Source organism: Amphibacillus marinus (assembly GCF_900110345.1).
GTDB classification, from domain to species: Bacteria; Bacillota; Bacilli; order Bacillales; family Amphibacillaceae; genus Amphibacillus_D; species Amphibacillus_D marinus.
In genome coordinates, this window is sequence record NZ_FODJ01000016.1 from 1 (window position 1) to 57,671 (window position 57,671).

Below are 57,671 nucleotides of genomic sequence, written 5' to 3' on the forward strand. Positions count from 1 at the left end.
CTTCCATGGTAAGGAAGGGGTCGCCGGTTCAAGTCCGGCTGGAAGCTCTCGTTTTTAATATTAGGCCCGTTGGTCAAGCGGTTAAGACACCGCCCTTTCACGGCGGTAACACGGGTTCGAATCCCGTACGGGTCACCATTTAACTTAATTATGAAAGTACGTATTAACTTTAAAATAGATTTTACGTCTTGTACGTTGGAGGATTAGCTCAGCTGGGAGAGCACCTGCCTTACAAGCAGGGGGTCGCAGGTTCGAGCCCTGCATCCTCCACCATTTGCCGGCCTAGCTCAATTGGTAGAGCAACTGACTTGTAATCAGTAGGTTGGGGGTTCAAGTCCTCTGGCCGGCACCATTTACATGGAGGGATAGCGAAGTTGGCCAAACGCGGCGGACTGTAAATCCGCTCCCATCGGGTTCGTAGGTTCGAGTCCTACTCCCTCCACCATTTTTTTAAAATAGTTTAACTTTTAAACAGTGTACTTTGTTTCACTGTTATTTTATTGGGCTATAGCCAAGCGGTAAGGCAACGGTTTTTGGTTCCGTCATGCGTTGGTTCGAATCCAGCTAGCCCAGCCATTGTGAGCCATTAGCTCAGTAGGTAGAGCATCTGACTTTTAATCAGAGGGTCGAAGGTTCGAATCCTTCATGGCTCATTTTTTCTATAAAGGTTTTGCAAAGTGGTCTAATTCCGCTCGAATCCAACTTACATATGTGACCAAAAGGAATGAACGTTATAAATAACGTTTATTCCTTTTTTACTATATAGATTTAATGGGCTTGCATATAATGGAAACAAGCAGAAAGAAGCTGAGTATCTAAATTGAATTTATTAATAAGAATAATTTACAAATAATAATCCTCAATTATTTTCTTTTTTTCAATCATTATTGAATTATATGTTTAAATATTGTAAAATATTTATAAATAATTGAAAAAGGGGTTTGGATAACTTGAAAAAATTATTTGTAGCATTTATTCTATGTATTGTGTTTTTAGTTGGTAATGTAATGCAAATTTTTGCGGGCGAAATAGTAAAGATTGAACCATTAATTTCTTTGGAGGAAGCAGAAAAATTAGAAGAGGTAGAGATTAATAGTGGACCACCCTCGGTGGGTCAGCTAGCAATCAGTGAATCTAGGCAACAACTATAAAAAAATGAAATATATTTGCCAAGCGTATTACAAGAAGAAATTACTCCTCAAGTAATTATTGGTGCAGATAATAGAATTAGAGTTTTTGACACAACAACATATCCATACTCTTCAGTAGTACAGTTAATTATGCACTGGGAAAACAACTTTATTAGAACCGTTTGTTCTGGGAAGCTAATTGATGCTAATTCAGTTGCAACCTCTGCGCATTGCTTTATACCAAGCCCGACAGAAAGTGTGACAAGAGGTAATCTCCAATGGGTAGAAATTATCCCAGCAAGAAATGGCAGTTCTGCTCCGTTTGGGATTGCTTATGCAATAACTATTTATGCCCTGCAAGAATACATAGATAATAGCTCTAGTGCTTATGACTTTGCGGTGGTAAATGTTAATTTGGATTTTTCTGATGCAGGATCTATGCTAGTGTCTGATTTAACGGGTGCTGAACTGCTAGTCAATAACTTTACGATAAGTGGTTATCCGGTTGATAAAGCTTTGGATTTAGGAAACTACTATCAGTGGTATCATTCTGGTCCTATCACAGAGATCCTTGATTGGACATTTAGATATCAGATAGATACTTATGGTGGACAATCGGGTTCAGCTGTGTACTATAACAATTTTGGAGTGTTTACAATAGGTGGAATTCATAGTGCTGGTAGTCAAGAAGGACAATATAATGTTGCCCACCGAATAACTCAAGCCAGTAGGAACTATATCCGCCTAGCAGCCTCTATGAATAACTAAAATGGGTGGTGAAAATGAAAAAATATAAATTATTTCTACTATTGTTTGCTTGTTTAGTTATCGCTTCTTGTAAGAGCCATACAAATAAAGAATTTGGTGAAGTACTTCCAATTGAACTCGTTGAACGAAAAGCAGATGCGTTAGTTTATTTTGGGAGAGATAACTGCTCTAGTTGTAAGCTTCTTGGTACACGAATACAAGAAGTCCTAGCGTTACAAGAACAAGAAGTGTACTATGTAGAACTAAATGCTTTAGCACAATCAGAGAAAAACCATCTTTTACAATATGATATTGAATATACGCCTTATTTTGTTGAGTTAAGGAATGGCAAAATAATAAATGAATTTGATAATTATGCTGAAGCAGATGAGGAACAAACACTAGACAATATTAAAAAATTTTTGTTAGTACATTCAAATAATCGAGAACTCAGTGACGGATATATAGAAATTGATTTTTCATTAAGTATTGAGGAAATAGAAAATTCAGCTGTAAATACCTATATTGAAGAACCAGAATTAGAAAGAAACGCTTCTATAGGTTTTCATGATTACTATGGTGAAGACTGTTATGAAGACTTAGTACATGTATCTAGACTAGATCCGGCATATTTGAGTACCCACAAAGACGAATTAGATATCTCTGATGATGGTTGGGTTACTGTAGAAGCGTGTTTTGAATAAGAATACTAGACAATTTATAAAAGGGCGAATGCTATAATGGGTATAGCATTCGCCCTCTTTTTGTACAACTAATTACGGATGAAGTAAGCAAGACAAGTCTATTAAGTTGTTAAGAAAGCTAAAGCAACCTGTGAATAATTAGAGTTTATTTAATTGGGGATATTACACCATGATAATATGTGTAAAATTAAAAAATCAGGTTGTTACAACCTCTTGTTTGCAAAAATATTTAGTGCTACAATAACTTAGGTTGCTGGATTTGGTTTAATAACAAGTTGTTAGGGCCTCTAATTATTAATGGAATTTGTCAAAGGTTTAATTCTTAGGCCATTAGTTTTTCAATAAGGCCTCAGCTCTGCTGTGCAACTATAACAATTGTAACACCAAAAAAACCTTAACGTTGTGGTTTCAAAAAAAGTTACCTTACTAAAATACACATATACTCTTTTTTCGTATACAAAAGTTAGCTAGATCTATAGAGGATTACCAGAGCTTGGAGGGAATAATAAATGAATCAAGTTCAATTGAAAATAATGATGATGTTAGTAGGGAACCTTCTACTCGGATTAGCAGTTGGGATATTTATTATTGCTGAGCTAGGAACGGATCCATTTGCTACTTTAAATTTAGGAATCAGCTCAACCCTGGGTCTATCACTAGGGTTTTATCAGTTGATCTTTAATGCCCTCCTTTTTATTGTCATCATAATATATGGTCGTGATTTAATTGGGTTGGGAACGATAGTGAATATGGTCGCGATTGGCTTTATTGCTGATTGGATGGTAGCTGGTTACAACAATCTTCAGTATGAACAGCTGCCTATTATCATTAGACTAATTATGCTTTTTAGCGGTGTATTAATTGCTAGCTTTGGTCTGTCACTTTATATTACCGCTCAATTGGGGGTGGCACCGTATGATGCATTGCCACTTATTATAATGAAATTGTTTAATGAGAAAATAGCCTTTGCTAAAGCGAGGTTAATTGTCGATGTATTAGCAGTTATCATTGGTTTTTTATTTGGAGCAGTACTTGGAGTTGGTACACTGGTCATTGCAATCTCACTAGGGCCAGTTGTTAACTATTTTAACAACCGCTTTTCAAAACCGTTACTATATAAAAATACTCATTCATCATTGTAGTTAAATAAAATAGTGATTAGCCTAAGTAGTGTATCGTTGAATCGTTACACTACTTACTTTTTTAGCCATAATCTCATAATAATTAGTCAGCAAGGGTTTATATCCTTACTGTACATAAGGCAATTATGATAATAGGTTTCTATTATTATCTTTAAGATTGATATGCTATAATATAAAAAGTGACTAATATTGAAGTGAGTTGGATATTTTATGGATAGAAGGATGTGTCATCATGCTCGGTGAGGGAATTGTATTAATTAGTGTGCTTCGAATTGTTGTGGATATTGCCCTTGTCTGGTATGTTTTTTATAAATTGATTATGCTTTTGCGTGGAACAAAAGCCATCCAATTACTGAAGGGTATTTTCGTTGTACTAATTTTTTATTTTATTAGTTATTTTTTAAATTTGCAAACTGTTCAGGTCATGATTGAACAGGTCATTGTTTGGGGACCGTTAGCGATTATTATTTTATTCCAGCCGGAACTACGTCGGGCCTTAGAGCAAATTGGGAGAGGTAGCTTTTTTAGTCGTAATCGACGTTCGGAGGAAGAGATATTCAACCATACTGTCGATGCGATTGTGAAATCGTGTAATTATATGGCTAAGCGAAGAATTGGAGCATTAATAACCATTGAGCGTGAGACAAATATGGGCGATTTTGTTGAAACGGGTATACCAATTGGTGGTCAATTAACGAATCAATTGTTAACAAATATCTTTGTGCCGAATACGCCATTACATGATGGGGCTGTAATAATTAAGCAAAATGAGATTGTTGCTGCTGCTTGTTATTTGCCGCTATCTGAAAGTCCGTTTATCTCTAAAGAGCTTGGGACACGACATCGAGCTGCTATGGGAATTAGTGAGGTAAGTGATGCATTAACCATTATTGTATCTGAAGAGACTGGTGGTATCTCATGTACAAGAAATGGGGAGTTGCACCGAGATATTAATGAGGATAAGCTAATTGAAATATTACGAGCTAATTTAGAACCTAATTTCGTTAAAACGCCGTTACTTAAGGGTTTTGGTTGGAAGGGGAATAAAAAATGAATGATTGGTTAAACAAGCCCTGGGTTATCAGAATAACCTCGCTGTTTCTTGCTGTTCTGACCTTCTTTGTTATCTCCTTTGACAATCAAGATACCAGAACAGCGGATATAGGTGGAATCGATTCTATTTTTAATAGTTCACAGGAAACAGAGGTAATTGACGATGTGCCAGTGAGTATTCAAATAGATGATGAGCGTTACGTTGTGAGTGGCGTCCCGCAAACGGTAAGTTTAACGTTGCAAGGGACAGTAAGCGTTGTCCAATCAACTGCTATGCAGCGTAATTTTGACGTTTTCGTTGATTTAGAGGATTTAGAGCCGGGTACACATGTCGTTCCGATTGAGTACGAAGGCATATCTAGTCGATTAAATGTAGCAATTGATCCCCCTGAAGTCGAGATATCAATTGAAGAACGAGGAATGGCTGAATTTGAAGTTACCGTGGACTATACAAATCTGGATCAGCTCCAAGCAGGTTTTGAGCTAGGTGGAGCAACTGTGACGCCAGGAACTGTTACAATCACAAGTTCGCAGTCAATTATTGATCGTATCTCAATTGTAAAAGCTTTTGTTGATGTCGAAGGAATTGGGGAATCATTATCAATTAGTGATGTGCCTGTTCGTGTTTACGATAATGAAGGAAACCAATTAAATGCTCGGGTTGAACCTGATACAGTGTCAATTGATGTAGAAGTGAACAGTCCGAACAAGACTGTTCCAATTGAACTACAAACTACTGGTGAGCTATCAGAGGAATTACAGCTTGTTTCAATAGAGCTAGACCAAGAAGAAGTACAGGTTTTTGCTGCTGAGACGGATCTTACCACTATCAATGAAATCATAACCGAGCAGATTGACTTAACTGAGCTAACTGAAAGTACAACGGTAGAAGTAGATTTAGTTGCACCAGATGCAGCTAGACTACTATCGACTAACTCGGTAGCAGTTTCAATAGAGCTAGAGGAGTTAACTGAGCAAACGATTGAGGATGTTGAGATAGAGGTAGAGAACTTAAGTAATGCATTTACCTCTTCTTTTCTCAATCCAGAAACCGGAATGATTAATTTGACAGTGATTGGTTTTCCTTCTATTTTAACCGAGTTAAGCCAATCCGATTTTCAATTAATGATAGATTTGAGTGGGCTCAACGATGGAGAACATCAAGTTCCAATAGAGCTGAGTGCACCAAATAATTTAGAGGTAACTTTAGCGACAGAGGAAGCGACTATACAGTTAGAGTAGTTGTCGGGTTGAAAGAACATGAGTAGTAGACTAGGGAATAAAGGAGAGGTACATGATGGGTAAATATTTCGGAACAGATGGAGTAAGAGGGATTGCTAATCAGCAGTTAACGCCGGAATTAGCGTTTAAACTGGGCCGATTTGGTGGATATGTACTGACAAACAAGACAGAAAAGCCAAGAATTTTAATAGGTAAAGATACAAGAATTTCTGGAGACATGTTAGAGAGTGCGCTTATTGCTGGACTATTATCAATTGGTGCAGAAGTTATGCGCTTGGGTGTCATTACCACTCCAGGAGTTGCATACTTAACCAAGGCGATGAGTGCAGAGGCAGGAGTGATGATCTCGGCATCACATAATCCAGTAGAGGATAATGGCATTAAGTTTTTTGGTTCGGATGGCTTTAAGCTATCAGATGAGCAAGAGCTAGAAATTGAAGATTTAATTGAATCGAATAATAAAAAGTCAGATGCAATTGGTTCAGATTCTTTACCACGACCAATTGGTGGTAATCTTGGTCAAATTAATGATTACTATGAAGGTGGTCAAAAATATATTCAGTATCTGAAGCAATCGGTTGATAATGAGTTTGACGGGATACATATTGCCCTTGATGGTGCGAATGGCTCAACATCCTCTTTAGCCACTCACTTATTTGCTGATTTGGAAGCAGATATTTCAACAATAGGTGTATCACCGGATGGTTTAAACATAAATGCTGGAGTAGGTTCAACGCATCCCGAAAAGCTGCAAGCATTTGTATTAGAGAAGGAAGCTGATATTGGTTTAGCCTTTGATGGGGATGGCGATCGATTAATTGCTGTTGATGAGAAGGGTCAAATTGTTGATGGTGACCAAATTATGTATATTTGTGCCAAGCATTTAAATGAACGTGGTCTGCTGCGCCATTCAACAGTCGTATCAACCGTTATGAGTAACCTTGGTTTTTACAAGGCAATTGAAGAACAAGGCATTAAAAGTGATAAGACGGCAGTAGGTGATCGCTACGTTGTTGAAGAGATGAGAAAAGGTGGCTTTAATCTAGGTGGCGAGCAATCGGGCCATATTGTTTTCTTAGATTATATTACCACTGGTGATGGTATGCTATCTGCGTTACAGTTAATTAATGTGATGAAGCATACCGGTAAGAAATTATCCGAGTTAGCTGGTGAAATGGAAATTTTCCCGCAAGTTTTGAAAAACATTAAGGTAATTGATAAGCACGAAGCGCTAGTTAACCCGCGGATCCAAGAGACGATTCAAGAAGTTGAGACAGAAATGGGTGATGAAGGTCGCGTTTTAGTTCGACCATCAGGAACGGAATCGCTTGTCCGGGTAATGGTAGAGGCACCTACAATTGAGCGCTGTAATGAAGCGGTTGATCGTGTTGTGCAGACCATTGAAGAGGTATTGGGGTTAAAGTAACATAACAAAGCAGAGCCGTACGGTCGTTATTCACGACTAGTATGGCTCTGTTTTGTTGTAAATTCTATATTATTTGTTGCAACGGTTTATTTACCTACTAGTAAACATTTACAAATTATGCTGTAGATAATGAACATTCTCTTCTTTTATTGCCTTCTTGCAACACGACATTTCTATTTGATTGCTTTACCAGTATAGACTATTCAATTCATCATATCACTAACAATTAATGAAGTAACTGGCGTGAAAAAACAATAGGAAAATATCAAAATAAAACGAGCGGAAGAGGTTGACAAAGAAAATGTGAAGTAATATATTATAAAGGAAAGCGCTTTCGATAGGAGTATGAGATGGTTACAATTTATGATATTGCGAAGAGATCCGGTTATTCGATAACCACAGTTTCAAAAGTATTAAATAATTATAAAAATGTTAGTGAAAAAGCAATAAAAGCAGTACAAGAAGCAATTGACGAGTTAGGCTATACCCCGAATTCATCAGCTCGTACCTTGGCTACGAACAAATCATGGATGATTGGAGTGGTGTTTGCAGAGCATTTAGGTGTAGGAATTGCCCATCCTTTTTTTAGTGAAGTCATTGAAGGGTTTAAGAAGCATGTTGAGCTTTACAATTATGATCTGCTATTTGTCTCTAGACATATGGGGTTGCAAGAAGAAACCTATAAGCACTTAAAGCATCGTGGGGTAGACGGCGTCGTCGTTGTTCAGTCATTTGGCGAGGATTTAATCGGAGGTGAGAACTCACCCATTCCTGCTGTCTATATTGATATGCCATTAAAGCAACCAGGCTCTGTTTACAGTGATAATCGACATGGAAGTTCCTTGGCAGTCAATTATTTGACTGAGCTTGGTCATGAAAGAATTGCCCATATCATGGGCGATCAAACGAACTTTGCTGGCGAAGAACGAGCAATCGGCTTTTTAAAGGCAATGGAGAAGAAGGGGTTAGTTGTTCCTGAGCATTATTTAGTAAATGGTGGCTTTTTTTCATACGAAGGTGGAAGGGAAGCGATGATTCGTTTATTAGCTTTATCAGAACGGCCTACAGCTGTTGTAGTAGCAGGTGACATAATGGCATTAGGAGCTATTAAAGTAATTAAAGAAGCAGGCTTACGTGTTCCTGAGGATATCTCAATTGTTGGCTTTGATGATATTGCACTTGCTAAGCATGTTGATCCGCCATTAACAACGATCAGACAGGATAAAGATTTAATTGGGCGACAAGCTGCTATTATTTTATTAAATAAAATTAATGGCGACCAAGATTCTTCTTCCAGGGTTGTACCTGTGCAATTAATCAAGCGGGGTTCATGTCAATTAATAAGAGGATAGTATGCTCTTATTAACTTAAAGTAAAGCGCTTTACAAGCTGTTTCAATAGAATAAAGTTAAATTTTTACCATTAAATAAAATGTAAGGGTTGTCATTGCGCTAAATATGTTAGGGAAGTAATGTTTTTTATTTTTGTTATTAGTAAAGCGCTTTACTTTTGGGCGAATGTCCAAGAGAAAAAAATGAAAAGTTCTTTTACCTATTTAAGGAGGGGAAGATGTTGAAGAGAGTATTTCAATTTGCTGTTGTTGTGCTAGGGGTTTTTATGTTAACTGCTTGTTCCGAGGATGAGCCCGATTTAATTGTTACTTCTTTCACTGATGAGCTACAAGCTCCAATTGACTACTTTGAAGAACTTCATGATGTGAAGGTTGACCTACAGATTATTCCGACTGAAAATTATGTGAACACGCTCCGACCAGCGCTTGAAAGTGGAAGCGGGGCACCAGACGTTTTTACCGGTGAGATTGTCTATTTAAAGGATTGGATTGAACAGGATTATTGGGAAAATCTTTCACAAGCTCCCTATAACGTAGATGAATGGCGTTCCGACTATATGGAATATGTATGGGACTTAGGTATTAATAGCTCAGGAGAGGTAAGAGCCGTTTCTTGGCAAACAACACCAGGTGGAATTTACTATCGACGAAGCATTGCTAATGAAGTCTTGGGGACCGATGATCCTCAGGCGATTGGTGAACTATTCTCCACGATGGAGGGGCTAATGGAAGTAGGTGAACAAATGAAAGCTTCCAATTATCGTCTGTTCCCAGATGAAGGATCAATCTCTCCTTATACAAATGGTGCTAATCCACAGCCGTGGGTTAACGACAATGATGAGCTGGTTATAACAGACGAACGCTTAGCCTATTTCGATTATGCCAAGGAATTACGTGATATGCAATATACCGCATTAGCACCTGCATGGTCGCCAGCGTGGTATGCATCTTTTACGGGACCAATTAGTTATAATGTTGGTTGGGATGAATTAGATGAGGACGAAGATCCGTCTGACCAAACGGAAGTATTTGCTGTTTCACTACCGACCTGGGGTCTCCACTCTGTTTTAAAAGAGGAAGCCCAAGAAACAGCAGGCGATTGGGCAGTTACAAATGGTCCAACACCATATTTCCAAGGCGGAACATGGATTGGGATGTATAAGGATTCAGAAAACAAGGACTTAGCCTTTGAGTTTATTAAGATGTTGGTTAATGATCAAGAATTTTTAACGGATTGGGTTATGGAAACAGGTGATGTCCTATCCTATTACCCTGTTATGGAGGGAGTAGCGGCGGGTTATTCTGATGAGTTTCTTGGTGGGCAGAATCACTACGACTTTTTTATTGAGCGCGCTGAGGAAATTGATGCAAGCACAGTGACGCGTTATGACCAACAAATAGATGAGTTGTTTGGTAATCAAGTAAGTGCTTATGTAGAGGGTAATTTAACGCGAGAAGAGGCGATTGACGAGTTCTATAGTCAGGTCGTTAATGCCTATCCACAGATAACTGTTCCCGATTAAACAATAAAGAAAAGGTGTGTTTAGTAGCACGCCTTTTCTTGCTTTATTACCCAGATAAGCAGATTTCCGAATAAATGCTTGATAGAAAGGAACGATGAGTGTGAAGAAAAATAATCGACAAGCCTACCTGTTTATTGCGCCATTTGTAATTGTTTTTTTAACCTTTAATATATATCCAATTTTTTTAACACTTTATTATAGTTTGACTAATTACTCCGGCATGGGCGGGATTGATCAGGCTGATTTTGTTGGCTTTAACAACTATGTTCGCTTGTTTAGTGATCGGTACTTTTATCAGGCCTTTTTTAATACGATTCGCATTTGGGGTCTAAACTTTGTTGTCCAAATGTTGATTGCCCTTGGATTAGCCTTGTTGTTCTCTGATATTCGTTTAAAGCTCAAAGGAATTGGATTATTCAGAGCGTTATTTTACTTACCTAACATTATCACAATTGCGTCAGTTGCCTTATTGTTTAGTATTTTGCTTGATTGGAATCATGGTGGGCTAAACCAGATGATGCTAAGTTTAGGATTAATTGATCGCCCGATTAACTGGTTGAACTCCCCAGTCTATGCGCAATCAGCAGTTGCTTTAATTGGTGCGTGGATGTGGTTTGGTAACTCGTTTATTGTTTTGTTAGCAGGGATCTCAGGTATTTCAAAAGATTTCTATGAAGCGGCCTTAATTGATGGCGCTACCTGGTTGCAGTCCTTTAAGTACATTACAATTCCCCAACTTAAACCAATTTTATTGTATGTCCTCATTACATCAATTATTGGTGGGTTGCAAATTTTTGATTTACCTATGTTGCTAACTGATGGGAATGGTTCTCCTCAAGGTGCTCTTAATACAATGGTGCTTTACTTATACAATCAAGCATTTAAGTACAATAACTTTGGCTATGCCGCAACTATTGCTTATGGCTTATTCTTTATTACGGTAGCATTCTCGGCTATTACATTTAGAACGATGTATCGGAAACAGGTTTAATAAAGGAGGTCACTGAAATGAATAAAATGAAAATAGCGCGGGTAATTATTTATATCTTTTTAATTGTGCTAGTCATTGTCTGTTTTATTCCGTTTTATATGATGATTGTTAATGCAACACGGCCTAATTCAGAAATTCTACGTGGCTTCACCTTAATTCCCGGTGATGCCTTGCTAGACAACTATGACACCTTAACAAGCTATATGGATGTCTGGACGGGCTTTCGCAATAGTTTGCTTGTTGCTGTGTCTGTTACAGTACTTAATGCTTATTTTTCAGCCTTAACAGCTTTCGCGTTAGTTGTTTATGAATTCAAGTGGAAAAACGCCATTTTTGTCACATTTATTGTAATGATGATGGTGCCAGGTCAGCTTGGCTTATTAGGGCTTTATGATTTAAGTGAAACCCTCGGCATTTTAGACACGTATTGGCCGTTAATTATTCCAGCAATTGCAGCACCATTTACGGTCTTTTTCTTTAGACAATTTCTAATAACGACGATGCCAATTTCAATTTTGGAGGCGGGGCGTATTGACGGAGCATCCGAGATCGGAATGTTCCATCGCATTGTCCTTCCAATTCTAATGCCTGCGATTGCAACAATGGGGATTTTCACTTTTATTGGCTCATGGAATAACTACTTGGTTCCGTTAGTTATTATTCGGACACCACGCTTATTTACATTACCGGTCATGATGGGGGCATTAAGTGGCTCTCCGGTAGCTATGAATCTTGGTGCCATGTATTTAGGCATTGCCATTTCAGTGGTGCCCATTATGGTTGCGTTCTTGTTCTTATCTAAATATATCATTAGCAGCATTACTGCCGGATCGGTAAAGGGTTAGGATGACTGTAATGAAAAAGAAGGGTGAGCCTATGTATACTTTACTTGACGATCAGCGCTTTCAAATCAAAAATTATCAAACAAGCAGCCCCTTCGCTAGCTTTCTTCCTGGTATTGCAGGCGAGGACGGGATACCAATGTGGGTATTTTATGTTAATAGAGGGCAAGCGATTGCTAGCTTTGGTGTAGAGGATAAAAATAATATGATGACAGAGTTCTATCCTGCTGATAAAGCCCACCAGATGACACCATTAGAAGGATTTCGCACCTTTATTAAAGGGGATCGAAATGGTCAGCTCTTTAGCTACGAGCCCTTTCGTGAATCTGATCCAGCAATAGAGGACCAAATGATTATTGATCAAAATACGTTAACGCTAACACATGTTAACAAGATTAAGCAGCTACGAATTGAGGTGCTCTACTATACATTGCCAGGGCAGGAGCTTCCGGGTCTGGTTCGAGAGATTCTAATAAAGAATATTGGCGATGATCAAGTTAAGCTAGAATTGTTGGATGGAGCTGCCACGCTATTTCCGGCAAATGTTGCAATAGGTGGCTACAAGGAAATTGGAAACACATTAAAGAGCTGGTTCGATGTTGAACAGCTTGATGAGCAGATTAATTATTATTTCATGCGTGGTAGCACCGCAGATCAAGCAGAGGTGAGCCAATCCGAGCAGGGGAACTTTTTTGCTTCGATGCTTTACACTAAGCAGGGTAATAATAGGATTGCACCAGTGTTTGATCGTCAATGTGTGTTTGGTAAGGATTTAACCTTAAACGAAGCACAGTTTTTTCAAGAAAATTCAATTGATATCATCCAAGCCTTTTCGCAGGTATCAACAAATAAGGTTGCTTGTGCGTTTACACCTGTAAGCTATTGTCTTAATCGTGATGAGGAAATTAAGCTTGTTTCGATCATTGGTCAGGCTGATAGCCGGGTTAAAGCATGTCAGTTGCTTGATGAAGTTTTTGCCGGGCAGAAGATTAATCAATTACGACAGGCGGCTCAGCAATTGGCTAAAACGTTAACCGATCGGGTTGCTACAAAAACAGCTTTGGCTAAATTCGATGCTTATGTCAAACAAAACTATTTGGACAATGGCTTGCGTGGCGGTTTTCCAAAGGTATTCACTAATGATCAGGTAAGCAAGGTTTTTTACATGTATTCCCGTAAACATGGGGATTTGGAGCGTGATTACAATTTCTTTTCGATTAGTCCAACCTTTTATTCGCAAGGGAATGGGAATTACCGAGATATGAACCAAAATCGTCGCTTAGATGTTCGCTTTGAGCCAAGAATCGAAGACACTAACATTAAGCAATTTGTTAATCTTATTCAGTTAGATGGCTATAACCCATTGGCATTAAAATCAGTACGTTATACCTTGCCTAGTAATCAAATTACTCTTATTAAACAAGTTATTCCTGCTGAATTGAGCGCTGAATTTACTCAGCTGGTTACAACGGGTTATACACCTGGAGAGGTCAAGGCATTTATTAATGCGCATAAATTAGTAGATATTAACATTGAGCAATTATTAACGGCGCTTCTACTAGTAAGTGATGAAGCACTTGAAGCGGTTCATGGTGAAGGCTTTTGGATTGATCACTGGACCTATAATCTTGATTTACTAGATAGCTATTTAGCGATCTATCCTGATCGGGTTACAAAGCTATTTTTTACTGAGGGCTATCGATTCTTTAATAGCCCTGCATATGTTAATCCAAAGTCAGTTAAATACACTAAGCGTGGTGAGAGGCTTAGGCAGTATCATGCGGTTGAGGAAGCAGAAACCGAACAACATCATCAATGGGTATGTGTCAAAGGTGCCCCTGATCAGCTTGTGACAACTAATCTTTTCTCCAAGCTTGTTTTACTAGCTGCTAACAAAACGGCTACCCTTGCGCCGTATGGTCTAGGTATTGAAATGGAGGCAGGAAAGCCAGGCTGGAATGACGCATTAAACGGCTTGCCAGGCATGTTTGGTGCCGGTGTATCAGAGCTTTATGAGCTTAAGCGGCTGCTTGATCTGTTGCTAACGATAAATAGTGAGCAACAAGCTGAGCTATCGTTACCAATTGAAGCGGGGTGTTTTGTTCAAGAACTCGCTACTAAACTAGCGTATTTAGCAGATGAGGGATTGAGTTTAAATCTGTGGAATACGACCACATCAATACGTGAGCATTACCGGGCGCAACTTAAATTGGGTGTGAATGGTGAGTTGTTTACGTGTAGTATTCAAGAAGCCCACGCTTTCTTAACATATTTTAAAGAAGCAGTCGATCGCGCTGTTGGTGCAGTCGAAGATTTTTCACAAGGACTAGTGCCGACATATTTTTATTTTGACGTAGCAGTAAATGAACGTGGGCAAGTTGTAGAGGTTGACCCCCATGAAGTTACACCCTTCTTAGAAGGTGTCGTTAAAAAAATGAAGTTAACTACATCTGTGGCTGAAGCACGTGCCCTCCACCAACAGGTTACAGACTCGGCGCTTTATGATCATAAACTAGGTATGTACAAAACAAGTGGCTCCATTCACAATGAGCCAATCGAATTAGGACGCGCGAAGTTTTTTACACCAGGCTGGTTGGAGAATGAATCCATCTTCTTGCATATGTCCTACAAATATATATTAGAGTTATTAAAAGCCGGTCTGTATGACGAATTTTATCAAGCACTTCAAACAGGCTTAGTACCCTTCATGGACCCATCTGTTTATGGTAGAAGTACATTGGAGAACGTTTCGTTTGTTGTGAGTAGCGCAAATCCTGATCCCACCATCCATGGAAAGGGCTATGTTGCTCGCCTTAGTGGTTCTACAGTGGAATTCTTGCAGATTTGGCTTGAGATGTTTGCAGGTCCCGAACTGTTTAGCTACCGAAACCAGCTAACGTTTCAGCTTGACCCTAAATTACCTGACTGGTTGTTTGATGATAAGGGCTTAACATCGTTTACGCTATTCAGCCATATTAAGGTTGTGTATGAGAATAGGAAACGCAAGCAGTGTTATGGTCCGGAAGGTGTAAAGCCAGTTCGCTATCGTTGCACATTGTATGATGGTGAGGAGCGGGTAATAGAAGCTGACAAGATTACTGGCGATTTAGCTTTTGCAATTCGTTCTGGGCAGATACAAGCTATTTATGTAACTTTAGACTAATGATAAAAAGAATGGAACATCCAATTTTTGGCTATACCATTCTTTTTTTTCCTATACCTGTAGGAAATATCTTGAATGTTAATTTAAGCGCTTACATTATAAACTTCAGATAAGTGGATAGTTATCACATTGAAAGGAGTTTTTATAATGGGAGTAGGTCAGAAGATATCGGATAAGCTAGGGGTGGCTGCTGACGTTATTTCTAATCAAAAGCATATAGCGTCAATAAAGAAGGCATTTGTCCTGTTAATGCCAATGTTTATTGGGGGGGCATTCGCTGTCTTATTATCAAATATGGTCTTTAGTGATGAGACTGGCATAGCTTCAATTGGGGCATTTTCTTTTTTAGCTACTTTGAAGCCAATAACCGATGCCATTCAGTACGCAACGCTTAATTTCTTAACAATTGGTGCTGTATTTGTTATTGGTCTAGAATTAGCGAAAATAAATGGCCAGAGTTCAACCTTGTTTCCAGGTGTATTAGCATTGGTTTCCTATATTACTGTCATTCCGACGACGCTCTTGCTTGAAGTAGACGGGAGCATGCAGGAAGTTGCCAATGTCTTGGCACGTGAGTTTACCGATCCGCAGAGCCTATTTTTAGGGATGTTCATTGCTATACTATCTGTCGAAATCTATTGTAAGCTCGTAACAGTTGATCGATTAAAGGTGAAAATGCCAGATAGTGTACCATCTAACGTTGCAACGGCGTTCTCAGCGCTAATTCCTGGGATCATGACTGTTGTTATCATATCAAGCTTTGGTTTTTTATTTCTTCAAATCACAGGATTGCATCTACACGAGGCAATCTATACCTTGGTCCAAAGTCCGCTGGAACGAGTGATGCAAGGTTTACCAGGTGTACTTATTTTAATGCTTGTTGCTCAAGTATTTTGGGTAATTGGTATTCATGGTAATCAAATGGTTAGACCAGTACGTGAACCAATTTTATTAGCGGCAATTACCGTTAACATGAATGCTTTTGCTGCTGGGGAAGAAATTCCGAATATAATAACGATGCCATTTTGGGATATCTATATGAGTATTGGGGGATCAGGTGTTACGATTGGTCTGCTAATTGCTATTTTTATTGTTTCTAGACGAGAGGATATGAAGAAAATAACAAAGCTATCGGTTGGACCAGGTATTTTTAACATTAATGAACCGGTTATCTTTGGCATGCCAGTGATGCTTAATCCAATCTTAGCGATACCATTTATTCTAACGCCATTGGTAACAGGGACAATTGGTTATATAGCGACGGTAACAGAGTTTGCTGGTCCAGCGGTAGCTATGATACCTTGGACAACACCGCCGATTATAAGCGCATATTTAGCAACTGCAGGCAGTATAGGGGCAGTCATTACCCAAATCATTTGTATTGCCGTATCTGTTCTGATCTATTTACCATTCGTTATCATCTCAAATAAACAACAGCCAGCAACCTAATCTACTGGGCAAAAAAACCGACTCCGGCAGCTGTGCTAGAGTCGGTTTAGTTCTTTCGTCGTTCGGCGTGAACTTCTTTATTAAACGGGGTGATGTAAGTGCAAGAATAATCAAGTGCGGTAACCTCGCTATACTCAAAGCATACGCCATCTTTTAGTAAGCATCGATTTTGAATTTTCATTGCGGGCAACCCTTTTTTACAGCCCATTAATTGTGCTTGTTCCTTATTAATTAACACCGGTGCGTATGAAGTAATATAGTGAGAAATGGTGTATTTTTGACGCTGGACATAAGCTTGTACCGATTCAGCAATATCTGTCAGTGTCAAATCAGGAAACAGCTTATAAGGTAGCTTGGAATGTTCAATTTGAACAATTTGATAATTGACAATTCGAATGCGCTGAAATTCCCATATCTCCTCATCATTCCCCAATTCAAAGGTTCGTTTGTCGGTATCGGTTGCTTTAATGCGTTTTAAATAGATTGGTTTTGAAGTAATGTGTTTATAAGGTGTTGCAGTAATTGAGTTGTAAATTAGTGGATTCTGCTTCGCGCTTTTGCGGACGTAAATACCAGCACCTTGGACAACCTTAATAACGCCGATATCTCTTAGCTTGCTAATTGCTTCTTGAATGGTATGCCGTGAAACTTGATACGACTGGGCAAGCTCACGTTGAGTCGGTAGCTTATTATCTGGATAATGGTGCTGATAAATTTTGCTCAATAAGTCTTGAATAATAAACTCTTTTTTGTTCAATTTATTGACCTCGCTCTTTGATCGGTTTATTAGCTAATATACCATGTATGAACCAGCCTTTAAAGTTATTACGCAGTAACAGAATAACTTCATTTTAAAGTCGGGCAAAAGGCGAGTGGCATGGAAATCGTTTCACTTGAAAATTGTTGTGAAAATCTTAAAGTAGCTTTTTTACTAAATGTCTTTGACACAACGAAAGCCTATATTACTAGATGAACTGTCTATTGTATTTGACGTTCTTGCGGCAACACGATAACGATTGCAATAAGAGTGATGACATAAATAGGAGCCACCGCGCGTTACCCGACTGTTTTTCCGGCGCAAATCGCGTTTACCCTTTATTGTGAATGAATCTATACACCATTCCCACACGTTTCCAGACATGTTGTAAAGCCCATAGCCATTGGGAGGAAACGATTTTGCTGGTGCGGTAGCAAGATAGCCATCTGCTTCTGTATTGTGATAAGGGAACTCACCTTGCCAAATATTACAATAGTGCTCGCCACCAGGGGTGAGCGCATCTCCCCAAGGGTATCTTTTTTGTGCTAAACCACCACGTGCGGCATACTCCCACTCCTTTTCTGATGGCAGTCTTTTGTTGGCCCAATGGGCAAAGGCTTGTGCGTCATTCCAGGATACGTGAACAACAGGGTGATCTAATCTGTTTTCGATGGAGCTACCTTCTCCCTCAGGCTGATACCAGTATGCGTTCATTACTGCGTACCACCAAGCTAAGCCGGGTAACTTTCTTGTCGAAGGTGAATTTTTGTCTTGAACAAGCGCATCAAATACGAATGACCAGCCATATTTTTCTGCATCTGTTTGATAACCTGTTGCTTCGATAAAATTAGCAAATTCTTGGTTTGTTACGGTGTATGAATCCATCAGGAACGAATCAACAACTTCTTCATGAGGTGGCCCCTCACCGTCCTCTGGGAAACCATCTAAATCATTCGTTCCCATTATAAATTTCCCTGCTTGAATAGGTATTAATTTATCGGAGAACTTTGTGCTGTTAGATTGTGTAATTAATGATTCTTCCATGTCCGTAGCGTCTACATTACCTATTTGGCGTGAGGCATGGCAACATGTTTTAATAGGATCATCCATCGTTATTATCCCCTTTGTTAATTTCAGTTTTCCCAATTTGTATAATTTTAGCTTCATAACCTGTGTGACTAATTTGCTTAGGAACTTAGTAAGGACTCACAACATGAGGTGAATGCTTTTCCACTCCCACAGGTACAGGGTCCAGCTTTTAATGGTAGAGGGTACCCAGCATGAATTAATGCAAGGAGCTTATCGTGTTTAATTCGATTAGCAAGTGCTTGCATGCGTTGCTCAGCATAGCGATAAATTTGTTGATAACTTTCACAGAAGTATTCGACACCAGCTTCATTGTCAGAGCTAAGTCTATTTCTCGGACACCCACCGTGGCATAAAGTAAGGAATTCACAGTTTTGACATTGAGCGGGTAGAGAAGGTTTTTCAAGTAAAAATTTCTCCATATTCGCGTGGGAAGCAATTTCTCTAAAACTGTTTTCTGTGATATTACCTAATAAGTAGTGCTCATCCATATAAAAATCACAAGGATAGGCATTTCCATTTTGCTCAAAGACAATTGTTCGAGGGCAGGCCTCTTGCTGGACGCAATGTTCAGGTGTGTAATTCAGGTATGCGGTAAGTAGGTTATCAAAGAAACGGATAGATAGCGTAGGGTAACCATCATTATACCAGTAGTCAAATACCTCACAAAGAAACTCACCATATTCCTTTGCTGTAATTGCAAATACACCTGGTTGTTCTAAGTGTTGAGCCTTGAAGTCCATACAAGGAATGAATTGCACGTGCGAAAACCCTTCTTCCAAATAGAAAGCCATTAATGCTTTTCCGTGCCGAACATTGGTCTCATGAATGACCGTCAGAATGTTAAATTCAACCCCTGCGCTTCGCAGATAATTTAATCCACGTATAACAAGGTTAAAGCTTGGTTGTCCTGATCTTGTTACTCTTCTTTGATCATTAATTTCTTTAGGACCATCCAAGCTAACACCAACAAAAAAATTATGCTCAGCAAAAAAATCAGCCCAGCGTTGATTAATTAGTATGCCATTTGTTTGGACAGAGTTTTTAGCTCTTTTATATTTTGTACTATATTTTTTTTGATAGTAGATAACCGTTTCGAAAAAATCAATTCCTGCCAGCAGCGGCTCACCACCTTGCCAGACAAAGTTAACTAAACCGTGTGACATTTCCATGTACTCTTTAATAAACTTCGCTAATGTCCGTTTGTCAATTTGCTTTGCTTTACCAGCTCTACCTGCACATGTACTATAGTAGCAGTAGTCACATGCAAGGTTACATGCCTCAGATACAGTCTTCCACATGACGCTTGATACATGAATATGCTCGTTTAATGAATGGACGGTCACTTCTGTTTCCTCCTGTAAAAGGGCTTTTTTAGAATAGATAGAAGGTTAGGTTTGTGTTCGACATCAACATTTAGTGAACACCGGACCTAGCCCGTAAAAAAATAGCATTAATAATAGATGCCTTGGTCTTATCGGGACCACCATGAGAAGGGTGATGGTGCATGGCAATACTCCAATCGCTTTGAGTAGAACAGATTGATGATGCTTATCATTAATAGTAAACCCTCTATTTAACTAACTCAATTGAAACTGAAGAGATTGGATAATGTTAACAAAATTAATGATAATAATGATGGTGATTACCGAATTAAATATATAGTCAATCTGAATGCTTGACAGTCGCTCAGATAGTCTCGTTCCCAAGACCCCACCGAGTATACCACCAATAATCATGATTGGTAGCATTCCTAAATTAGTTAAGGAGATATCGTCGGTCACTAGCATTAATAGGATAGCAGACAGCTGAGAAAAGAAAATGATAAAGATCGAATTATATGCGGCTTGCTTAGTGTTCATAGAGAATAGCCAGCCAAGGATCGCAACATTAAGCGGACCGCCGCCTATTCCTAAGAAGGCAGAAAGTATACCTAGAGATAAACCCACTAAGAAAATAATGACTTTGTGTTTTATTTGATAAGTTTTAACAGACGAGCGGAACTTTATAAATAATGCAATAAGAATTAGGATGCCGATTAGGAGAATTGACTGAATGAGTCCTACTATTCTAGTGGGCAATAGATACTCCACCAGAATAGCAAATAGGCCCTTACCAATAAGACCGCCAATAATTGAGCCAAATGCAATAACAAAGCTTTGTCCTTTCTCAACCTTTATCGCTCTTTTTTTAGTGCCTACTAAGGATACTGCTGCCATTGAAAAAACAGTAGCTGCTGACAGAAAGCCAATTAATTCTAAGCTTAATTGCCCCCAAAAATCTAAAACAGGCTTAATAATAACGCCACCACCGATACCAGCCGCAGCCCCCACAATGCTGGCAAAAAACCCAATTAAAAAATAGATGATCTCCATTTAATTCCTCCTCTACATCTGGCTAGTAATACAACGGAATGTCATTCTCATAATGGCTCATTTTGCGTGTGAATCTTAGCGTTGTTAAGTGAGGGCGCGTAATTGTGCTGCCGACTACAACTGAATGGGCACCGTGAAAGAGGCTCTCAAGTGCCTGTTCGGGTGTGTGGATTTTCCCCTCCATTAACACAAAGCCCTTTCCCTGAGCAACTTTGACAATCCGAGCTAGCATATTAAAATCAGGGTCTTCTGTTGACTTAGCATCTGGGTCAAAACGATATAATGTAGGTGCGACCATGTGAGCACCTAGATCTAGTGCTCGCTCTGCTTCTGTTTCATTTCTAATGTCAGCAAGAATGAGTGTATCAGGGTAATGCTTTTTAATTTTTTTTATAATGTCATATGCCATTTCCCCTTCAGCTGTTTGACGATTCGTGGCATCAACGGCTACAACATCTGCACCTGCTTTGATTACGGCAGCAACAGCTTCTAGGGTAGGAGTAATAAATACATCCGATTCTTTATGATAGAGTTTCCAAAGTCCAATAATCGGTAATTTAGTCAGCACTCTGACAGCCGTTATATTCATTGGTGTATCTATTCTTAAGCCATTTGCTCCACCCCAGATAGCAGAGGCGGCCATTTTTTCGATAATTTCTGGGAGGTAGATTGGGTCTGTCTTCTTTGCCTGACAAGAGACGATTAACCCGTCCTTTAATTGCGCAATTAGTGTTTTTTGAGTATCTGAAAGTTGCAATTCACTCATCCTCTCATACAGTTTAATACTTGACGTGTTAATTACTCCCCGTTATTAAGAAAGTCATTTGGATCTTTTGAACTTGGATTATAATTTTCTCGTTTGTTTATTTTCCAGCCTTCTTGCACGTGAAAATGCCCGGTGAGAATTGGATCATTAGTCTCGGTCTGGTGCTTTAACAACTCTGCTCTTAGCGCTTCGACAGGTTCATGATAGTCTGGATGATCAATCAAATTGTTGGTTTCGGCAGGGTCATAATACAGATCATATAATGCTTCTTCAGGTTTCTCTACATTTTCTAAATCATGCTTTTGATAAAATTCTTTACTAATTGAATTATCAATGTTGGTTCGATTTATTTTAAGGTAATCACGATCGTAAAATTTTATATACTTATAACGTTTTGTGCGAACGCTTCTTGCTGGTTCATAGGAGGTGTGGTAATTAATCTCTGAAAAAATCACCTCTCGACCACTTTTGTCCTCTTCTTCAAACATTTCAGCAAAGGACTCCCCTTGTAAATAACTCGGTTTTTCAAGACTGATTAAATCACAAAGAGTGGGGAAGACATCAACCTGTGAGATCAGTCCATCAATCTCTTTGCCATTCATGTTACTATTTGGAACACGCATAATTAATGATACACCAATTCCGGTATCAAAAAGATTACATTTGTTAAATGGGAATGCAATGCCGTGGTCAGTTGTAAAGATAATAATGGAATTTTCGAAAAAGCCATTTTCTTTAATGGCTTTAATAACGACTTTAAAGCTTTCATCAAACCATGAGGCCGATTTTAAATAGCCAGTATAATCTTCACGTATTGCGCGTTCTTTAGCTAATGGATCGGGAGGCATTACATAATTGGCATTAATGTCCTCTTGGTTCTTATGACCTTGTTCGGGAAACTTGCGGTGTGTTGAGAATAAGCCGTATGATAGGAAGAATGGTTTATCCTGCTTATAATCTTCCAACCATTCTTTTACCTTATAGGCATTGGCATAATCCCACTTTACAAGCTCTTCCTCAGGCATGCTGGTGTTGTCGGCGCTAATATCTTGATCATAGCCAATGATTTTTGCCCCTTCCTCATGATCAACATAACTGCCAGCTTCATGTTGAATACCTGCTAAGGCAGTATGGTAATCATTCTTTTTCAAAAAGTTAACAAGATGCTGATTGTAGTCATGAAGCTTAAAACCACGTTGAGATAAGCCATACATGCCATTGCTATGCGGATACATCCCTGTTAGTAGCCCCGAACGACTAGGTGAACAGGTTGGTCCAACGCAGTAGGCTTCTCGAAAGATAGTGGCTTCTTTTGTGAAATCCTGTAAAGATTGGGTTGGGACATTATAACCATAGGGACTTAGGACTTTACCGCTATCATGTGTATGAATATAAATAATATTTTTTTTCAATTTATCGCACCCCTTTGCAGTAAAAGATTGAGGAAAGCCCTATTTGATTTACCAAATAGAGCATTCTGGTATCTATTTTTGTGATAGATGTTCAATGTTCTTGCTATCGATATATTCATCAATATCATTTCTCACAATATTGACCTTGGGTCCATAAATGACTTGAATTGCTTTACCGCGAATAATCGTATTCATAGCCCCCGTTTTCTTTAAGGTGTCTGCATCAATTTGGTCTGGTTTCTTAACTGATACGCGTAGCCGGGTTGCACAGTTATCGATATCGGTAATGTTATCAAACCCACCAAGGCCCTCAATAATGTATCTCGCTTGCCCTGTCTCATACTTGGTATTAAGATTTTTTTCGTCATCAGTCACTTCTTCATCGTCTCGTCCTGGTGTTTTAGCATTTAATTTTAATATTAATGTTTTAAAAATGAAATAGTAGACGAGCATAACTGGTATTGATAAGAGAATTAACCAAAGGTAGTTCGTTTTATCATTTCCTTGGAAAACGCCAAACAGCAAGAATTCAACCAACCCAGCTGAAAAAGTAGAACCAATTGTAATATTAAACAAACTAGCTAATACGAAGCTGCCCGCAAATAGAATGGCTTCTGCTATAAATAAGATTGGTGATGCAAATAGTAATGCGAATGAAATAGGTTCCGTAACACCGGTAATAAAAGCTGTTAAGCCTATTGAGATAAGGAACCCAGATGTCGCTTTTCTTTTCGGTCCCTTAGGGATGGCTTTATACATAGCGAATACAATCCCGATCATACCCGCCATCATATGGAAATAACGGCCACTATTAAATAATGCTAAATTACCGAAGAATTGCGTTGTATTAGGGTCCGATAATTGCGCCAAGAAGATCGTTTGGAAGCCCTCATAAACTTCACCACTGACCTCAAGTGTTCCACCTGCCGCTGTAGTCCAGAATGGTAAGTAAAAAACATGGTGTAAACCGAATAGATATAAAGTTCTCAGCATTAGTCCGTATAGGAAAGCCCCAAATGTACCGAGGCCAGTAGCAAAATCGCCAAAGGCTGCAATAGCATTTCCAATAAAAGGCCAAACGATAAACATTATTGAACCAACGATTAAAAAGATAAATGTATTTAAAATCGGAACAAATCGTGAACCGCCAAAAAAGGCTAGAAACTCAGGTAATTTAATGTTATAAAAGCGATTATGGACAATGCCGGTAATTATCCCAGCTAATATCCCGCCGAAGACACCCATTTGCAATGTCATAATCCCAAATTGAGCGCCTTGTCCGACTAATCGTGGATCCATGTCTCCAGTCGCCAGCTGGCCCGTAATATCTAGAAGTGCATTAATTGTAATAATTAAAACAAAGTAACCAACGACACTAGCTAGGCCTGCTGCACCCTTTTCCCGACGGGCTAATCCGACAGCAATTCCGATCGCAAAAATAAGGGGAAGTGCATTAAATACACCTGAACCTGCCGCATTCATTATTCTTAAGATAGCTTGTAAAACGGTGTTATCTAAAATTGGGTATGTTGCAATTACCGCCTCTCCTGATAAAGCGGCAGATAAACCAAGTAGTAACCCGGCTACTGGCAAGATCGCGACAGGTAGTAAGATGGCTTTACCTAATCGCTGCCCGAACTCAACTAATTTTTCCTTCATTTTTAATCTCGTCCTTTCACTATTATTATTCAAATAAAATTCCAAATTATACTATTGAAAAACGGTAGCTAGTTTTCGCGAAAATGTTATCGTTTTCAATTTTAATAATACAGACATTTTAATTAAATGTAAATACGTTTTATAAAATGTATTAATAAATTTGCGTTAAAAAACTGGTAATAATGGTGTGTTATAGGAGGATTGTTGAATATGAAGGTTATTTTATAAAAATAGGTATTAACATTTTGGCGAAGTGTTGTTTACTGCTTAGCTACTAGCGTAACAACTCAATTATTAAAAATTTTTAAGCGGGTAACATTCTTTTTGTATTAAAAAAACCAGAGGCTTAAATCCTCTGGTTTTTAGCGTTATTGCTAAATTTGCCTAGCTGGCTATTTCCCTCTTACTGACTGATATTGATATTCATCAGTGTTAAGGATTAATTCAGTAAAGTCTAATAAATCACCATTTGATAAATAGGTTGAATTTAGAACTTTGAGTAAAGGGGTTGTATGGTCACAATTAAAATAGCGAACTATTTCTTCAGATGGCATGATGGGCAGTACAATGTGGTGTGAGTGATCAATTGACTCGTTTGTAGCTTCTTCAACATATTCATACTTTGAGCCGCCAATGCTTTCGTAAGAAAGATTAGGGTATCGCTTTACATCCATATAGTTTGTCTCGAGCATCATGGGAATAGCATCGGCTTTCCGTAAGCGTTTAATAAAGTAAATGGGATCATCCTGTTTGATGAGTAATTTATTAGCTATTTCCTCACTTGCCGGTATCACTTTAAATTCAATAATTTCTGTTGATGCTGTTTTACCTGATTCAAGCATCTCCTGAGTAAAGCTCTTTACATTTGTTGATCTTTCCATTACATTCTGATTGGTTACATAGGTTCCACTACCTTGGCTACGTGATAGAAAGCCTTTGGCAACGAGATTATTTGTTGCCTGTCGTACCGTTACCCGACTGACATTGAATTTATCAATTAAAACCTGTTCAGTTTCTATCGCATTTCCTTTTTGATACTCGCCACCCTTGATTTTTTGTAATATATAATTTTCAATTAACTTGTACTTTGGTGTTCTTTTCGAATTTCCCATCTAAATCTCTCCCCGGTAAAACGTACTTACCTATTATTATATCAAATTTTGCTAAAATTACATTCAAGATCTAGGGGCTGACGTCTTTTTCTTAACAGAAAAGGGGGTTATAGAAATGATGGGGCTAAATAAAGAGGCTCCTAATCTCTAGGGAGCCTCTTTAAAAGCAATATTTTTTTATCTGCTAATTCCACCACTTTGATTAGCTAATAGCTGTTCAATTTCTTGTCGCTCAATTAAACTAATATCGCCTTCAATGCTATGCTTAAGCACGGCGTTTAAGGTAGCGAATTGAACAGTGTAATCTAGTGTTGCGTTTGAAAGCAGGCCATGAATGACTCCCGCAGTAAAAGCGTCACCTGCACCGACACGATCAACGATAGGGTAAATGTCGTATTGCTTTGATTGTGCGACAGCCCCATCCTGCCAAATCTGACCATGTAATTTATGGTGTGAGGCAGAAATCACATCACGCTTGGTTGAGTAAAACAGTTCTATATTGGGATAGGACCGCTTCATTGCTGTGAAATAGTCATCTGTATCATCACTAACTCCAAAGAAAGCAGGGGCATCTAATTGCCCTGCCGAGCAGTAATCAATGTATGGAAGGACCTTTTCAAATGCTAATCGTGCTTCCTCAATAGACCACAGGCTAGCTCGATAGTTCATATCCAGACTTACTTTAACCTGCTTTTCTTTAGCATACTTGAGCAATTGGACAACGCGATCAATCCACTGGCTGGATAATGCCAAGGTAATACCCGTGACATGAAGTAAATCCGCACCTGCCAAGAGTGTATGATCATCATGTTCGAGATGCTCTGTCGCAAAGCTTGAAAAGGCTCTATCGTAGACCACTTTTGGCTGCTTAATATGGTTACCACTTTCTAAATAGTACGTACCAAGTCGGGTGCCCTTTTGTTCAACGAAGGCGGTATCTACCTGGTGACGCTCTAAATGATCAACTGCAAGTTGGCCAATTGGATGATCGGGTACAATGGTAGCCAGCGCTGTATGGTAGCCCCATCTTGCTAAATTAATGGCAACGTTAGCTTCTGCTCCGCCAATATGAACCTGAAAGGCGTCAGCTTGACTAAAGCGCTGCCCGGTTCTAGTTGATAAACGTAAGAGCATTTCACCAAGTGTGACCACTTTTTTAGTCATGCTGACCACCACGTTTTGCAAGCCAAAATGCTTTTTGATACGCATTCGCAAGCTTAGTCACTTCGGCATAATTGCCTTGATCAGCAGGCTTGGTTAAGTTTCCGCCAATTCCAACCGCAATTGACCCAGCAGTGACCCAATCGCCAATATTATCAAGGTCAACGCCACCAGACGGCATAACACTTACGTGTGGAAGAGGCCCTTTAACTGCTTTAACAAAGTCTGGTCCTAATAAATTACCCGGGAATAGTTTAACGATGTCAACACCGTAGGTTAGTGCTTGTTGAACATCATTAATTGTTTGACAGCCCGGCAAATAAGGGATTTGATAGAGATTACAAAGCTTTGCAGTTTCTTTATCAAAGCCTGGACTAACAATATACTCTGCACCAGCTAAAATAGCTAGCCGTGCTGTTGTTGCATCTAAGACAGTCCCAGCCCCAATGACAATTTCAGGACGGTCTTGATACGTTTCTTTTAATTGTTTAATAAGTTGCTCAGCCCCAGCTAAGGTAAAGGTTACTTCGAGGGCTTTCATATCGCCTTCAACGATTGCTTGACAGGCCTTAAAAGCCTGCTCAACTGATTTGCCTCTAATGACAGCAACCACACCTGCGTCAGCTAGACGCGTTAAGATAGATAAACGTTGCATATAATCCTCCCTTTAGTTGTCTAAAGACATTAGCGATTTTGATTTGACTTGCTAAAGAAAGCAGCTGAAACAAATGCAACAACAACGGCAATAACAATGCCAATGATAGTAAAAATAAAGTACTCGCCAATGTAGGCTGGTAAGCTAAAGATACTGGAAAGAATATAGCCATATAAGCGAACGCCGAAAGCGCTAATGAAGGCTGACGCAATTGCGCTTCCTATTGTTGCAGCTAATAATCCGCGTTTATACTTCGTTAATACCCCAAATAATGCTGGCTCAGTAATACCTAAGAATCCTGAAATAGCAGATGAAACAATAACTGAGCGCTCGTTTGGATCTTTTGTTTTACGATACATCGCAAGCGTTGCACCAGCAATTGCCATGTTGGCCATAAACATCATTGGCATCAGCATGTCATAGCCTTGATCAGCAAAGTTTTGCAAAGCAATTGGTGTCATTGCATGGTGTAAGCCAGTTAAAATAGCAATAGGTCTAATCGCACCTACTATAATACCAGCTAAGACTGGTGAAATGTCAAATAGTAACGCGACAAACCAAGCTAATCCGTTACCTAAATGAATACCAATTGGACCAATAACAATAAATGCAATAAGACCAGCGATAAATAATGATAATGTTGGCGTAAATACAGTCCGTAAAACCTTAGGTAGCAATTTATCTACCCAACGATAAACATAGCTTAAAACATAAACGGTAATAATAATTGGAATAACGGTCCCAGCATAATTAAAGGCAGGAATCGGTAAGAATCCAAATACATAGAAGGTATCAATTCCATTTGCAGCAGCTTGAGCCATTGTTGGGAACTGCATCGCGGCTGCAATTGCAATTGCCAAATACTGATTCGTTTTAAAAATTCTGGCTGATGATGCAGCAATAAAGAATGGTAAGAAGGTAAAGACCCCACTTGCTAGCATATCAAGTACTTGTACCGTTTGACTATCGGCTGACACCCAGTTTAATGCCATAAAGCCAGCTAGTAAACCTTTAATCATCCCCGCCCCAGCGATTGCTGGTACGATCGGACCGAATACTCCAGAGACAACATCCATAAACATACCGACTAGGCTTTTCTTTTCCTTTGCTTCGGTATGATCTTGTTCTTGATTAATACCTAGTTGTTGGGCAATCTCTTCGTAATAAGAGCTAACGTCTGTTCCGACGATAATTTGATATTGGTCATTCTTGTTGTGTACACCCATTACACTAGGCATTGCCTGAATGCCTGCTTCGTCAATTAAGCTATCATCCTTAATGTCGAAGCGTAGCCGGGTCATACAATGCCAGGCATTATTTATATTGTTTTTGCCACCTAAGCTCTCAATAATTGCCTCTGAGGTCGCTTGATAATTTGTTTTTGCCATGTCCATCCACCTTTTTTTATAAATTAATTGAAAATGTGTTGCGCGCGCTTTCACGAGCAAGTATAGCACAAGAAATAAAAATCCAAAACCGAGCAAAAATTGGCTAGTAACAGGGTTGAAGTATTGATTTATCAAGGTTTTTATAGAAAACAAAACAAAATTGGACTGGTTTTTATACGCTATATAACAAAATATCAATCCAAATTGACACCGCTATATTGAGAGTGTTTCAATAGACACTAGAACAAGTACTAGAAAAGAGGAGTAAAATGAACCCAACATTAATATCTGACATAAAATGTTATATTATACGCCCAGATCGTCATAATTTAGTTGTTGTGAAGGTGGAAACAGACCACGGTGTTGTGGGCTATGGCTGTGCAACCTTTCAGCAGCGACCATTAGCTGTTAAAACGGTTGTGGATGACTATTTAAAACCGTTATTAATTGGAAAGGATGCCAATAACATTGAGGACCTCTGGCAAATGATGATGGTTAATAGTTATTGGCGTAACGGACCAGTAACGAACAACGCTATTGCAGGTGTCGACATGGCTTTATGGGATATAAAAGGTAAGCTAGCTAATATGCCTTTGTACCAGCTGTTTGGAGGAAAAGCCCGTGATGCTATTGCTGCTTATACTCATGCAGTGGCCGATAACTTAGATGAGCTTTACGAGAAAATTGATCAATACCTAGCGGAAGGCTATCAGCATATTCGGTGTCAGCTTGGTTTTTATGGTGGGCCAGCAGATGATTTCCATACAACCGAACAGCCGACTGAGGGCTCGTATTTCGATCAGAATAAATATATGCAAACAACGGTCAATATGTTTAAAGCAATTCGAGAAAAATATGGCTACAGCTTTGAAATATTACATGATGTTCATGAGCGCTTCTTTCCTAATCAAGCACTAAGCTTTGCGAAGCAGGTTGAGCCGTACCGCCCATACTATATTGAAGATATCTTACCTCCTGATCAAAATGAGTGGTTAACGCAAATTCGGTCACAAACAGCAACGCCATTAGCCACCGGGGAACTATTTAATAATCCGATGGAGTGGAAGCACTTAGTCGTCGATCGTCAGGTTGATTTTATGCGCTGTCACGTGTCGCAAATTGGTGGCATTACCCCAGCACTGAAGCTTGCGCATTTCTGCCAAGCAATGGGTATTCGGATGGCATGGCACACACCATCTGATATCACACCAATTGGGATGGCGGTTAATACACATTTAAACATTCACTTGCACAATGCTGCAATTCAAGAAAATATTGAGGTTAAAGAGAATACCGCATCATTATTCAGTTATATTCCGCAGCCGAAAAAGGGCTATATTTACCCAATTGAAGCAGCTGGAATAGGCGTTGCCTTTGCTGACGAGAAAGCAGCAGATTTTCCAGTTGTCTATCGTGCGCACGAATGGACTCAAAGCAGATTGCCTGATGGGTCGATTATGACACCTTAATATAATTAACCCCTTTTAGATTTGTTTCTAAAAGGGGTTAATTATTGTAATGACGATAGGGAGCCATTACAATTAGACTATTATATGCAAAGGGGGAGAGTGTATGAAGATAAGAACGATGGAGTTAGCCGATTTAACTAGTGTTGCCAAGCTATTAAATGCGTATCGCGTTTTTTATCAGAAAGAATTCGATCACGAAGGCTGCTATACCTTTCTTAAAGCACGCTTTGAAGCCAACCAATCTGTTGTTTTTGTCGCGGAGGTTAGTAGCGAAATTGTTGGCTTTACGCAGCTATACCCAATCTTCTCAACCGTAAGCTTGCAAAGGGCGTACCTCTTAAATGACCTGTTTGTCGTACCAGAGGCAAGGAAAACAGGTGCTGGTGCGAGCCTAATTCAAGCAACATTTTCATATGCTCAAGAGAATGGAGCCAGCTACGTGACGCTCGAGACAGGTGTTGATAATACTACAGCGCAACGTCTTTATCAAAGGATGGGAATGGCTGTCGATAATGGTGTTTATCATTTTACGAAATCCTACTCGTAAATACAGGGGAATAGTCATACCTTGAAGAGATCGTCCATAAAATAGAACAACCCCGTTAACGTGTGTTGGCACGTTAACGGGTTACGATAGATGACCTATTGTCTGGTCGTCCGTTGTCCTTTTTCGCGCCACCTGAACAGAAGCTGTTTGGGTGGTTTATTTTATAAAACCTGTAGTAAGCGGTTAAAGTAAGTATGCTGCTATTTGTCCTAGTCCAAAATTAAGCTGTTTAATGATCGTCTTTTTTCATTAGCATTAGTATTAAGGATGCAAAGCTAATCATCAGAACTAAAGCTTCATAGACGGTCACCAAGCCATCACCTCCCCTCCTTAGGGGATGCGACCAGCTATTAAGCACACTACCGTCTCTCCATTATAGCACAATTTTTGCCTGATACATACAAAAAAAGGAAGTCCAAGCTTTATTTTTTATATGCTTAGCAACCTAATCTAATCAAATCATCTGATTAAGCTGTTGGATAACCGAATGAGCCATCCTTTAAGCGGATCTTTGTGTAGACGCACTCATCTCTCAAATCGCCAGCTTGTCCATCAATAAAATTATTTAGCAGGGTAGCTTCCAAGTGATAGCCACAACGCTCTGCAACCCTACGACTACGACTATTTTTGGTGTCGCACCGTATTTCAATCCGATTAGCTTCAAGCTCCTCAAAAGCAAATTGGGTCATGCCTGAGACAGCTTCGCTCATATAACCATTCCCAGCAGCAGATTGCCTGATCCAGTAAAAAAATTCAAAGCGGCGAACTTGCCAATCGATCCTAACCAGATTACAAGTTCCGATAAATGTCCCGGAAGCCTTATCAAACATATGAAAGGATAACTTGTCGCGCAGCAGGAAATCAGCACGTTGTCTGCGAATATTTTCTTCGGTTTCATCAAGACTAGGGATTTGCTTGACCCAGATCCATTTATCTAGGAAGTCAAACGATTCTATGACAGCCTCATTAACTAGGGTGCCTTCATCGATCTGCGGTATACGTAATAAAAGGCGTTCTGTTTTAAACTGTTCTGGAATATCAAGAAGAATGGGATTCATAATTACGCCTCCATCTTTTGTAGTTAATTGTATTATGTCAAATCCTAAGCCTATGCACAATTAACTAGTTTAAAGGTTGTAGTAAGCATTGATAATACTCTTATACTCTACTTAATCTAGACCTGAAGTAATGGGGTAAGTTTTTTATAATAAAAGATGTAACTAAAGCACCGTTAATGTGTTGACCGTGGTTTTCTCAGACCGTATAATTTTTAAAAAAGCTACACGCGAATATTGTTATCAACAGAAGAATGCAATGTCTCTACAAAGAAATAATTCAAAGAAGCTAGGGGTAAGTATCGTAGGGAGTGACAGGGAAATGAACAAGGTTAAAATTGTCATTGGAATTGTACTGTATACGATTTTTGTTATTGTTTTGTCTTTGTTAACTTACTTATATGTTGCTTCGGAAAAGGAAGCCGCAGAAAATGCGCAGTGGTTCGGGAGGAGTCTATTAAGTAATGACCTAGGTTGGGTTGCAGATGGCGATGATCACTATTATTATGATCGGCTGGGCAATCGGCTAACTGGACCTCAGGTTATTAATCAACAGGTTTATCACTTCTCGGCAGATGGGGTTTGGGATGCAAACGAGCCTGTCGATGCTACAATCCTGTATGTCAAAGCGGAAGAAAGTGACGAAATTAACTACAGTCTTACTGGTGGAGTGGGTTGGCTAGCTGATGCAGAGCCAGCTTTCTACTTAACAATGGATGCAACCACCTATCCGAGCACGACCAGAGATGTAGAGGTTATCATCTCTAACAATAGTAGCGTTGAGATTTTCACAGGATTAGCGTTCACACTGCAACGTTGGGATGGTGAGCAGTGGGGGGCGAATGTGACTGATGGAGTGACGTTTCCTGAAGAGGCCTATTCAATTCAGCCCGGTGAAACAGGCGCTTTCGCGGTGGATTTCGGTGATCTCTCTATCGAATCGGGGCGGTATTTATTAACAAAGCAGGTGCTAGCTGATAATGAGGAAGGGCAACATACTGGTTATCGATTAGGGGTAGAATTCTTTGTTTTTGATTAATAAGGCAAGCTAATGCTGAGCGGGACGCAACAGATGAAGAAAACCATTTCCTATTTAGACATGATCTTTTTCGTTATTTTTTAAGTGGCAAGCTAATGCTGAGGAAGCAATGGTTGAATGACTATAATGAGCCTTAATTGAAGTTTTTATGATTACTGACGATACAGATCGCTAATGAAAGTCATAATTCAGCGCAACTATGCTACCGCCGGTCTCTGTCTAATTAAGAGTGAGTGTTTACGAAGTTAGTAGTTGTTATGCTGGAAAAGACTATGACAAAAGTAAAGAAAAAATTCATTTTCATTTATTTTCACCTTCCATGGTTGTTATTTTTGTAATGAATTCTTCTTTTATAAGAACCTGCTCATCAAGGGTAGTTTTTGAATTTAAGATTTTATAATTACTTTTCTTAGCAATCTCAATATCATTCAACTCTGGAATGCTCTCTACTAACTTAACAATTGTATTATTATCAACCACCTGAAAGTAACCAGTTGCTTCTCCTAATATCCAATAGTCAGATTTGCTTGCTTTCGTCTCTTTTAAAAAGAAAATATACGCTTCGCCTTCTTGAAAAAGATCAATATTATTTACTAACCAGTCACTGTCACCTTGCTGTTTAATTGTAATATTATCCACAGCAGAACTACCTTTATAGGTGTTTGCAATTTTAGCATTAAATACGGTATAAGGAATTGGCTCTTCCTTAACCTCTTCTAATTTGTTCAAAATTGTTACTTCAGCTACAAGATCTGCTTCAATTAAAGCACTTTCTAAATTAAAAGAGACGACTTCAGCTTCTATTGCTCCGAGCACTTCTTCGTCTAACAATGATTTATCAAGGTCCGTATCATTTTGCGTACAGGCACTCAGCATAGACAATACAGATAAAAAAAGAATTATTCTTTTCATAATTACCCTCCAAAATTCAGAGTTTTATGGTGTAAATTGAGTATATCATTTTCAAGTATATTATTTAACGAGGAAGATTAAATGTTAAATTAATATTTATCATTATCGCCAGATCGGGCAATTTAAAGCAAACAATTGAGAACATCAATGCATATAATAACCTGTAATTAATTCATACTTCAAAAATCCTATTGCTAGATAGTGGGATTTCGGGTAAAATGGTAAAAGCCCATGCAAGTTGTGGGAGAATTATTTTAAGATAGGAAGGTGGAATGTGAGGTTACTAAGCAGTTAAGCGCCTGAACTATTGCTCGTACGTATGAGCAATAGTTGACGAGGAGGAGGAGTATCGAAGTAGATCGGCGGATACCTCCCGGTTGCAATACCTCCAGCCGTTAGATGTTATTTGAAAACAGAGAGGCGACTCTTTGCACAAAAATACATCAAGAGGAAAAAATGACTATGCGAGAAAGGGGGCAAACACGCCCCTCTATTCGAGTCGGCTTTCTATATTGTTTGCCTCTCTTCTCTAATTTTTAGGAGGAAGCAAATTATGTGTGGAATTGTAGGTTATATTGGAGCTAATGATACGAAAGACGTGTTACTGAATGGTTTAGAGAAATTAGAGTACCGTGGTTATGACTCAGCAGGAATTGCCACTTTAAATCCGGACGGACTGCATTTATTTAAAGTGAAAGGGCGAATTGCTGCTTTACGTGATAAGGTGGATGCCACTGTTCAAGCAACAATGGGGATCGGTCATACACGCTGGGCAACTCACGGTGAACCAAGCGAGGATAATGCACACCCACATCAAAGTGGATCAGGTCGCTTTACTCTTGTGCACAATGGTGTTATCGAGAACTACTATGAATTACGTGATCAATATTTAACAGATGTCACACTTGTCAGTGAAACAGATACCGAGATCGTTGTGCAATTAATTGAAGTGCTCTATCAAGAGAGCAACGACGTGCTTACCGCATTTCGTCAAGCTATGAGTCTATTAAAAGGCTCTTATGCAATTGCCTTATTAGATGCTGAAGACGCAGATGTCATCTATGTAGCAAAAAGCAAAAGTCCATTATTAGTTGGATTAGGTGATGGCTTTAACTTAGTGGCAAGTGATGCGATGGCAACGTTAAAGGAAACAGACACGTATTTAGAAATTGAGGATAAAGAGGTCGTACTCGTTCGCCGCAATGAAGTGCAAATTCAAAAATTCGATGGCACGGAGGTTGTGCGAGCACCTTTCAAAGCAGAGATTGATGCTGCTGATACCGAGAAAGGCACGTATGCACACTTCATGCTTAAAGAAATTGATGAGCAACCATTTGTAATGCGTAAAATCATTCAAGAATACCAAGACGAGCAGGATAACATTAAAATTGATGCTGACGTTCGTGCAGCAATGCTTGCGGCTGACCGCATTTACATTATCGCGGCAGGCACAAGCTATAATGCCGGCTTAGTGGGCAAGCAAATTATCGAGAACCTTGCCGATACACCAGTAGAGGTGCATATTGCAAGTGAGTTTTCTTATAATATGCCACTGCTCTCGAAAAAGCCATTGTTTATCTTTATTTCACAGAGTGGTGAAACAGCTGATAGCCGTGCCGTTTTGGTTAAAATTAAATCATTAGGTCATCCATCATTAACAATTACCAACGTTCCAGGCTCAACCCTTTCCCGTGAGGCTGATTACACGTTACACTTATACGCAGGTCCTGAAATTGCTGTTGCCTCAACGAAAGCCTACACAGCCCAAATTGCTGTGCTTACGCTCTTAGCCGTTGATACAGCAAATGCAAAAGGACTGACGCTAGATTTTGACCCATTACAAGAACTTGCGATTGTCGCAAGTGTGATGGAGTCATTAACTGATCAAAAAGAACAGTATGCAGACATTGCCAAAGCATACTTCACCGGCACACGTAATGCGTTCTTTATTGGACGTGGTATGGATTACTTTGTCGTCCAAGAAGCATCATTAAAGTTAAAAGAAATCTCTTATATCCAAGCAGAAGGCTTTGCCGGTGGCGAGCTTAAGCACGGAACAATTGCGCTAATTGAAGACGGTACACCAGTCATCGCAATCTCAACGCAAGAAAACGTCAACTACTCAATCCGTGGTAACGTCCAAGAGGTAGCAGCCCGTGGCGCCAACACATGTGTGGTTAGTATTAAAGGTCTTGAGCAAGATAGTGATACACTTGTCTTGCCTCATGTTCATCCGTTGCTCACGCCGTTAGTCAGTGTCGTACCAATGCAGCTCCTTGCATACTATGCAGCATTGCATCGTGATTGTGATGTTGATAAGCCGCGTAACTTGGCGAAGAGTGTGACGGTTGAGTAGGGGTTAAGTTAGGAAGGTAGTGTGTGTATATCGACAACTAAGTTGTTCTCTTTACAATTAAGTCGTTCCTTTTACAAGTGAGTTGTTCTTTTTACAACTATGTTGTTCCATAAAATAGTCAATGCATATCTAGATAAAATTTGAGATGGAATAGCGTGTATTTGAAATTAAGTTGTTCCCTAAGACCCTAAGAGACCCCTCCTTTTCGGAGGGGTTTTTTATTATTGTGTTGTTTCCTATTTTAAAAAAGTAAAATGATATTCTATTAGTAGATAAAAAGAATTTAATTTATTTAGAATAAATTACTTGCACTTTTATATTAGATCACATAATATAAGTATTAACTTATATAATCAAACACTTATGAAGGAGATATATAATGAATAAAGTTAATGAAATGAGTTTACAATTAAAAGCTTTAAGTGACCCTACTCGATTGAAGCTCGTGTCTTTCTTAAAAAGGGGTGAGGTTTGTATTTGTGATTTAGTTGACGTGCTTCAAATCTCCCAACCAGCTGTTAGTCAACAAATGAAAAAATTAAAAGATGCTGGTATCATTTTGGAGAGAAAAAAAGGAACGTGGAAACATTTCAGACTCAATGAGGAACAACCTCCCTATGTTCAGGCTATTATTAATGAATTAGAAGCCGTTTCTGTTTCTGCCCAAATTTGCTGTGTTCAAAATGATGAAAAAAAGGAAGGGCTTAACCATGCAAAAACCGTTACACAATAAATTGTCATTTTTGGATCGTTATTTAACCATTTGGATCTTAATCGCAATGCTGACGGGGATTGTTATTAGTATACAGTTCCCAGGTTTTCAAGACATCATAAGCGCTCTTTCCGTTGATACCACATCAATACCAATCGCTATGGGATTAATTTTAATGATGTATCCAGCACTTGCAAAAGTTAAATATGAGGAACTCTGGCGTGTATTCAAAGATTGGCGAATTCTAACCTTATCATTAGTTCAGAACTGGCTATTAGGACCTGTTTTAATGTTTATCCTTGCTATTGTCTTTTTAAGGGATTACCCAGAATATATGACGGGATTAATCATGATTGGCCTAGCCCGATGTATTGCTATGGTGATCGTATGGAATGACCTTGCAAAAGGTGATCGGGAATATGTTGCGGGTTTAGTTGCCTTTAATTCTGTTTTTCAAATTCTATTTTATCCTTTGTTGACCTATCTTTTTTTAAGTATCCTACCAGGCCTTTTCGGGTTAGAAAATATTTCAGTCGATATTTCTATGCTGGATATAACGAAGAGTGTTCTCACGTTTTTAGGTATCCCATTCGTAGGTGGAATGCTTACACGTTATTTAGGTATTAAGTTTAAAGGTAAGCTATGGTATGAAACAGTCTTGCTCCCGAAATTGTCACCCATAACACTTGTTTCTTTACTTTTTACTATTACCGTAATGTTTTCATTACAAGGAAATCAAATTATTGCTTCCCCATTTGATGTCCTTCGAGTTGCTATACCTTTATTAATTTATTTTGTGATCATGTTTGTTATTTCTTTCTTTTCCTCTAGAAAGGCTGGTGCATCCTATCCAGTAACGGCTGCTTTATCTTTTACAGCTGCTAGTAACAACTTCGAATTAGCTATTGCTGTTGCGGTAGGTGTCTTTGGTATTTACAGTGGGGTAGCATTTTCCGCGGCGATCGGTCCATTAGTTGAAGTCCCCGTTTTAATTATCTTAGTTAAAGTTGCCCTTTATTGGGAAAAGAGATATTTTAAATCCTCTTTTTTATCAAAGCATATTGGTTAACTGAAAGGAGAAAATGATGGCTAACAAGAAACTAATTTATTTTTTATGTACAGGAAACTCATGCCGAAGTCAGATGGCAGAAGGATGGGCGAAATATTATCTTGATAAGAATTGGATTGTAAAAAGTGCTGGGATAGAGGCACATGGTGTAAATCCAAATGCGATTAAGGCAATGAAAGAAGTAAATATTGATATTACCAAGCAAACCTCGACACTTATTGCTCCTGAGCTACTTAGTACGGCTGATTTGGTTGTAACTTTATGTGGTGACGCTGCTGATAAATGCCCTGTAACACCGACACATGTCAAAAGAGAGCATTGGGGCTTTGATGATCCTGCAAAGGCTGAAGGAACAGAAGAAGAAAAGTGGGTATTTTTCCAACGTGTTAGAGATGAAATTGGAGAAAGAATTAAACGCTTTTCAGAAAGTAACCATTAATTTTTTTATTGTATATATAAGTATTTACTTATGTTAAAATGCTAATTATTTTATAGGAGGCTATGAGAATGAAAGACGTAAAACAAGATCAAATTAGAAGTCAAGTACGTGAAAATTATGCAAAGGTAGCTTTAAAGGTTAATGATGAATCGACATGCCATGCACCTGGTTGTTGCACACCACAGGATCAAAAAACACTTTCGGTCGATGACATTTCAAAACAAATGGGCTATTCAGCAGCAGAGCTTCAGAGCATCCCAAATGGGGCGAATATGGGTTTAGGTTGTGGAAATCCACAAGCCATTGCGGACTTAAAAGAAGGTGACGTTGTCCTTGATCTTGGAAGTGGTGGTGGATTCGATTGCTTCTTAGCAGCGCCTAAGGTTGGATCAACTGGTAAAGTAATTGGTGTTGATATGACACCAGAAATGATTACTAAATCCAGAAACAACGCAAGTAAAAGTAAATTTGAAAATGTAGAATTTAGATTAGGTGAAATTGAACACTTACCTGTTTCTGATGAATCAACTGATGTGATTATGTCTAACTGTGTGATTAATCTTTCACCTGATAAGCAAAGCGTATTTAACGAAGCTTATCGAGTATTAAAGGGTGGTGGTCGCCTTGCTATATCCGATATCGTTTTAACAGCAGATCTACCTGATGAAGTTAGAAACAATATACCGTTATATTCCGGATGTGTAACTGGTGCTTCTAGTATTCACGAACTAAACCAGTACTTGAGTATAGCTGGATTTACCAATATTTCAATTGAACCTAAGAAAGAGTCAAAGGCTTTTATTAAAGATTGGGCACCAGAGTATAAAGTTGAAGATTTTATTGTATCTGCCGTAATTAAAGCAGAAAAGTAAAGCTGAGTAAGGAGCATATATCATGATCGTTAATCACGGGAGTGTGTTGCCTACTGAATATTTTGTATCTTTTGTAAGGCTTGTCATGACAAGTAGGGATATGTCAATTGAACAGGCAAAGCGTTATATGCATAAAGAATTCTTCAAGAACAATACATGCAGGTACGGTGCTGATACTTACTCTCGTTTCTTAAAGGCACTTCAAATTCTCGGGGGGAGTGAAACTTGAACGGAATAATTTCTATTCGTAAAATGAGACAATCTGATTGGAAGTCTGTTGCTTCTATCTATAGTGAAGGCATCCTTACTGGGAATGCAACTTTCGAGCAATCACTTCCCTCATGGGAAGTATGGGATAACAGCCATGTAAAGGAGTTGCGTTATGTAGCTACATACCATGATGCTGTTGTGGGATGGTCAGCATTGACGGCTATTTCGAGCCGTTGTGTATATGAAGGTGTTGCTGAAGTAAGTGTTTATGTAGCTTCTGAGGTGAGGGGTAAAGGAATCGGACAGAGATTGTTAGAAACGATTACTAAAGAAAGTGAAAACTGTGGTTTCTGGACAATTCAAGCAGGCATCTTTCCTGAAAACTTAGGCAGTATTAAGCTTCATAAAAATAATCAATTTATTGAAGTGGGAAAAAGAACACGGATAGGAAAATTAAACGGAAAGTGGAGAGATGTTTTACTATTTGAAAGAAGAAGTAAGGAAATTGGAATAGATTAATTTCAGTTCCACGTAGTTTGCTTATGAAAAAGAGGATTTTCGATATTTATCCGGTTTTTCCCTTCTGTCTATCCTTTTGTAAAATCATTTTTTAACTCATAATAAATTCAAAAGAAAGATGAAGAAATGAAGGGTTAGACATTCTTAAAAAGATTATTAGGCTAATTCATCATATAGGTCTTGAAATTTATAAGGAGCATTAGTTTTCCTAACGCTCCTTAAGTTTTATTCTTTTACTCGCATGAGTCGCATGCTGTTTAAAGCTACCAAAATGGTTGCCCCCATATCTGAGAGAATCGCAATCCAAAGTGTTAACCAACCCGGAATAACCAATAGTAATGCAATAAATTTAATTGTGATAGCAAAGCCAATGTTTGCCTTGATAATGTTTAATGCTTTACGGCTTAGTTTCACTGTAAATGGAAGCTTTCTTAAATCATCCCCCATTAAAGCAACGTCAGCTGTTTCGAGGGCTGTATCGGTACCAGCTCCCCCCATTGCAATCCCTACTGTAGAAGCTGCTAAGGCAGGAGCATCGTTTACACCGTCCCCGACCATAGCCACCTTACCATATTTCTCACGTAATTTTTTTATATGATCTAATTTATCCTCCGGCATTAGCTCTGCCAGTACCTTAGATACACCAACATGTCTACCAATAGCATTAGCTGTACCTTGATTATCACCTGTGAGCATAATAGTTTCTTTAATTCCGGCTTTGTGTAACTGTTGAATGACTTCTTCACTAGAATCTCGAACTTCATCTGCAACCGCAATAACAGCCAGAATTTCCGTCTCTGTTCCGACAATCATTGCAGTTTTACCTTCATTTTGGAGTTCAATAACGCCCTTTTCAAATTTCATATCAAAAGTTATTGAGGATAATTCTTTAAAGAGCTTTGGACTACCAATATAATAAGTAATCCCATTTATAATTCCTTTAACCCCCTTACCTGTAATAGATGTGAAATCATCTACTTGAATGTTAGCATACTTGATACGCTCCATCTCAGCCATTTTTACAATTGCTGAAGCAAGGGGGTGCTGAGAACGATACTCTAAAGCTGTAATGATAGAAAACAATTCTTTTTTAGCTATTTGATCATTTAACACCTGGTAATCTGTTACAGCTGGAATGCCTTTTGTTAAAGTTCCAGTTTTATCAAAGCCAATGGCTTGTAATGAACCGATCTCTTCAAGATAAATGCCACCTTTAACCAATACACCTTTTTTAGCTGCATTTCCAATGGCTGAAACAATTGAAATAGGAGTGGAAATGACTAAAGCACACGGACAACCAACTACAAGAACAGCTAAGCCTTGATAAACCCATGCTTCCCAACTTCCATCAAAAAATATCGGAGGTAGGACGGCTACTAAAGTGGCTACTACCATAATTGTAGGTGTGTAGTACTTTGCGAACTTATCTATAAATGCTTGTGATGGGGCACGTTCCCCTTGTGCTTCTTCAACAAGGTGAATAATTTTAGAGATAGTTGTATCCTCAACTAATTTTGTTATTTCAACCTCTAATAAACCTTCTTCATTCAATGTCCCTGCAAAGACCTCGTCATCTATTTCCTTCTCAATGGGAACAGATTCTCCTGTGATTGCTGCTTGATTGACTGATGAGTGTCCGCTAATAACGACACCATCCATTGCTATCTTTTGTCCAGGTCTGACAATCATGATATCACCTACTGAGATATTATCAACATGTATCATTAATTCTTGACCATTTCGTCTAACAAGAGCCTCTTTTGGTGCAATGTTCATTAGAGAACGAATTGAATTTCTTGCTTTATCCATGGTGAAGCGTTCAAGCTCTTCACTGATAGCAAAGAGAATGACAACAAGGGCAACCTCTCCCCATTCGCCTATAATGGCTCCACCTATGACGGCAACAGTCATTAGCGTTTTCATGTCAAATTCGAAACGTAATAAGTTTTGGAAACCAACTTTAAAGAGTGATAATCCTCCTACCAACATGGATGCTAAAAATAAAAGGACTGTTAGGAGGTTATCTTCTCCATTTATAGATGAAGATAGATAACCCAAAATAAGATAGGTAGCTGAATAAAGCAAGGTGCTATACTTTTTATAAAATGGAACTTCTTCTTCTTGCTTCTCTTCAACTGTTTGTTGAGAAACTTGTTTAGGTTTATCTGCTCTTACCTTTAAGTTTTCAAATGAACCAGCTTTTTCTAATTCTTCAACAGAAACATGACCGAATACAGAAATTTTAGAAGCACCAAAATTCACTTTTGCATCTTCAACCCCTGGGATTGCCTTTACCTTCCTTTCAAATTTACCAGCACAATTTGCACAACTAAAGCCTTCAACACGGTAAACATTTTTATCAATTTCTATTTTTTCCTCAAACACGGCTATTTACTTCCTCCCTATGATTAATTGATGCTGTCACAAGCATTTTCACATGTTTATCATCCAAAGAATAAAACACTAACTTCCCGTCTTTCCTGCTTGTGCAAATACCTAAATTACGTAAAAGTCGTAAGTGATGAGAAACGGTTGCCGTCGACGCACCAATTATATTCGCTACGTCGCATACACACAATTCTTCTTCTAGAACCAAGGCATAGGCTATTTTTAGCCTTGTTTCATCTGATAATGCTTTGAAAATATTTGCAATAGGTGAAAGGTTTTTCTCTTCTACAATTGAGCTTACACGACTTACCTTTTCTTCGTCATAGCAAAAAATTTCACAAGTATCATATGTTTGCTTAACCTTTTGGGTCATAAAAATCCACCTTCATTCAAATGTATGTTTGATTATAAGTATATATAATACTAAATTGATTTAAATGTCAACAAAACAATCAAATAAGAGTTTGAATAATTTTAAATAATATGTTAATATGATCACATTAACATATTATGATCATAATTTGATAACGAAGTAGAATCAATTTAGGCCTTATCAGACTAGGTAGAAAACTTAAAAGGCTAGTATAATTAGAAAATAAAATATGGCTTATGAAAAATTTAAATAAAAATCGTGGAGATGGGGATATAAATGTGATACATGAGGTAATTATTATTGGAGCTGGTCAAGCTGGGATTGCAATGAGCCAAAAGTTAAAGAAGCAAGGTATTAGTCATTTAATGATTGATTCCCATTCATACATCGGTGAACAATGGGACTCAAGGTATGATTCTCTAATTTTATTTACACCTAGAAATTATTCATCCTTACCTGGTTTATTAATGGAGGGTGACCCTAATGGATACCCTACAAAAGGAGAAATGGCTAGTTACTTAAAAAAATATGTACAATATTTTGACTTACCAGTCGCCTTGAATGTTAAAGTTGAAAAATTAAAAAAGGAAGAGAATATTTTTATCATGCAAACTTCTAAAGGAGAATTAGCAGCAAAAAAGGTAGTCGTAGCTACAGGTGCATTTCAGAGCGCATTTATTCCTCCAATAATACACAAAGATAGTGAGGGGATTGAGCATATTCACTCCTCGAAATATACAAATCCAAAAGCTATATCTAGTGACTCTGTATTAATTGTGGGTGGTGGAAATTCTGGGGCCCAAATAGCTGTAGAGTTAGCTAATAGCAAGAATGTTTATCTTGCTACGTCCCATAAAATGAATTTTCTACCTTTAAGGGTCTTAGGGGAAAGTATCTTTAAATGGTTGGATAAGTGTAATTTATTATACGCAGGGTTAGACACGAAAAGAGGGGAACTTTTCAAAAAGAGAAATGATCCGATCTTCGGATATGAACTAAAGAGAATGATTAGAAAAAATAAAATTACTATCAAACCTCGAGTAGAGAAAGTTATTGGTAAGCAAGTATTTTTCGCAGACGGAAGTAAGATAGATACCCAAATAATTATATGGTCTACAGGTTTTAAAGCTTCCTATAAATGGATCAATATAGAGGGTGCTTTAAGCGAAGTTGGAAAGCCTAATCATAATCGTGGTATTAGTCCAATAGAGAATCTTTATTTTATAGGATTACCTTGGCAATATCATCGTGGTTCAGCATTAGTTTGTGGAGTGGGTAGGGATGCGGAATATCTATTAAATAGTATTATTAGTTAGAAGTATAATGCTAATTTTTTAAAAAAAATGATAAGAGTTAAAATAAAAAGTCATTTCCAAAAGGGAATTGACTTTTTATAAATTAAATTTATTTTTCTTATTTAACGTTATATAGACAAAGCATACTGATATTTTGGCTTCATTCTATTATTGTACTGATAGAGACACACTTCACTCCAGATATTTGTATTAATTCCTCGTCCTATCTCAATGGCTAGCCCTGCTGGTCCAGCATAAAACAAATGAATTTTTTCGTAATCATTCCGTTGTAGAAGGTTTTCTATTTCATTTTTTATTCTAGCTTGAATATTAGATACATCCTCTTTGTATAAAACTCTTTTTAATCCAGGTTCATTAATTTCAAAGGATAAGGTATCAAACTCTTCTCCAAGGACTTCTTGAATTGAATCTATCTTAACAATTCCACTAACAGATACAGAAACAGCTAAGTGAGGTAATCCATTTGTCTCTATAGAACAGGCTAATGATATATCCTTGTTCAAGCCTGGGTTACTGGAGACCCATAATCCATCTTCTCTATTATATTGATATGTAGAAATTGGTACCGTATCTGTAAGTAAGGAGCCTAAATGAACTAATAATGGAATAGGAGATAGCGGGAATATTTCTCCTACATCTGCTTTTCTATCTTTTATTTTCCTTGAAAAATTTCGAAAAAGTTCCTTGTTTCTTTCCTTTCCATCAGTCCACCCTTGATTTGTAAAGTCATTAAATATTTCTTGATCTTCAACTGCATCGAGTAAAATGTGAGGAGTTTCTCCTTCGATTTCAAAGTCGAATACAGGACCACCTAACCTTTTGTGTATTAAAGCTATACTTTTCTTTTTCTTAGTCTCTGACCAGGAAGCAACTCTTTCCTCATGCTTCTTTTTCATTTCAAATAACATATCGGGAGGGAAATTGTCTCTTGTATGTTTATCGTCTATATATTTGGAATGGTATGAACACATTAGCATTAGGTTTGTTATATCTTCTAGAGTCTCTTGGGTATAACCATACTGCTCCATAAAATTATGGCGTGCAGAACCTTTGGCATGACCTATTATATGGGCACCTATTCCGACATTGGTTAAATCACCGCCTGAACGCTCTATTAACCTTTTATTACATCCTTCAAATGAACATACCCCTCCACAAGCAACCCACAGGTGAAAAATTTCTGGACGGGTTAATTGCCTTCTTTTTGGCTTTTTTCCTTTTTTAACCAAGTTCATACCTCCTATTTAATTCCAATATTTTTCGGCCACTTGTGGACCCACAATAGACTTTAAAATCATCTATTCCAATTATTATAAAGAACAAAAAATCTGCCTCGAAGCTAATATTTATTAATCTATTCCACTCTTTTCTATCAGTTCTTGAAGGCACGGGAATTCTTTGAGGATGTGTATGCCATTCACCGAAGTAAAAGCACGTTCCTTTTTCTCTTTTCCATATTTTATTGAAGTACTCTTGGTGTCCATCCGGCTTTCTAATAAACCTTATTCTAGTTCTTTTGTCAGTTAACATAGGCTCCGAAACCTCATCTATTATATAATTGCCATCTTCAATAAGTATTCTTCCAATTAAAATTCCGCCAGCCTCTGTATCTCGCCATTTGACTTGTTTATATTGATGCATCTTAGCCAATGCTTCAGGTCGGATAAACAATATTTTATTATTTGGTAATGTATAGACTAAATTTCTATTGATGTGAATCCCTACTTTCATTAGAACAAACAGTACAGCTATCATCCCTGTAAGAATATTTTGTCTCGTCCAAACGCTCATTACTAAAAGAATAGCGCATTGTTGACTCAAAGCCACGTTCCACAAAAGTTGAATTATCACCTTTCCATGACAATAATGGATTGCCATTCATGCTCTCCATTAATACTTTAACCCCTGCCTCAACTGTCAATATAGCTGAGCGCTCACTATCCAAGAAATTGTATGGTGTAAATACTGATCCACAACCAGTAATTGATTTGGAAAAGTCTTGATTTGGCTTTGCGAATGCCGAACGATTAAATATTGGTGACTCTTCATTTGGTTTAAAAAGACATTGGTAGCAACCCTCTCTATGACCATTTAATGTAACTAAAGTATGGCCTCCTATACCAAGAGGCTCTACCCATGTATAGATTGTAGGGATTTTTTTAGTCAATTTATGCATCTTCGCATTTATAAGCATTTCTATATTAGGTGATCCTATTGAGATTATGAGCATGTCTATGCCTAAACTATTAAGAAAGCTTTCATTAATTAAAGATAAAAAATTTTTTTCGAAAACTTCAACCTTGGTAAAAGGATATTTTCTATTTATTTCATCTTTTACTCCGTTCACCTTCATTTTGTTGCTAAGTAACCCTTTTTCATTTGAAATGAACACCTGATCACTTCCAAGTGCGTGACGGTGAACGTTATCCAATGACATTATATCGTAATCAACTAAAGAAATATTGCTTACACCGGCCTTGGCAAATCGCACTGCAACTTCGCTTCCAACAGAACCGACCCCCACAACCATGACATGTTTATTCTTCAACATCGGTTGTCCACCTGTTCTATTCAGTAGATGATTAGGATGCCATCTTCTAATACGCATTTCAAAGAGCTTTGCGTCCTTTGGTTTGAGCATAAAAGGATGAATCTGCTTTCTTTGATTACCTTTCCCCTTTAATGATTTTAAAGGAAAGGCGTTACCAGTAATTCCATAACCAAATAGTGCTACGTTACCTGATGGTGTGGGCAATCCTATAATTATGAATTCTAAGTTTGGAAATACTCCTTTTGTTGGAGTTGTAACAATCTTATTATAGTTTCTTCTATTCTCACTAGTTATATTTGATAATACTATTGATTTAAGTTCGTTTAAATCCCACTCCTTACTTTGGTGTGGTGGTAGTAAGAAGGTGTTTTTCTTTAAAGGAATGTATATACATCTATATTTAGTCGCCTTACTAACATCTACATGAAAAAGGTTATTAATTGTATTATCTAAATCCTCATTTTTTTCTGCGCTTATTATAATGTTAGGTCCTTCCTCTATGTTCTCGAACCATAAATTCATTGCTCTAACTTTTGCGTTAGTTGTATCAATATGAGCTAAAAAAGTGATGTCTAATAAGCATTTTTGTTGCCAATACACTTCAAATTCATTTGTAAAATCATCTTTGTTTAACCCTTTTTCACCATCCTCCAGTATTTTTGTTACTTTTAAAAGACAGTTTAATAAAATCGAAGCAGGATATCTAACGTCTATTATCAGTGATTCGCTTCTAGTAAAACAAATAAATCCGGTCCATAGCTTATGTGGAATTAAATGAAATTGATCCTCTTTATCATAAAATTTTGGTAGTTCGTTTGGGAATTCGGGAGGAAAGCCAACTGCTAATTTAACTTTCCTCTCATTTACTATTACCTCAATATCTGCTACTTCGGAGCATCCCATAAAATCTTTGAGGTCTACTTTTTCTCTAATAACAAAAGATTGAATAATGTCTTGGTCAATCTCGTTCAATTTATGTTTTAGTTTCTGTAAAGAATATGCCATTTAAAGTAACTCGAATGCAGATTCAGAGCTAGGTATAACAGCAGCAGCCATAGCCTTCTTGCCAGTTGAAGATTTTGAAGGAATGGGAAAGTCAGATCCAAATTGTTTTTCTAATAATTCAGCAGCGTCTGTTGGATCAGTTGCTGCTTTAGCTTCTTCAAGAGCTTCTAAAAAAGTCTCTAGTTTACTTTTGAAGGTTTCCATTTGTTTTGAGGTCATCTTTTCAAATAAATCTGGTTTTGGTTCAACAGGAAGCTCTACTTTTAATCTAGATACCCATGTATATTCCTCATCAATCAACACAAGCTCTTCTCGGAAATTTGATATCATTATGGAAACAACGCAAATTAGGGCATCGAGATCCTTATATGTTGTTACACCAGAAAATAGATCTGTTTCTTTTTGGATTGACAACCAATGATATGCGCAAGAAGTTAAGGAGATCCCAGTTGGCTTTCCGTTAACTGAAGAGAATGTATTATCTTTCCATCTTTTTAAAAATCGGACAATCCTTCTAAATTGTTTGCGGTCCTCTTTGTCAGAATAACGATCACGAATTTCCTTAATAAGGTCCTTTGGATTGGATTCATCCCAGTATTTATCTGCGGTATTACTTGTTGGCTTTCCTTTAGCAAGGTATACCTTGCCATCATTATTGTTAGCAGAATAAACTGTAACATCAACATGATATCCAGCTGCATAGGTAACAGTCACACACGCTTTCTTAATTTTTACATCTAATGTATGATCTTTAAGAGCGTTGTAAATCCAATTCTTGGACTCAACCGGTTTCACATCTTCCTTTGACATATCAAAATACAAACCGACATCAATATCATAATCTGAATCTAAAGGCTTAATTCCAGTATGCATTGCGTATGAACCTTGATTAAAAATTTCAAAGCTATAGTCCGTATTTTCTGGTAACTTATCTTTAATTCGGTTAATAATAATATCCCTCTTACTACTTAGTACCTCAGTCTCTTCTTTTAATTTAATAGTATCGTGAAACGAGTTAAATTGGGATTTAAGATCTGCCATAATTGCCCTCCTAATTTTTTGATTTAATTATCTAAATTATAACACGGTTAAAGGGTTATGGCATTGAAATAGAAGCAATTTTTTGAGTTTAACTCAATGATAACTAGTATTTAATTTGGTATACTAGGCTTTAGATGTTAAGTAATTTATTCTGCTAAATTTAAAAGTGCTTAGCAAATTATAAGGAGACCAAAAAATGAAAAGAGTAGTTAAAAACATAGTTACATGTAAAAAATGTAAAGACACTATAGAATCTAAACATAGACATGATTTCCAGCGTTGCAAGTGTGGCGCAATAACCACTGATGGTGGTACTGATTATCAAAAAGTTTCATGGCCGAGTGGCGGAGCTGAGGAGGATTATATTGATTTTAACAATTCCATCTATTTGTGATCCTTCTTATAATTTCAAACCCACAAGAATCTAATTGGAACGGAGTAGATATTATGAGTGGAAAATTTGAATCAGCCAAAGCTTCACTTGAGATAGAGGGATTTACTATATCTAAAGAAATAGAGGATCTAGCAAGAAGTGAAGCAGACGGAACCATTAGCTTTCAAGAATTTATAAGCAAAGTTGATGCGTTACGAATATCCAAGTAATTTACTCAATGTTAAAAGCGTTTAGAGAGAATAGATTTCCCTATTAATCCAAAAGTCCGAGTCGCACTAGATTTTTGTGCAATTTACTTCCTAAATGGATTCTACTTGGGAGACCAGCAACCTTCTTTATTTCCCATAAACTAAGGCTTTTTCTATGATTGATTAGTTTATTATAATAAAAATTTACACGTCTTACTTGAAACTCCTCTACAGTTTCAGTGACGTCTTCTAAGATAAAGTTGGTTAAAGGCATTTTATCTAAATGTCTCTCTAATAGCGCTAACTTGTTTATTAACTTCCCAATCTTACTCTTAGTCACCCTTACAGGTCTTGCGCAATTCATGAGACCAACTATGATCGGAATAATTTCATTAGATATAGTACTATCTCTTTCATTCCAATCAACCTTTGACGAGTAGTTGTTTTTTTTGATTACTTGCGTTGGTGAATGCTTATCTAACCAGTGCTTATCATTTCTGTATAACCACATAAAAGTATTGGGTTCGAGTTTCCGTAGTTCTGTTTTGCTTTTTAAAGGATTCTGGGTTTGTAGATTGATCCAAATATCTCTGTGGTCTTGAATTATAATAGGAGCAGCAGATCTTTGTTGCTTATTTTGCTCGTGCAAGTTCTTTGAATACTTTATAACTGTATTTGTATCGACGCTTAATATTTTACTTATGGCTCTATAACTGTATTCTTTAGAGCGAATTAATTCTTCTAATTTGTCCGCCCACACTGGTCCTAACTTTTTAATTCTCCCTATTACAAATTTATTATGCAATTTAGGATCGTGTCCTCTTCTAGTGTATACAAATCCACATTCACAAGAGAAAGTTCCAATAGGTTTATTAGTTTTTGAACAGTAAGAAATACTAACATGATTAATGACATCCTCATTATAGTGTACAGCTGCTTTGTTTAAACAAGGAAACGGCCCCTTTCCAAATGGAGGTAGGGGATTTCTCGCCTTGTTAAGATTAGTAATTGAAGCTCCCAGAAATTTTATCATTAATAAATGACGAACTGGATGAAAGTTAACTCTGTGCTTTCTTGTTATTAATCTCAACCAATTTGATTCATTTTCTTGACTAATATGACTCTGTAGAATCGTTAATGTTTCTGCATTAAAAGTATTTAGAAAATCTCTATGAAGTAATCGCTGTCTTATATTCCCCTTCGTACTTATTAAATCATTTTCTTTAAGAAGCCACTTATACTTTTTTTGTATTTTTACAGGATCAAATTGAAGATTTTTTTGTAGTAGAATGTTGCTCTCTAATGCTAATGCATATAATAACAAAAAAGTCTTATCCTCAACCTTTTTGACAACACTAATAGGCGTACAGTTAGCGCCTATTAGTGGTTTGTATTCATGTTTGTTTTGACCACGAAATAGAATGGATGTTTCCTTTAGAATTTCTTTATGGCTGGGACATATAAAACAACTAGGTAGTTGATGAATCGTATGTAGATATGGCTCTCCATAAAGTAAATTATTCTCTTCAAAACATGATGAGCAATATCTGAAAAATCTATTCTCTTTAATTGTACTAGCCATATGCCCTATCAGCATATGCAAAGCATGATGAGATCCGTTCAACATGCTGCTCATTATTTTTTTCTTTATATGAATGGGTGCAAAAGCCGAATAGTAATTATAAAAGGTATGTTCTCTAATTAATGTTTCTGGATGTGGCAGAGAGAAATGTTTTGATTTATTATAGAAAATATTTAATTGACATGGTAAATCAGCAGTAGATATATAAGAAGGAGAGTCAAATAAATCCAAATTAGTTTGTTTAAAGCTTGTATTTCCTGATTGGACGTGGTATCTTGCGAGCCAACTATACATTAGTTCACCTGGATATAGCTTGGGTAAAAAGCTTAACATTGTATCTACCTCCTCCGTATAATTTATACAAAAAATTATCTCCAACTTTAGTTGAAGATAATCAAGTAATACTATTCCCCTTTTAAAAGCCAATCAGTACTTATGTGAAATTTATTGCTAGTTGAGATTACGGTATCTATTGATGGTTTATTTTTCCCTTTTTCAATATCACTTAATGTTCCTTGCGAGATACCAACCTCCATGCAAAAATCTATTTGTTTAAGATTGTTTCTTTTTCTAAGATCTTTAAATCTATCCCCAATCGTATCCATCATACAATCTTCCTTCCTAAGCTTTTGTAAGTAGACTTGAATTAATATCCGTTTAACGATATAATCGACACAAAATTACAGTCTAAGATATATTTTATACATTATCCCGATTTTGACAAGAACAAACAAATTCTTAAAAGTGGTGATTACATGGCTAAAAGAAATTATGGTTGGACTGAAGAGAAAATTGATAAATATTATAGGGATGGTAGAGGTGCTGGTGAACTCTCCAACTATAAGCCTTGGTTAACGGTGCATGATGTTCCTAGTAAAGGTAACAGCACCAGAATAAAGGGGTGGAAAACCGGAAGAATCCATCAATTTTTCTCTAATATAGAGAGAAACTATTTTTATATCTTAGAGTGGAGCGACAGTGTTTTAGACATCCGTGAGCAATTTCCTTTAGATCGAGTAGATACTATAGAAATTGCAAAAAAGAAAGGGTTAAATCATATAGAAGACAGAACTACTAAAGTTCTAATACCGATGACTACGGATTTTGTTGTTACGATAAAAAGAAATGGAAAGATTGAAACCCTCGCTGTTGCCATTAAGCCAGCAGATCAATTGGAATATAAAAATGTATTGAACAAGCTAGAAGTTGAACGAGCCTACTGGAATAACAAAAACGTTAGTTGGGAAATAATAACACAAAAAGATATTCCCAAACATAAGGTGAAAAATATAGAATTGCTTCACCCCTACCGTTCACTTGAGCAAAAAGCAGATAATAAAGAAAACCTTCTATTAGAGGAATTAATTGATTCTAAGACAAATACACGTCCTATACGCTTATTTAATTTACTTAATAGTTTTGATAGAAGTAATGCTTTGGACTCAGGCTCTGCTTTGAATTATTTTAAATATCTTCTAGCAAATAAAATTATCTCAATAGATTTAAGTGAAAAAATTAATCCGAGAAATCTGAATATTCAAGATATAAGTATAGACAGTCAGATTATGGGGAGTGATTACAATTATGTTAGTAGTAAATGATGTAATTAAAAACTTAACTACAGAAGAAGAACTTAGAATTCTGTGGATAGATAGAGAGCTAAACTATTGTTATGTTACGGACATTACTAATGAAAAAGCAACTCCCATAAGGGTCAACTTAAAAAAAATTGAAGAAGATTTATATAATAATATTTATTCTTCTGCTGAAGATAATTTTCTAGCGAGACGATTAGCTGGATATAAGATTAAAGAAAAGGATATACAAATTAGAGATCGTGCGTGGTTAGTCATTAAAAAAATAGTTAAAGAGCAACCTGATATCTATGAAAAAAAGACCCGAGTAATATTGATTAAGGAAGCAACTAAAGAATTTGGTGTTTCAAATAAAACAATTATTAAATATCTTAGAAAATACTGGCAACGAGGTCAGGTAATTAATAGTCTCCTCCCAGATTATATAAACTGTGGTAATAAAGGAGATATCGCCTACAGAAATAAGACGGGTCGACCTAGAGAACACGGAGGTGGCATATTAATTACAGAAAGCATTAAAGAGGTATTTAGAAAATCAATTAATAAATATTATTTAACTAAATCAAAACCTTCCTTAACACATGCGTATGAGATGATGATTAAGGACTATTTTAAAGAAGGTTATATATATACGGAAAATAAGAAAAAGATGATTCTCAAAGATGAAAAGGACATCCCAAGCTATAGACAATTCTCCTATTGGTACAAAAAAATGTATGGTCTAGAAGATGTCATTAAAAAACGCGAAGGCGAGGCTGCGTATGAAAGAAATCACCGAAAATTATTAGGTTCTACTGAATATGACTCACTGGGTCCTGGTTCGCTGTATCAAATTGACGCTACTCCAGCTGATATCTTTTTATTAAATAGATTTAATAAAAATTGGCTGGTAGGAAAACCGACTCTTTATTTTGTAATTGATGTCTTCAGTAGAATGATTACTGGCTTCTATATAAGTTTGAACAATGCTTCTTGGATAAGCATGGCAACTGCATTGCAGAATGCATTTTCTGATAAAAAGGAATATTGTGAGAAAATAGGTATAGAGATTAGCAACTCTGATTGGCCAGTAAAAGGGTTGCCTAGTGCAATTATAGGAGATAGAGGAGAATTAGAGAGTGGCTTTGCAGATTCTTTGGCTAATGGAGTCGGTATAGAAATACATAATAACCCACCATATCGACCTGATTGGAAAGGGATCGTAGAGAAGTTATTCCACTCTTCACACGAGCTTATGCGCCCCTTATTACCTGGCTATTTACACAAAGGTTCGGATAAAAGAGGATCAAAGGATTTTAGGCATGAAGCAACACTAACTCTTGATGACTATATTAAAGTCATCGTTTACTTTATTAAATTTTATAACCACAATCATTATATGCCAAATTATGAGAGAAATGAGTATATGGTTAAAGAGAATGTCCGCCCCATTCCCATCGAGCTGTGGAATTGGGGATTAAAAACATATGGAAATCTACGTACGCTTAACAAGAATTTGGTGGATTTTTATTTATTGCCGACCGACATAGCATCAATTACAGCAGAAGGAATACGTTTTAAGTCACTTTTATATTCTTGTGAGTTGGCAATTAAAGAAAATTGGTTTGTCAAAGCAAGGAAAAAAAGATGGAAAATGAAGTTCTCATATGACCCTAGAAATATGGATGTTATTTTTTTGCATGTTACAGGACAAATAGAACATGAAACCCCCTATAATGTTTGTACTCTTTTACCTCATCAAGAAAAGTATTTAAATAAATCTTTAGGAGAGATTAATCAGTTAATTGAATTTGAAAAAGAGACCTATAATAGTTTCCGATATGATAAGTTAACTGAAAAAGTTAATTTATTTGAACAAGTAGAAGAGATAGTGAAAAAAGCAACTAATTTAAAGAAAAGTGAGCATGATCCATCTATTAGTAAAAGCAAGAAAATTACTCAACTAAAATCAAAAAGAATTGATGAAAGAAATACAAGATATGTAGCTGATTCTTTTGAAATTGAAAATCAAACTACACGTACTCTACTGCAAAAAAAAGATAACGATAAAAGTAACCTAGTCACTCAGAATGAAACATACTCAATAATTGATCTTTATACCAAACAAAGGATGAAAAAAAATGATGACCGATAAAGATATTGTTAATCTTCCAAATGGGATTCAAGTTCCCTACGCAGTGTATACAAAGCAAGAGGTTAGTGATTTCAAGGGTAATCCTTTAATAGAAGCCCTCCCTCCTATTTTATCATTTGAAGAATCTTATGAAAAATTAAGTTACTTACCTGAATATCGCCCGGAAGAACGAAATTTATCAGTTCATCATCGCTACCATGCGTTATTAAGAATTACTAGAATTTACCAACCTACTAATAAGACGATAGAATTAGAATTGAAATTTTCTCGTTTTTTACGTTATGGTTATGTCAATCGAAATCCTGATTCAAAGCAACATACAATGGTACTAAACGAGCTTAAAGATAGGTTAATTAACAAGTATGATTTAGGGTTATCAAACGATATTAGAACCACTTCTTCTAGCTTTACTTTGATGGGTTTTTCAGGTATTGGTAAGACATCAGCTATTGAAAGGGTTCTCTCTCTTTATCCCCAGGTTATCGTACATAAATACCCTTTAAATTTATTTCAAATTACTTTTTTAAAATTAAATTCTCCACATGACGGTTCAATTAAAACACTGTGCATGGATTTCTTTCTAAAAATTGATCAGCTCTTAGGTACTAATTATTTTGAGAAATATGGTAACAGAAGATTTTCTAATAGCTCGATGGTAGTAAGAATGGGACAAGTGGCAAGAATACACTGTTTGGGTGCTTTAATCATTGATGAAATTCAACACCTATTAGCAAATAAAAAAAGTGAATCTGATGAACTTATGAACTTCTTTGTTACGATGGTCAATGAAATAGGCGTTCCAATAATGCTAATTGGAACAATGAAGGCCAAGTCTATTTTGCAAAAAGATTTTAGACAAGCTCGTAGAAGTAGTGGTCATGGAGATATGGTTTGGGAACAAATGAAAAATGATGATAGTTGGCAGGTATTAATAAGCTGCATGTGGGAATATCAATGGACAAAAAAAGAAGCTAAATTAACAGATGACTGGATTAATTTCTTATATAAAGAAAGTCAAGGCATAACTGACATTGCTCTAAAATTGTACTTTCTTGCTCAGTCTTACGTTATTGAATGCGGAATAGAGGAACTATCTTTTGATGTTGTACGACATGTAAAAAAAGAATATTTAAAGCTTGTTATACCATTTCTAAAGGCTCTGGAGTCGGGAAAGGTATCAGAAATTGTAAAATATGAAGATATAACACCTTTAAACTTAGAGGAATTCTTAACCTCCAGAATATCAAGGGTGAATATGCAGCATCAGATCCAAATTGAGAAAGAGAAGCAAGCAGATAATCGTAAGAAAAAAGAAATATCTTTATTGGAAAAATTAATAGTTACTCTTATATCCTTAGATATCGAGGCAGAGCTTGCAGAAAAATTAGCAAGGGATGTTGTTAAAGAAAACCCTACTGTTGATATAAAACATGGCATGTTTTTGGTCATGAAGAAAATGGACGACTGGGAGAATGCAAAGGATAAGAAAGAATTAGAGGAGAAAAAAAATAAGCAATCAAATAAATTATTAAGTATTGTTGAGAAAGGGAGAGAAAATCAGCTCACTGCAAGAGAAGCCTTAATTGAAGCAGGGTTTATTAATTCAATTACTAAAGAATTGCTTTTGTAGTTTGAGGAGGGGTATTAGATGTTGCGATATTTTCCCAGACCTTATCCGGGTGAGCTATTTTATAGTGTACTGGCGAGATACTTTAGGAGATCGTTAGAGATAGATGATATAAAAGTCATAAATAGTATTTACAATTCAAAGATAACGAAGATATTGGGGAAAGTAATTCCATATAATCTTGAGGCAATTTATAAGGAAATAGATTGTTTTTATTATCTTTCACCACATGAGCTTATGAAAAATCATACGCTGTTTTACTTTTACCTTAATACCAAACATTCTTATGAAACTAAAAGAATATATTCAAATATTTTATATGGTGATCGAAATAAAGTAGTAAATAAAGTTGTATCAAGTGGATTAAACTTAACAGACGAAAATGGTTATCTGATGTTTTGTAATAAATGTGTGGACGAAGATTTTCAAAACTATGGTGAGACTTATTGGAGAGCATTTTTTCAAATTCCATCAGTCTTTGTTTGTCCTAAACACAAAGAGCTCTTAAATAAAAGTACAGTGTTATTAAAAGCGAAAGGTCTGATTCCTGCAACAAAAGATAATTGTTGTATTTCTTCAAATCCCCTCAAAAATATCACAGATAAGACTTTGAATTTTCTTTTACTACTTGCAAAGGAAAGCGAGAAACTAACAGTTAAAAACTACAAAATATTGGATATTTCTGAACGGAGAAATGTTGCAATTATTGATCAAATGAACTTGTTTGATCGTTATGGAATATTAAAAAAAGCAGAACTACTAAAACAAATAACTTATTTTGTAGGCAAGGATTTTTATGAAATAACAAGAGTTAATCTAAGTAATTTCGTAGATGAACTCAACAGTTCTTTTTTCGGACGTGAGCGTAGTATTTTAAAGCAATTAATGTTAATTTGCTTTCTAAGAATTACTGTTGAAGATTTTAAAGATATTAGCATAATTAAAGTTAATAATTACTTGAAGTGCAAAAATCTATTGTGTTCCGAGAAACGTAGACGATCTCAAATATTTTTCCGTAGTATAGAGAGTGATGGGTATAGGCGACCAGTTCGAAAGATATCTTATAGCTGTTATTGTGGTATGAAATTTGAAGGTTTGTTTGGGGATGATGAGATAATGTATAGTAGTTCTAAAATTACTTATT

51 protein-coding genes and 6 tRNA genes (1 of these 57 running past the window's edge) are annotated in these 57,671 nt (G+C 37.2%); 36 read left to right on the forward strand and 21 right to left on the reverse strand.

Annotated features, from left to right (window positions below):
* Positions 1-63: 63 nt before the first annotated feature.
* From BM000_RS15615 to BM000_RS15705, 19 genes are all read left to right on the forward strand, one after another.
* A tRNA-Glu gene (locus BM000_RS15615) sits at positions 64-138 on the forward strand.
* 59 nt (positions 139-197) lie between these two features.
* Positions 198-273 (forward strand) — tRNA-Val (locus BM000_RS15620).
* Positions 274-276: 3 nt separating this feature from the next.
* Positions 277-352 (forward strand) — tRNA-Thr (locus BM000_RS15625).
* Between the two features lie 7 nt (positions 353-359).
* Positions 360-445 (forward strand) — tRNA-Tyr (locus BM000_RS15630).
* Between the two features lie 56 nt (positions 446-501).
* Positions 502-576, forward strand: a tRNA-Gln gene (locus BM000_RS15635).
* Positions 577-580: 4 nt separating this feature from the next.
* Positions 581-653, forward strand: a tRNA-Lys gene (locus BM000_RS15640).
* 297 nt (positions 654-950) lie between these two features.
* Complete coding sequence (locus tag BM000_RS15645; protein WP_091500160.1) at positions 951-1,151, forward strand: hypothetical protein; 201 nt, start codon at positions 951-953, stop codon at positions 1,149-1,151.
* Between the two features lie 15 nt (positions 1,152-1,166).
* Positions 1,167-1,898, forward strand: a complete 732-nt coding sequence (locus tag BM000_RS15650) for a trypsin-like serine peptidase (protein ID WP_091500162.1) — start codon at positions 1,167-1,169, stop codon at positions 1,896-1,898.
* A gap of 14 nt (positions 1,899-1,912) precedes the next feature.
* Positions 1,913-2,581: a thioredoxin family protein gene (locus BM000_RS15655; RefSeq protein WP_091500164.1), complete on the forward strand. Its 669-nt coding sequence runs from the start codon at positions 1,913-1,915 to the stop codon at positions 2,579-2,581.
* 509 nt (positions 2,582-3,090) lie between these two features.
* Positions 3,091-3,723 carry a YczE/YyaS/YitT family protein gene (locus tag BM000_RS15660; protein ID WP_091500165.1) on the forward strand — a complete coding sequence of 211 codons (633 nt, stop codon included), beginning with the start codon at positions 3,091-3,093 and terminating at the stop codon, positions 3,721-3,723.
* 232 nt (positions 3,724-3,955) lie between these two features.
* Positions 3,956-4,777 (forward strand): diadenylate cyclase CdaA, encoded by an 822-nt coding sequence (cdaA, locus tag BM000_RS15665; protein WP_091500166.1) that lies wholly within the window; start codon positions 3,956-3,958, stop codon positions 4,775-4,777.
* The gene (locus tag BM000_RS15670; RefSeq protein ID WP_091500168.1) at positions 4,774-6,018 is read left to right on the forward strand and encodes a CdaR family protein; all 1,245 of its coding nucleotides are present in this window, start codon (positions 4,774-4,776) and stop codon (positions 6,016-6,018) included. Before cdaA ends, BM000_RS15670 begins: the two co-directional genes overlap by 4 nt.
* A gap of 55 nt (positions 6,019-6,073) precedes the next feature.
* The gene (gene glmM / locus BM000_RS15675; protein WP_091500169.1) at positions 6,074-7,444 is read left to right on the forward strand and encodes a phosphoglucosamine mutase; all 1,371 of its coding nucleotides are present in this window, start codon (positions 6,074-6,076) and stop codon (positions 7,442-7,444) included.
* Between the two features lie 350 nt (positions 7,445-7,794).
* Positions 7,795-8,796, forward strand: a complete 1,002-nt coding sequence (locus BM000_RS15680) for a LacI family DNA-binding transcriptional regulator (RefSeq protein ID WP_091500171.1) — start codon at positions 7,795-7,797, stop codon at positions 8,794-8,796.
* 217 nt (positions 8,797-9,013) lie between these two features.
* A complete protein-coding gene (locus tag BM000_RS15685) occupies positions 9,014-10,318 on the forward strand; it encodes an ABC transporter substrate-binding protein (RefSeq protein WP_177178329.1) in 1,305 nt (434 codons plus the stop codon).
* Positions 10,319-10,418: 100 nt separating this feature from the next.
* A complete protein-coding gene (locus BM000_RS15690; RefSeq protein ID WP_091500173.1) occupies positions 10,419-11,309 on the forward strand; it encodes a carbohydrate ABC transporter permease in 891 nt (296 codons plus the stop codon).
* 17 nt (positions 11,310-11,326) lie between these two features.
* Positions 11,327-12,154: a carbohydrate ABC transporter permease gene (locus tag BM000_RS15695; protein ID WP_091500174.1), complete on the forward strand. Its 828-nt coding sequence runs from the start codon at positions 11,327-11,329 to the stop codon at positions 12,152-12,154.
* A gap of 10 nt (positions 12,155-12,164) precedes the next feature.
* Positions 12,165-15,314 carry a hypothetical protein gene (locus BM000_RS15700; RefSeq protein WP_091500176.1) on the forward strand — a complete coding sequence of 1,050 codons (3,150 nt, stop codon included), beginning with the start codon at positions 12,165-12,167 and terminating at the stop codon, positions 15,312-15,314.
* Between the two features lie 147 nt (positions 15,315-15,461).
* Positions 15,462-16,763 carry a PTS sugar transporter subunit IIC gene (locus tag BM000_RS15705; protein WP_091500177.1) on the forward strand — a complete coding sequence of 434 codons (1,302 nt, stop codon included), beginning with the start codon at positions 15,462-15,464 and terminating at the stop codon, positions 16,761-16,763.
* A 46-nt stretch (positions 16,764-16,809) separates the two neighbouring features.
* Here BM000_RS15705 and BM000_RS15710 read toward each other — a convergent pair whose 3' ends face one another.
* The 11 genes from BM000_RS15710 to BM000_RS15760 all read right to left on the reverse strand — a co-directional run bounded on the left by BM000_RS15710 (position 16,810) and on the right by BM000_RS15760 (position 29,134).
* Complete coding sequence (locus BM000_RS15710) at positions 16,810-17,520, reverse strand: GntR family transcriptional regulator (RefSeq protein WP_091500179.1); 711 nt, start codon at positions 17,518-17,520, stop codon at positions 16,810-16,812.
* A 174-nt stretch (positions 17,521-17,694) separates the two neighbouring features.
* Complete coding sequence (locus BM000_RS15715) at positions 17,695-18,630, reverse strand: formylglycine-generating enzyme family protein (RefSeq protein WP_091500180.1); 936 nt, start codon at positions 18,628-18,630, stop codon at positions 17,695-17,697.
* A 77-nt stretch (positions 18,631-18,707) separates the two neighbouring features.
* Positions 18,708-19,952: an anaerobic sulfatase maturase gene (locus BM000_RS15720; RefSeq protein WP_245751706.1), complete on the reverse strand. Its 1,245-nt coding sequence runs from the start codon at positions 19,950-19,952 to the stop codon at positions 18,708-18,710.
* A gap of 234 nt (positions 19,953-20,186) precedes the next feature.
* Positions 20,187-20,981 carry a sulfite exporter TauE/SafE family protein gene (locus BM000_RS15725; protein WP_091500182.1) on the reverse strand — a complete coding sequence of 265 codons (795 nt, stop codon included), beginning with the start codon at positions 20,979-20,981 and terminating at the stop codon, positions 20,187-20,189.
* 22 nt (positions 20,982-21,003) lie between these two features.
* The gene (locus tag BM000_RS15730) at positions 21,004-21,738 is read right to left on the reverse strand and encodes an N-acetylmannosamine-6-phosphate 2-epimerase (protein ID WP_218144108.1); all 735 of its coding nucleotides are present in this window, start codon (positions 21,736-21,738) and stop codon (positions 21,004-21,006) included.
* Positions 21,739-21,779: 41 nt separating this feature from the next.
* Entirely contained in the window at positions 21,780-23,159 is a 1,380-nt protein-coding gene (locus BM000_RS15735) for a sulfatase family protein (protein WP_091500185.1), read from the reverse strand.
* 72 nt (positions 23,160-23,231) lie between these two features.
* The gene (locus tag BM000_RS15740; RefSeq protein ID WP_091500186.1) at positions 23,232-24,818 is read right to left on the reverse strand and encodes a PTS transporter subunit EIIC; all 1,587 of its coding nucleotides are present in this window, start codon (positions 24,816-24,818) and stop codon (positions 23,232-23,234) included.
* A 392-nt stretch (positions 24,819-25,210) separates the two neighbouring features.
* The gene (locus tag BM000_RS15745) at positions 25,211-25,930 is read right to left on the reverse strand and encodes a GntR family transcriptional regulator (protein WP_091500188.1); all 720 of its coding nucleotides are present in this window, start codon (positions 25,928-25,930) and stop codon (positions 25,211-25,213) included.
* A 177-nt stretch (positions 25,931-26,107) separates the two neighbouring features.
* Positions 26,108-27,094, reverse strand: a complete 987-nt coding sequence (locus BM000_RS15750; RefSeq protein WP_177178330.1) for a sugar kinase — start codon at positions 27,092-27,094, stop codon at positions 26,108-26,110.
* Positions 27,087-27,746 (reverse strand): bifunctional 4-hydroxy-2-oxoglutarate aldolase/2-dehydro-3-deoxy-phosphogluconate aldolase, encoded by a 660-nt coding sequence (locus BM000_RS15755; protein ID WP_091500191.1) that lies wholly within the window; start codon positions 27,744-27,746, stop codon positions 27,087-27,089. The genes BM000_RS15750 and BM000_RS15755 overlap by 8 nt, the downstream gene beginning before the upstream one ends.
* 29 nt (positions 27,747-27,775) lie before the next feature.
* On the reverse strand, positions 27,776-29,134 hold the full coding sequence (locus BM000_RS15760; RefSeq protein ID WP_091500193.1) for a PTS transporter subunit EIIC: 1,359 nt from the start codon (positions 29,132-29,134) through the stop codon (positions 27,776-27,778).
* A 269-nt stretch (positions 29,135-29,403) separates the two neighbouring features.
* Here BM000_RS15760 and BM000_RS15765 point away from each other — a divergent pair, with 269 nt between their 5' ends.
* Both BM000_RS15765 and BM000_RS15770 read left to right on the forward strand, forming a co-directional pair.
* The gene (locus tag BM000_RS15765; protein WP_091500195.1) at positions 29,404-30,603 is read left to right on the forward strand and encodes an enolase C-terminal domain-like protein; all 1,200 of its coding nucleotides are present in this window, start codon (positions 29,404-29,406) and stop codon (positions 30,601-30,603) included.
* Between the two features lie 103 nt (positions 30,604-30,706).
* Positions 30,707-31,150, forward strand: a complete 444-nt coding sequence (locus tag BM000_RS15770) for a GNAT family N-acetyltransferase (protein WP_091500196.1) — start codon at positions 30,707-30,709, stop codon at positions 31,148-31,150.
* Positions 31,151-31,617: 467 nt separating this feature from the next.
* On the opposite strand, the gene BM000_RS15775 is transcribed toward BM000_RS15770, so the two are convergent.
* Positions 31,618-32,208, reverse strand: a complete 591-nt coding sequence (locus BM000_RS15775) for a GNAT family N-acetyltransferase (protein WP_091500198.1) — start codon at positions 32,206-32,208, stop codon at positions 31,618-31,620.
* A 319-nt stretch (positions 32,209-32,527) separates the two neighbouring features.
* Between BM000_RS15775 and BM000_RS15780 the strand changes: the two genes are divergently transcribed.
* Entirely contained in the window at positions 32,528-33,244 is a 717-nt protein-coding gene (locus BM000_RS15780; RefSeq protein ID WP_091500199.1) for an immunoglobulin-like domain-containing protein, read from the forward strand.
* A 300-nt stretch (positions 33,245-33,544) separates the two neighbouring features.
* Here BM000_RS15780 and BM000_RS15785 read toward each other — a convergent pair whose 3' ends face one another.
* On the reverse strand, positions 33,545-34,156 hold the full coding sequence (locus tag BM000_RS15785; protein ID WP_091500201.1) for a hypothetical protein: 612 nt from the start codon (positions 34,154-34,156) through the stop codon (positions 33,545-33,547).
* Positions 34,157-34,709: 553 nt separating this feature from the next.
* Here BM000_RS15785 and glmS point away from each other — a divergent pair.
* The 7 genes from glmS to BM000_RS15820 all read left to right on the forward strand — a co-directional run bounded on the left by glmS (position 34,710) and on the right by BM000_RS15820 (position 40,333).
* Positions 34,710-36,512 carry a glutamine--fructose-6-phosphate transaminase (isomerizing) gene (gene glmS / locus BM000_RS15790; RefSeq protein WP_091500203.1) on the forward strand — a complete coding sequence of 601 codons (1,803 nt, stop codon included), beginning with the start codon at positions 34,710-34,712 and terminating at the stop codon, positions 36,510-36,512.
* Between the two features lie 379 nt (positions 36,513-36,891).
* On the forward strand, positions 36,892-37,245 hold the full coding sequence (locus tag BM000_RS15795; RefSeq protein WP_091500204.1) for an ArsR/SmtB family transcription factor: 354 nt from the start codon (positions 36,892-36,894) through the stop codon (positions 37,243-37,245).
* Complete coding sequence (gene arsB / locus BM000_RS15800) at positions 37,223-38,293, forward strand: ACR3 family arsenite efflux transporter (RefSeq protein ID WP_143063951.1); 1,071 nt, start codon at positions 37,223-37,225, stop codon at positions 38,291-38,293. The genes BM000_RS15795 and arsB overlap by 23 nt, the downstream gene beginning before the upstream one ends.
* 16 nt (positions 38,294-38,309) lie before the next feature.
* Positions 38,310-38,732: an arsenate reductase (thioredoxin) gene (gene arsC / locus BM000_RS15805; protein WP_091500208.1), complete on the forward strand. Its 423-nt coding sequence runs from the start codon at positions 38,310-38,312 to the stop codon at positions 38,730-38,732.
* A gap of 68 nt (positions 38,733-38,800) precedes the next feature.
* A complete protein-coding gene (locus BM000_RS15810) occupies positions 38,801-39,604 on the forward strand; it encodes an arsenite methyltransferase (RefSeq protein WP_091500209.1) in 804 nt (267 codons plus the stop codon).
* 22 nt (positions 39,605-39,626) lie between these two features.
* Positions 39,627-39,833, forward strand: a complete 207-nt coding sequence (locus tag BM000_RS15815) for a hypothetical protein (protein ID WP_091500211.1) — start codon at positions 39,627-39,629, stop codon at positions 39,831-39,833.
* Entirely contained in the window at positions 39,830-40,333 is a 504-nt protein-coding gene (locus BM000_RS15820) for a GNAT family N-acetyltransferase (protein ID WP_342708177.1), read from the forward strand. Before BM000_RS15815 ends, BM000_RS15820 begins: the two co-directional genes overlap by 4 nt.
* Before the next feature lie 225 nt (positions 40,334-40,558).
* On the opposite strand, the gene BM000_RS15825 is transcribed toward BM000_RS15820, so the two are convergent.
* Positions 40,559-42,718, reverse strand: a complete 2,160-nt coding sequence (locus BM000_RS15825) for a heavy metal translocating P-type ATPase (RefSeq protein ID WP_091500213.1) — start codon at positions 42,716-42,718, stop codon at positions 40,559-40,561.
* A complete protein-coding gene (locus BM000_RS15830; protein ID WP_091500214.1) occupies positions 42,711-43,094 on the reverse strand; it encodes an ArsR/SmtB family transcription factor in 384 nt (127 codons plus the stop codon). Before BM000_RS15830 ends, BM000_RS15825 begins: the two co-directional genes overlap by 8 nt.
* A gap of 272 nt (positions 43,095-43,366) precedes the next feature.
* Here BM000_RS15830 and BM000_RS15835 point away from each other — a divergent pair, with 272 nt between their 5' ends.
* Entirely contained in the window at positions 43,367-44,410 is a 1,044-nt protein-coding gene (locus BM000_RS15835) for a flavin-containing monooxygenase (protein WP_091500240.1), read from the forward strand.
* A gap of 107 nt (positions 44,411-44,517) precedes the next feature.
* Here BM000_RS15835 and BM000_RS15840 read toward each other — a convergent pair whose 3' ends face one another.
* Genes BM000_RS15840 through BM000_RS15855 form a run of 4 tightly spaced genes read right to left on the reverse strand, consistent with a single transcriptional unit; the run spans position 44,518 to position 49,007 of the window.
* On the reverse strand, positions 44,518-45,639 hold the full coding sequence (locus BM000_RS15840; protein WP_091500216.1) for an SAVED domain-containing protein: 1,122 nt from the start codon (positions 45,637-45,639) through the stop codon (positions 44,518-44,520).
* Positions 45,632-46,141, reverse strand: a complete 510-nt coding sequence (locus BM000_RS16890; RefSeq protein ID WP_245751708.1) for a Mov34/MPN/PAD-1 family protein — start codon at positions 46,139-46,141, stop codon at positions 45,632-45,634. Before BM000_RS16890 ends, BM000_RS15840 begins: the two co-directional genes overlap by 8 nt.
* Positions 46,116-47,966, reverse strand: a complete 1,851-nt coding sequence (locus BM000_RS15850) for a ThiF family adenylyltransferase (protein WP_091500219.1) — start codon at positions 47,964-47,966, stop codon at positions 46,116-46,118. Before BM000_RS15850 ends, BM000_RS16890 begins: the two co-directional genes overlap by 26 nt.
* Positions 47,967-49,007 (reverse strand): cyclic GMP-AMP synthase DncV-like nucleotidyltransferase, encoded by a 1,041-nt coding sequence (locus tag BM000_RS15855; protein ID WP_091500220.1) that lies wholly within the window; start codon positions 49,005-49,007, stop codon positions 47,967-47,969.
* Positions 49,008-49,203: 196 nt separating this feature from the next.
* On the opposite strand from BM000_RS15855, the gene BM000_RS15860 reads away from it, so the two are divergent.
* Together BM000_RS15860 and BM000_RS16895 are read left to right on the forward strand one after the other, a co-directional pair.
* On the forward strand, positions 49,204-49,401 hold the full coding sequence (locus BM000_RS15860) for a DUF7695 domain-containing protein (protein ID WP_091500222.1): 198 nt from the start codon (positions 49,204-49,206) through the stop codon (positions 49,399-49,401).
* A gap of 53 nt (positions 49,402-49,454) precedes the next feature.
* Entirely contained in the window at positions 49,455-49,610 is a 156-nt protein-coding gene (locus tag BM000_RS16895; RefSeq protein WP_177178332.1) for an antitoxin VbhA family protein, read from the forward strand.
* Between the two features lie 43 nt (positions 49,611-49,653).
* Here BM000_RS16895 and BM000_RS15870 read toward each other — a convergent pair whose 3' ends face one another.
* Both BM000_RS15870 and BM000_RS15875 read right to left on the reverse strand, forming a co-directional pair.
* Positions 49,654-51,504 (reverse strand): TnsD family Tn7-like transposition protein, encoded by a 1,851-nt coding sequence (locus BM000_RS15870; protein ID WP_091500225.1) that lies wholly within the window; start codon positions 51,502-51,504, stop codon positions 49,654-49,656.
* Between the two features lie 71 nt (positions 51,505-51,575).
* Complete coding sequence (locus BM000_RS15875) at positions 51,576-51,779, reverse strand: helix-turn-helix domain-containing protein (RefSeq protein ID WP_091500227.1); 204 nt, start codon at positions 51,777-51,779, stop codon at positions 51,576-51,578.
* Positions 51,780-51,926: 147 nt separating this feature from the next.
* Here BM000_RS15875 and BM000_RS15880 point away from each other — a divergent pair, with 147 nt between their 5' ends.
* The 4 genes in view from BM000_RS15880 to BM000_RS15895 are tightly spaced (at most 18 nt apart) and all read left to right on the forward strand, a layout consistent with a single transcriptional unit that may run on beyond the window.
* Entirely contained in the window at positions 51,927-52,772 is an 846-nt protein-coding gene (locus tag BM000_RS15880; protein ID WP_091500229.1) for a TnsA endonuclease N-terminal domain-containing protein, read from the forward strand.
* Positions 52,756-54,900: a DDE-type integrase/transposase/recombinase gene (locus BM000_RS15885; protein WP_091500230.1), complete on the forward strand. Its 2,145-nt coding sequence runs from the start codon at positions 52,756-52,758 to the stop codon at positions 54,898-54,900. The genes BM000_RS15880 and BM000_RS15885 overlap by 17 nt, the downstream gene beginning before the upstream one ends.
* Positions 54,887-56,530, forward strand: a complete 1,644-nt coding sequence (locus BM000_RS15890; protein WP_245751710.1) for an ATP-binding protein — start codon at positions 54,887-54,889, stop codon at positions 56,528-56,530. Before BM000_RS15885 ends, BM000_RS15890 begins: the two co-directional genes overlap by 14 nt.
* An 18-nt stretch (positions 56,531-56,548) precedes the next feature.
* Positions 56,549-57,671 carry the 5' portion of a TnsD family Tn7-like transposition protein gene (locus BM000_RS15895; RefSeq protein ID WP_091500232.1) on the forward strand. It continues 518 nt past the right edge of the window, so the window shows 1,123 of its 1,641 coding nt (coding positions 1-1,123); it begins with the start codon at positions 56,549-56,551; the stop codon falls past the right edge of the window.

What these genes read in the sequence shown, in the direction of transcription:
- BM000_RS15655 (WP_091500164.1), top strand. Translation starts at nt 1,913, where the DNA reads ATGAAAAAATATAAATTATTTCTACTATTGTTTGCTTGTTTAGTTATC.
- BM000_RS15660 (WP_091500165.1), top strand. Translation starts at nt 3,091, where the DNA reads ATGAATCAAGTTCAATTGAAAATAATGATGATGTTAGTAGGGAACCTT.
- cdaA (WP_091500166.1), top strand. Translation starts at nt 3,956, where the DNA reads ATGCTCGGTGAGGGAATTGTATTAATTAGTGTGCTTCGAATTGTTGTG.
- BM000_RS15670 (WP_091500168.1), top strand. Translation starts at nt 4,774, where the DNA reads ATGAATGATTGGTTAAACAAGCCCTGGGTTATCAGAATAACCTCGCTG.
- glmM (WP_091500169.1), top strand. Translation starts at nt 6,074, where the DNA reads ATGGGTAAATATTTCGGAACAGATGGAGTAAGAGGGATTGCTAATCAG.
- BM000_RS15680 (WP_091500171.1), top strand. Translation starts at nt 7,795, where the DNA reads ATGGTTACAATTTATGATATTGCGAAGAGATCCGGTTATTCGATAACC.
- BM000_RS15685 (WP_177178329.1), top strand. Translation starts at nt 9,014, where the DNA reads ATGTTGAAGAGAGTATTTCAATTTGCTGTTGTTGTGCTAGGGGTTTTT.
- BM000_RS15695 (WP_091500174.1), top strand. Translation starts at nt 11,327, where the DNA reads ATGAATAAAATGAAAATAGCGCGGGTAATTATTTATATCTTTTTAATT.
- BM000_RS15700 (WP_091500176.1), top strand. Translation starts at nt 12,165, where the DNA reads ATGAAAAAGAAGGGTGAGCCTATGTATACTTTACTTGACGATCAGCGC.
- BM000_RS15705 (WP_091500177.1), top strand. Translation starts at nt 15,462, where the DNA reads ATGGGAGTAGGTCAGAAGATATCGGATAAGCTAGGGGTGGCTGCTGAC.
- BM000_RS15715 (WP_091500180.1), bottom strand. Translation starts at nt 18,630, where the DNA reads ATGGATGATCCTATTAAAACATGTTGCCATGCCTCACGCCAAATAGGT.
- BM000_RS15725 (WP_091500182.1), bottom strand. Translation starts at nt 20,981, where the DNA reads ATGGAGATCATCTATTTTTTAATTGGGTTTTTTGCCAGCATTGTGGGG.
- BM000_RS15740 (WP_091500186.1), bottom strand. Translation starts at nt 24,818, where the DNA reads ATGAAGGAAAAATTAGTTGAGTTCGGGCAGCGATTAGGTAAAGCCATC.
- BM000_RS15745 (WP_091500188.1), bottom strand. Translation starts at nt 25,930, where the DNA reads ATGGGAAATTCGAAAAGAACACCAAAGTACAAGTTAATTGAAAATTAT.
- BM000_RS15750 (WP_177178330.1), bottom strand. Translation starts at nt 27,094, where the DNA reads ATGACTAAAAAAGTGGTCACACTTGGTGAAATGCTCTTACGTTTATCA.
- BM000_RS15755 (WP_091500191.1), bottom strand. Translation starts at nt 27,746, where the DNA reads ATGCAACGTTTATCTATCTTAACGCGTCTAGCTGACGCAGGTGTGGTT.
- BM000_RS15760 (WP_091500193.1), bottom strand. Translation starts at nt 29,134, where the DNA reads ATGGCAAAAACAAATTATCAAGCGACCTCAGAGGCAATTATTGAGAGC.
- BM000_RS15765 (WP_091500195.1), top strand. Translation starts at nt 29,404, where the DNA reads ATGAACCCAACATTAATATCTGACATAAAATGTTATATTATACGCCCA.
- BM000_RS15770 (WP_091500196.1), top strand. Translation starts at nt 30,707, where the DNA reads ATGAAGATAAGAACGATGGAGTTAGCCGATTTAACTAGTGTTGCCAAG.
- BM000_RS15775 (WP_091500198.1), bottom strand. Translation starts at nt 32,208, where the DNA reads ATGAATCCCATTCTTCTTGATATTCCAGAACAGTTTAAAACAGAACGC.
- BM000_RS15780 (WP_091500199.1), top strand. Translation starts at nt 32,528, where the DNA reads ATGAACAAGGTTAAAATTGTCATTGGAATTGTACTGTATACGATTTTT.
- BM000_RS15785 (WP_091500201.1), bottom strand. Translation starts at nt 34,156, where the DNA reads ATGAAAAGAATAATTCTTTTTTTATCTGTATTGTCTATGCTGAGTGCC.
- glmS (WP_091500203.1), top strand. Translation starts at nt 34,710, where the DNA reads ATGTGTGGAATTGTAGGTTATATTGGAGCTAATGATACGAAAGACGTG.
- BM000_RS15795 (WP_091500204.1), top strand. Translation starts at nt 36,892, where the DNA reads ATGAATAAAGTTAATGAAATGAGTTTACAATTAAAAGCTTTAAGTGAC.
- arsB (WP_143063951.1), top strand. Translation starts at nt 37,223, where the DNA reads ATGCAAAAACCGTTACACAATAAATTGTCATTTTTGGATCGTTATTTA.
- arsC (WP_091500208.1), top strand. Translation starts at nt 38,310, where the DNA reads ATGGCTAACAAGAAACTAATTTATTTTTTATGTACAGGAAACTCATGC.
- BM000_RS15810 (WP_091500209.1), top strand. Translation starts at nt 38,801, where the DNA reads ATGAAAGACGTAAAACAAGATCAAATTAGAAGTCAAGTACGTGAAAAT.
- BM000_RS15815 (WP_091500211.1), top strand. Translation starts at nt 39,627, where the DNA reads ATGATCGTTAATCACGGGAGTGTGTTGCCTACTGAATATTTTGTATCT.
- BM000_RS15830 (WP_091500214.1), bottom strand. Translation starts at nt 43,094, where the DNA reads ATGACCCAAAAGGTTAAGCAAACATATGATACTTGTGAAATTTTTTGC.
- BM000_RS16890 (WP_245751708.1), bottom strand. Translation starts at nt 46,141, where the DNA reads ATGAAAGTAGGGATTCACATCAATAGAAATTTAGTCTATACATTACCA.
- BM000_RS15850 (WP_091500219.1), bottom strand. Translation starts at nt 47,966, where the DNA reads ATGGCATATTCTTTACAGAAACTAAAACATAAATTGAACGAGATTGAC.
- BM000_RS15855 (WP_091500220.1), bottom strand. Translation starts at nt 49,007, where the DNA reads ATGGCAGATCTTAAATCCCAATTTAACTCGTTTCACGATACTATTAAA.
- BM000_RS15860 (WP_091500222.1), top strand. Translation starts at nt 49,204, where the DNA reads ATGAAAAGAGTAGTTAAAAACATAGTTACATGTAAAAAATGTAAAGAC.
- BM000_RS16895 (WP_177178332.1), top strand. Translation starts at nt 49,455, where the DNA reads ATGAGTGGAAAATTTGAATCAGCCAAAGCTTCACTTGAGATAGAGGGA.
- BM000_RS15870 (WP_091500225.1), bottom strand. Translation starts at nt 51,504, where the DNA reads ATGTTAAGCTTTTTACCCAAGCTATATCCAGGTGAACTAATGTATAGT.
- BM000_RS15875 (WP_091500227.1), bottom strand. Translation starts at nt 51,779, where the DNA reads ATGATGGATACGATTGGGGATAGATTTAAAGATCTTAGAAAAAGAAAC.
- BM000_RS15880 (WP_091500229.1), top strand. Translation starts at nt 51,927, where the DNA reads ATGGCTAAAAGAAATTATGGTTGGACTGAAGAGAAAATTGATAAATAT.
- BM000_RS15885 (WP_091500230.1), top strand. Translation starts at nt 52,756, where the DNA reads ATGTTAGTAGTAAATGATGTAATTAAAAACTTAACTACAGAAGAAGAA.
- BM000_RS15890 (WP_245751710.1), top strand. Translation starts at nt 54,887, where the DNA reads ATGATGACCGATAAAGATATTGTTAATCTTCCAAATGGGATTCAAGTT.